This window comes from Achromobacter sp. 10T422 (assembly GCF_056394065.1).
Map to the genome: position 1 here is coordinate 111,700 of NZ_JBFTHD010000011.1, position 57,671 is coordinate 169,370.

The following is a 57,671-nucleotide window of genomic DNA, read 5'->3' on the forward strand; positions in this document are numbered from 1 at the left end:
TCCGGGCTGGTGTAATCCCGCCGGATTGACGTCTTATGCCGCCTAAAGGCGCCATGTTTGCGCGTCAAGACCCGGGATATTACTCCTTTGTATCAGGCCGAAACTCGAATGTGGTTCGAGAAAAGCCCAAAAACCGCCCATTTTTTTGTAAAAAACGCGGCATTACTAGCAAAAACCCTACTCTCCGCCGAATGCCATTCGGCCTGCGGCGGACCTCCTTGCTACCTGCCCGACAACGCCACGCCCAGGTACTGGCCGTAAGCGCTTTCGGTCAAGCGGAACCACGGCATCTCGCTATCGCGAAAGCCCATGCAACTGTCGTGTATCGCCTTGAACTTTGGGTCTTTGGCGGCCAAATCCTTGTAGACCTGCTGTGTGGTTTCGAACGCCACGTCCATGATGGCGCGCGGAAATGTGCGAATTTGCGCGCCACTTGCGGTCAGTTGCGCCAACGCGGCCGGGTTGCGCGCGTCGTAGCGCGCGGTCAGCGACACGTGCGCCGCCAGCGACGCCGCCTGCACCACCGCCTGATAATGCTTGGGCAGCTTGTTCCAGGCTTCGTCATTGATATAGAGCGACAACTGTTCGCCCGCCGCCCACCAGCCGGGTGCGTAGTAATACTTAGCTACTTTATTCAGGCCGCGCTTCTCGTCGTCGTAGGCCCCTGCCCCGGCCACGGCTTGCAGACCGTCTTTCTCGAACGCTTCCGACAAAGGCTTGGCGGGGTCAGCCGGCTGGGGTGACACGCCCATGCGCGCCAGCACTTCGGCGGGCAAGCCGTCCACCCGCATCTTCAGGTCTTTCAAGTCGCCCAGCCGCTTGATTTCTTTGGCGTACCAGCCGCCCATCTGCGCGCCGGTATTGCCCAGCGGAAAGTTGATGATTTTCTCGGGCTTGAAGAGTTCGCGGGTCAGGCGCAGGCCATCGCCTTCGCTCATCCAGGCATTCATCTGGCGCGCGTTCAGGCCGAAGGGCACCACCGCATCAAAGCAAAAGGCGGGATTCTTGGCGAAGAAGAGCCGCGATGAACCGTGGCCGCATTCCACCTTGTTGGTGGAGACGGCTTCAAGCAGGTCGGCTGCGGCGGCGATTTCGCCTTCGGGGAAGTGGCGGATGTTGAACTTGCCGCCCGTGGCTTCAGAGACGAATTTGCAGAAATGCTCGCCCGCGCCGATGCGCAGGTCGAGCGTGCTGGGGAATGCAGAGGCCAGGCGCCAGCTCAACGACGGCATATCCTGCGCGAACGCGGGCGCGCTGACGGCCGCCCCCGTTGCGACGGCGCCGAATCCGGCGTGCTTCAAGAATGAACGTCGTTGCATCTCTTGGCTCCTCACCAGCAACCTCAAGGGCGTCGAGCACCTCAAGGACTTCGAGCAATACCCGCCGGATATTACACGTTGAAGGGGGTCGGAATCGCTAGAGGAATTCCCCAGCGAGTCAGGAATTGCAAAGCGGAAGACGAAGGGGGAATGCAGCGCCGGCCGGCGAAGGCTGAATACGTGGCCGGAATGCGGCGGCGGACGGCGAAGGCTGAATGCATGGCCGGATGCGGCGTCGGACGGCGAAGGCTGAATGCATAGCCGGATGCGGCCTCGGCCAACGGGATGAGCAAGCGCGGCGGCGGCCGATGGCCAGCGCCGCGCTTGTTGCGGGCATCAGGTCCCGGCGATGGCCATTTGCTCGATCAGGATCGAGCCGGTGGTCTTCGTGCCGCGCGAGATGGTGTCGGCGCCAATACCCACGATCTGCTGGAACATGTCAGCCAGATTGCCGGCGATGGTCACTTCCTGCACAGCGTGCTGGATCTTGCCGTTTTCCACCCAGTAGCCGAATGCGCCACGCGAGTAATCGCCGGTGACGTAATTGACACCCTGGCCGATCAGTTCGGTGACGAGAAAGCCCGTGCCCATCTTCTTCAGCATGGCTTCGAAGTCGTCGCCGCGCTGGGTCAGCGTGGAGCTGAACACCAGGTTGTGCGAACCGCCCGCGTTGCCGGTGGTGGTCATGCCGAGCTTGCGCGCGGTGTAGGACGACAGGAAGTAGCCTTCCAGCACGCCGGCCGACACGACGCTGCGGCGGCGCGTGCGCACGCCTTCATCGTCGAACGGCGAGCTGCCCATGCCGCCCGCGATGTGCGGGTCTTCGGTCAGGTTGATGTGCTTGGGGAAGATCGGCTTGCCCAGAGAATCGATCAGGAAGCTGGCCTTGCGATACAGCGCGCCGCCATTGACGGCTTGCGTCAGCGCGCCGACCAGGCCGAGCGCCAGCGGCGCTTCGAACAGCACCGGGAACTTGCCGGTGCGGATGCGGCGGGCCGACAGGCGCGACAGCGTGCGCTCGGCGGCATAGCGGCCGATGGCTTCGGGCGAAGCCAGTTTGGCCGGGTCGCGTTCCGACGTGTACCAGTAGTCGCGCTGCATGCCGTTGCCGCGGCCGGCGATGGGGGCCACGGACAGGCTGTGGCGCGAATACGGGTAGCCGCCCAGAAAGCCACGGGTGTTGCCCATGACGAACTGGCCTTCATAGGTGCCTACGGTGGCGCCGTCGGTGTTGGTGATGCGCGGGTCCACGTCGCGGGCGGCGCGCTCGGCGCGCAGCGCGAGTTCGGCGGCTTCCTCGGTGGACACCGTCCAGGCGTGGTGCAGGTCCAGGTCGGGGAATTCGGTGGCCAGCTGATCGGCGTCGGGCAGGCCGGCGGCCGGGTCAGCGGCGGTGTGGCGGGCGATGTGCCAAGCGGCTTCGACCGTCTGGCGCAGGGCGGCTTCGGAAAAGTCGGAAGTCGAGGCGGAGCCGCGGCTCTGGCCGGCGTAGACCGTCAGGTCCAGCGAGCGATCGCGCGTCTGCTCAACGGTTTCGATGTCGTTCTTACGCACGGAGACCGACAGCCCCAGGCTTTCCGAGACTTCCGCCGCCGCGTCCGAGGCGCCAATTTGGCGCGCGTAGGCGAGGGTTTGTTCGACGAGTTCGGAAAAACGCGCGTGATTCGCCGCCAGCGGCAGGGAGGAGGAGGATTTAACCATTGCTGTCCAATTTGCAGAGACGGTTATCATAGCCAAGTCTGTCATTGCGCAGTTTTCCATGAATTCCCATACTGAAGAAGAATCCGTCGACGACGGTTACGACGAGAACGGCTACGACCGTCCCAGCAAGTCCCAGATCAAGCGTGACATGCACGCGTTGCTGGACCTGGGCAAGCAGCTGATCGAACTGTCCCCCGAACGCCTCAAGCAATTGCCGCTGGCGGAACGCCTCTATGAGGCAATCCGCATGGCGCAGCGCACGACCGGCCGCGAAGGCCGCCGCCGTCAGGTGCACTTCGTGGGCAAGCTGATGCGCGATGCCCCCGCCGACGAGATCCGCGCCCAGCTCGACGTCTGGGAAAACGGCTCGCGCGAAGAAACCGCCGCCATGCACCGGCTGGAAACGCTGCGCGACCGCCTGCTGGACGACGACGACCTGCTGACCAAGCTGCTGGCGAATAATCCGCAAGCCGATGCGCAGCAATTGCGCACGCTGATTCGCGCCGCGCGTAAGGAAAAGCTGGGCAACGCCTCGCTGCTGCAAGGCCAGGAGCCGCAAAAGAAGCACTATCGCGCGCTGTTCCAGGCCTTGAAGACCCTGACGCTCTGATTCCCCTACCCTGAATTTCCGCCGGCCGTCCATGAACGCACCTACCGACCTGCTCGATTGCATCGAGATCGAAACCGCCCCCAACCCCACGCACGCCGTCATCTGGCTGCATGGCTTGGGCGCCGATGGCAACGACTTCGCGCCCATCGTGCCGGAGCTGGACTTGCCTGCTGGCCTGGGCGTGCGCTTCGTGTTCCCGAACGCGCCCGTGCAGCGCGTGACGATCAACAACGGCATGTCGATGCGTTCCTGGTACGACATCCTGGTGATGGACCTGGTACGCGTGGAAGACGCCAAGGGCATCCGCGCATCCGAAGCCGCCATCCACAAGCTGATCGCGCGTGAAAACGCGCGTGGCATCCCCACATCGAACATCGTGCTGGCGGGCTTCTCGCAAGGCAGCGCGATGACCTTGCACACGGGCCTGCGCTTGCCGGAAAAGCTGGCGGGGATGATGGCGCTGTCGGGCTACCTGCCGCTGGTGGATACCGCCGAAGCCGAGCGCAATAGCGCCAACAACGCCACCCCGATCTTCATGGCCCACGGCCAGTACGATCCGGTGGTGTCGCTGGCGCGGGCCGAGGCATCGCTGACGGAATTGAAGCGCCTGGGTTACGACGTGCGCTGGCACACGTACCCGATGCCGCATTCGGTGTGCGCCGAAGAAGTCCGCGACATCTCGGCGTTTTTGAATGGCGTGTTGAAGTGATATTGGTTTGATGATGGGTGGCGCGCGGTGACTTTCCACGCGCCCACCCCATCCTTTCAACCCCGCTCAACCCCACTCTTTCCGCTCGGCCGCCGCAACCTTCCCCTTGCGGCCAAAACCCATTTCTGTATACCAAGTGGTATTCAAGCCCTGAATTTTCCGGGCTTCGCTGGCGCTCGTCCATAGAGAAAAACGCCAATCGCAAAATGCTTGCCGCCCATTTGTGTTGAATATAGTATTCGATCCATGCCTTATCGGCCCGGGCAGCACACGTTCGGGCTTCCCTGTTGTTGTTGTCGATTCCATCCCTTTGGCCTTGCTGCGCCGGGTTTCGGCGTGCCATACAAGACGCAGGAGAAAGTCCCGTGAAATCCTTGCCACTGCCCCGCTTGGCGGGCGCAGCGCTGCTTGCGCTGCTTGCTCCGCTGGCCGCCCAGGCCGAAGCCCTGAATCCCCCCGTGAAGGTCCGCTACGAAGAAGTCGTGCGTTCCGTTCTATACGTGCCGAAATACGTGGCCCTGTCGCAGGGCTACTTCAAGGACGCCGGGCTGGACGTGTCCATGAAGACGTCACAAGGCACCGACAAGGGCATGACCGCCCTGCTGTCGGGCAGCGCCGACATCGTGCTGATCGGCCCCGAGGCGTCCATCTATGTGCAGAACAGCGAATCGCCCGTCAAACCGAAAATCTTTGCCGGGCTGACCGCGACCGACGGCTTCTTCCTGCTGGCGCGCAAACCCATCGACAAGTTTGACTGGTCCATGCTCAAGGGCAAGGAAGTCATCGGCTTTCGCCCCGGGTCCAATCCGATCGTGTTCCTGGAAACCGCGCTGCGCAAGCATGGGCTGGACCCKCAGAAAGACGTCAAGCTGCTGAACAACATCGGCATTCCGGCGCGCGCAGGCGCGTGGATGGCAGGCCAGGGTGAATACGGCATCTTCCTGGAACCCGAAGCCGGCGAACTGGTGCGCAACGGCAAAGGCTACATCGTGGCCTCGGTGGGCCATGAAGTCGGCCAGGTGGACTACACCGTCTTCACCTCCACCGACAAATACATCCGCGACAACCCCAAGGTGATTCAGGCCTGGACCGATGTAGTGGCGCGCGCCGAGAAATACGTGAAGGACACGCCGGCCGCCACGCTCGCCCCGCAGATCATGACGTTCTTTCCCGGCATGGACCAGGGCGCGATAACGGAAGCCATCGACCGCTACAAGCAATATCAAATCTGGAAGACGTCGCCGCTGGTCACCGCCGAGGCGATGAACAAGCTGCAAGACATGCTGATCGCCAGCGCCGTCATGAAGGACTCCGCCCGCGTGAAGTATGAAGACGTGGTGGTGGCTGATTTTGCCAAGAAGGTGCAGTAATGGGCGCCGCCATCCATAACCTGAAGCCGGCCGCCGCCACGGCGAAGATCGAGCTGCGCGACGTGTGCCTGTCGTACTTCACGACGGAGGGCGAAACCGAAGCGCTGTCGAACGTGTCGTTCACGTTGGCGCCAGGGGAATTCGTCAGCCTGATTGGCCAAAGCGGCTGTGGCAAGAGCACCTTGCTGTCGCTGATTGCCGGGTTGATTCCGCCCACATCAGGCGCCGTGATGATCGACGGCCAGGGCGTGACGAAGCCCAACCCGCGCATCGGCTACATGCTGCAGCAAGATTATCTTTTTGAATGGCGCACCATCCTGGACAACGTGATGCTGGGCGCCGAAATCCAGGGCAGACGCGATGCGCGCAGCGAGGCGCGCGCCGTGCACCTGCTGGAAAAATGCGGGCTGGGCGCCTTCCTGACGCATACGCCGCGCCAGTTGTCGGGCGGCATGCGGCAGCGCGCGGCGCTGGCGCGCACGCTGGTGACCGAGCCCGACGTGATTCTGCTGGACGAGCCCTTCTCGGCGCTGGATTCGCAGACGCGGCTGGCGATCTCGGATGAAGTGGTGGACATTCTGCGCCGCGAAGGCAAGACCGTCGTGCTGGTCACGCACGACATCGGCGAAGCCATTGCCATGACGGACCGCGTCATTGTGCTGTCGCGCCGGCCAGGGCGGCTGAAAAGCCAGTACCGCATCCACTATGGCGATGGCGCGCGGCCCACGCCCTTCCAGGCGCGCTCGCGCCCGGAATTCAATGCTTACTTCAAACAGCTGTGGGACGAGCTGGACGTCCACGTGGAGGGTTGACCCATGAATGCGCCCATCGCCAACACCGTTCCCTTGCGCGCCGTGCGTGCGCCCAGTGAAAAATATCTGGACTACCTGCGCCGCGACCGCGCCCGCAAACGCAACATCCGCCTGACGCAGGCGCTGCTGATGGTGGTTTTTCTGTGCGCCTGGGAAATCCTGCCGCGCATGCACATCCTGAATCCGCTGTTGACGAGCTACCCCAGCGCGCTGTGGCCCACGTTCATCGAATTGTGGAACCACGGCAATCTGGCCAAGCACATCATGACGACGCTGTCGGCCACGCTGGTCGGCTTCACGCTGAGCATGGCGATCGGCATCGTGGTGGCGGCCGCGTTGTGGTGGTCGGACTTTCTGTACAAGGTGCTGGACCCCTTCCTGGTCGTGGCCAACGCCATGCCCAAGATCGCCTTCGTGCCGATCTTTTATCTGTGGCTGGGCTCGGACTACGCGGTGTACGGCATGGCGGTCGCCATCGCGGTGTTCGTCACGATCATGGTCGTGTACGCGGGCTTTCGCGGTATCGACCTGAACAAGGTGAAGCTTGCCCACACCTTCGGCGCCAACCGCTGGCAAGTGCTGACCAAAGTGGTGCTGCCCGGCAGCGTGCCCACGTTGATCGCGGCCGTGAAGATGAACATCGGCCTGGCGCTGGTGGGCGTTATCGTGGGCGAATTCCAGTCGGCGGATTCCGGCCTGGGCTTTTTGATCATGAACGGCAGCCAGGTGTTCAAGCTGAACATCGTCATGACGGCCATCGCCATGCTGGCGCTGATCTCCAGCGTGATGTACCTGATCATCTACCGCATCGAAGCCGCCGTGGCGCGGCGCTACGGATAAGGAATCGACATGCAATTTCCGCAATGGGTACAAGACCGCGTGGTGGCCCGGCAGGGCTGCCTGCATCCGTACGACGAACTGCCCGCGGCTCGCACCGCGGTGGTCGTGGTGGACATGCAGCAGTACTTCACGCTGCCGGGTTACCAGGGGGAATGCGCGCCGGCCCGCGAAATCATCACGCCGGTGAACCGCCTGTGCGACGCCGTGCGCGCGGCGGGCGGCGTGGTCGTCTGGATACAGACGGCGTCGGACAACGCCGATGCGTTCTGGTCGCATCACCATGGCGTGATGCTGACGCCGGAGCGGAGTGCGCGCCGGCTGGAAACGCTGCGCCGAGATTCCCCGGGCTTTCAGCTGCATCCTGACCTGCATGCACAGGAATCGGACTTGCGCGTGGTGAAGCGCTTCTACAGCGCGATGGCGCCGGGTTCATCCGAGCTGGAACCGCTGCTGCGCGGGCTGGGTGTAGACACGCTGCTGATTGCCGGCACTGTCACCAACGTCTGCTGCGAATCCACGGCGCGCGATGCGATGATGCGCGACTTCCGCACCATCATGGTCGACGACGCGCTGGCCGCCGTAACGCCGGCCGAGCACGAGCATTCCCTGCATGGCTGGATGCTTTTCTTTGGCGACGTGCTGTCGGTGGACGAAGTGACATCACGCCTGACGCCCGCGCAGGCGGCCAGAAAAACCGCCTGAACGGGCCGCGTCAGATCGGGAGGCGCTAGGCCAGATTCAACCAGACCCGGCGCATCGTCGGGTCTTCCGGATCTGCGTCGTTAGTGAAGCCCAGACGCGTCATCAGCGACAGCATGGGCCGGTTGGTCGACAGCACCAGGCCATCGATATATTCCAGCCCCTGCTCGCGCGCCGCGTCGATCAACGCCGTCATCAGCTGATGGCCCAGGCCGCGCCGCTGCCAGTCGTCGCCAATCACCAGCGCGTATTCCGCCCCGCGCCCGTCGGGGTTGCGCAGGTAGTGCGCAAACCCCACGATGACCTCGCGCGGATGCCCGCGGTTGGCCGGGTTGGGCACCTGCGTGGCCGCCACCAGCGCCAGCTCGCGGTGATAGTCCACCTGCGTGTAGCGAGACACCATGCGCGGCGTCAGCTCGCGCATCATCGACACGAAGCGCATGTAGCGTGACCGTTCCGACAAGCCGCGAATGAATTCCTGCAAGGCCTCGCCGTCTTCAGGGCGGATCGGGCGCAGCACCCACGGGATGCCGTCGTTGAAGCGGCGCACCTGCACCAGACGCGTGGGGTACGGGTGTATCGCCATATGCGGATAGCCCGACGTCTGCGGCGTTTCACAGCCCGGGGTTTCGGTCAGCGTCATGCGCAGGCCACCCGCGCGCAGATGCGCTTCACCGGCGTAGAGCGGGTCGATGTCCAGCGATTCGATGTCGGGCAATTCCGACACCATTTCCGACACCAGCACCACCGCCTGTTGCAGCGATTCGGCCGCCATGTGGCCGACGCGCGGCGCCAGCACCCGGCGCCACAGCCGGCTGCGTTCAATCAGCTGACGGGCCAGGAAGCCATTAAGCGGCGGCAGGTCCATACCGCGATCAGCCACGGACAGCACCGCGTCGGGGCCACCCGCGCCAAAGCGCACGACCGGCCCGAACTGCGGATCACGCCGCACGCGGATCGCCATGGGACGGGATTCGGGTTCCACCGACGCCACGTCCACCGGCATGTCGCGCAGCGGCACGTAGAACAGGCTCAGCAAGGTCCGGATTTCTGATGTGTTGAGCTCGCGCCGGCAGTCAGCGCGCACGCGCGCGATCAGCTCGCGGGCGGCGGCCAGGTCGGGCACATGCGTGGGCGGCTCTTGCGGCTGCGTCTGCAACAGCAGCTGCTGGTTGTAATGGTGAGACGCCAACACGCCGAACGCATCCGCGGCGGACTCCGGCGTGCGAAACGCCGAGGTGCCCGCGTCGTCCAGCATGCGCCGCAAGGGCCGCATGCCGGCGTCGCCCATGAAGCAGGTGACGACGGGTTTCTTCGCCTTGGGTGCAATCTGCGCCAGCTCGCGCGCGACGGCGGGCATGTCAGACAGCGCGTCGGGCGCCAGCAGCACCAGCACGCCATCCACGCCCGTGTCATCCAGCACGGCCTCAAGAATGGTGCGGATGCGTTCCGGCGTCAGCGGCGTATAGGTGATGACCGGGTTGGCAACGGCGGCGTCCGGCTCCAGCATGGCTTCAAGCGCGCGCCGCGTGGCGGGTGCAAGGTCGGCGCGCTGCACGGCGGCGTCGGGGCCGATCAAGTCCATGGCCAATTGCGGCGGGCCGCTGCCGTTTGAGATCAGCGCCACGCGCTGACCTTTCGGACGCCGCGTGTAGCCCAGCACCTTCACCGCCGAGAACAGCTGCACGAAGTAGCGCACGCGCACGGCGCCCGCGCGCCGCAAGGCGGCGTCGAAGATGGCGTCGGCGCCGTCGGCGTCTGACCGCCCGGCCTTCAGCACAATGACGGGTTTGACGCTGGCTGCAGCGCGCAGCGTGCTCATGAATTCGCGCGCCGGGCCCACGTCTTCCAGATACAGCACGATGCTGTCGGTGCGCGGATCGCTGGCCAGGTAGTCCAGCACTTTGGACAAGCCCACCACCGCCTCGTCACCCAGCGACACCGCGGTAGAGAAGCCGATATGCACGTCTTCGGCCCAGTCCATGACCGCGGCCATGATTGAACGCGATTGCGCCAGCAACGCCACCCGGCCCGCGCGCGCCAACACCGGATGCTGGCTGAAGTTCAAGCCGGCGTGCGGGCGCTGCGCGCCAAACGAGCGCGGCCCCAGCAGTTCGCAGCGGTTCTCTTCGGCCCAGGCGCGGCACAGCGCAAGGGTGCCGCGCGGATAGGGGTCAGGCAGAGGGTGGGGCAACAAGATGACCGATCTTGGCGCCAGCGCCGACAGCCGGCGCAGCGTTTCCGGCAACACGGCGGGCGACACGCAAACCAGGGCCAGATCAGGGCGGGCGCCCGCCGCCAGGCCTTCCAACGTGGCAGGCAGGTCGGGCGCGACGCCGACTTCGCAGTCCACGATTGTGGTTTTCGCCTTCAAAGCGGGCGATAGCGACCCCGTCGCCGGCAGGGGCCGGTCGGCAACGATCACCAGCGAGCTGGGTTCGAACATCGGGGCAAGCGCGTGTCGCAGCATAGGGGGTGCGCCCTAATCTAAAATACCGTTCATCGTAACAAGACAAGCCCGCCGTCCGCTTGATGTGGACCCTGCCCGACGCCGCTTTGTGGCGCCGCAGCCGCTATCATTGCCACCTATGACCTCCAACGCCACTTCCCCCATTCGTACCCGTTTCGCGCCTTCGCCCACGGGTTTCCTGCACTTGGGCGGCGCGCGCACCGCGCTGTTCTCCTGGGCCTTCGCGCGCCACCATCAAGGCACGTTCGTGTTGCGCATTGAAGACACGGACGTCGAACGCTCCACGCCGGAAGCGGTGCAGGCCATTCTGGACAGCATGGAATGGCTGGGCATGCAGCCCGACGAAGGCCCCTTCTATCAGATGCAGCGCATGGACCGCTACCGCGAAGTGGTTGCGCAGATGCTGGCCGCCGGCACCGCTTACCACTGCTACAGCTCGCCTGAAGAAGTGGAAGCCATGCGCGAAGCCGCCCGCGCCCGTGGCGACAAGCCGCGTTACGACGGCACCTGGCGCCCGGAAGCCGGCAAGACGCTGCCTGCCATCCCCGAAGGCCGCAAGCCCGTCGTGCGTTTCAAGAATCCGCAAGAAGGCGCCACGTCCTGGAACGACATGGTCAAGGGCACGATCAGCTTCGACAACACCGAACTTGACGACCTGATCATCGCGCGCCCGGACGGCACGCCCACGTACAACTTCTGCGTCGTGGTCGACGACTGGGACATGGGCATCACGCACGTCTTGCGCGGCGATGACCACGTCAACAACACCCCGCGCCAGATCAACATCCTGCGCGCGCTGGGCGCGACGCTGCCCGAATACGGCCACGTGCCGATGATTCTGGGTCCGGATGGCGAAAAGCTGTCCAAGCGCCACGGCGCGGTCAACGTCATGGAATACGACAACGAGGGCTATCTGCCCGAGGCCATGATCAACTACCTGGCCCGCCTGGGCTGGAGCCACGGCGACGACGAACTCTTCTCGCGCGAACAGCTGGTGTCCTGGTTTGATACCAAGCACCTGTCGAAGTCGGCGTCGCAATGGGACCCGAAGAAGCTGAACTGGGTCAACGCCCACTACATCAAGCAGATGGACAACGCCGAACTCGCGGAACGCGTGGCTCCGCGCGTGGCGAACCGTGGCGGCCATCCGGAAAAGATTGATCTGCCGGGCGTGATGGGCTTGTTGAAAGACCGCGCTGAAACGCTTGAGCAACTGGCCGACGGCGCCATGCTGTTCTGCGCCCCGTTCGCGCCCGCCGCGCCGGAGCTGATCGAACAGCACCTGACCGCCCCGGCGCGCGAAGCGCTGGCCGATTTTGCGCAGCGCGCGCAAGACACCGACTGGACCCGCGAAGCGCTGTCGGCGCTGATCAAGGCGGTGCTGGCGGATCGCGGTTTGAAGATGCCGCAACTGGCCATTCCGCTGCGCGTGGCCGTCACCGGCCAGACGCAAACCCCGGCGGTTGACGCCGTGCTGGCCTTGCTGGGCAAGCAGACGGTGCTGGCGCGCCTGGCGGCGATCTAAGGTCCAAGCAGCCTGAAGCCCATAGCCCGCGGGCCTTGTTCATCGATGGATGAACAAGGCCCGCGGTGTTTTGGGGCGCACGCAAGGCGCCAGTCGCTGCCCTCAGGCTTGCTGCATGGCCGCCCGCACCTTCAATGCCCGCGCGAAGAACGCGCCCAGCAACGGCAGCAGCACGGCAGATCCGCCAAACAGGGCCGCCGCCCCAATTTCGTCCACCACCGCCCCCGCCAACGCCACGCCGGCCGCCTGCCCCATGAAAAGGCACGACGCGAACCAGGCCACGGCCGTGCCGCGCGCGGACGGCACCATCTGCGTGGCGTTCGTCTGCAAGGTTGCGTGCAGCAGGTAATAGCCGAAGCCCGCCAGCACGCTGGCAAGCAAACTCCACATCCAGACCGGCCCCAACAAGTACGACAGGAACGCCACGCTCAGCACCAGGCCACCCGCGATGGCCAGCCCGCGTTCGCCCAGACGCTTCAAGATGCGGCCGGCGACCACCGTATAGATCAGGCCGCCTACGGCATACACCGCAACGAGCGCGCCCGCTGCGGTCAGAGAAATGTCGAACCGTTCGTGCAGGTACGACGGCGCGAATGCCAGGGCGCCGAACACCAGCAAGCCTTCGGCAAAGACCGTCGCCAGCACGATGCGCGCCCACGGCGTGCCCAGCACCAGCCGCGCCTGCGCAACAAAACCCTTCGTGGCTGCGCCGGCTTCAACCTGGCCAAAGCCCGTTACGCGCTGGCGCCGCACTTCGAAATGCAGCAACACGCCCACGGTCAGATAGCCCACAACCAGCGCGGCAAAGGCCCAGCGCCAGCCGATGGTGTCGGCGAACAGCCCGCCCGCCAACTGGCCGGCCGACATGCCCAGGATGGTGCCGGTCAAAAAGCGCGCCAAGGTCGCCTGACGGCGTTCATATGGCACGTTGTCGCCGATCCAGGCCATGGACAGCGGCACGATGCCCGCCCCCGCCGCGCCCGACAGCGCACGGCAGAGCACCAGCACATCCAGGGATTCTGCCATCACGGCGCCCGCGCTGCCCAGCGCACACGCCACGGTCGCGACGCTGACGACCCGGAACTTGCCGTAGCGGTCGCCCACCGGCCCGAAGAACATTTGCAGCACGCCATAGGCCACCGCAAACGCCGTCACCGCGCGCGCAGCCTGGCCGGTGGTCGTGCCGAATTCCGCCGCCAGTTGCGGCAACATGGGATCGCAGATACGGAACGCGCTGGCGCTGACGAAAGCGGCCAGGGCAAGCAGCGCAATGGCGCGTGCTTCAGAGGACATGGCGGGCATGGGGAACCGGCGGCTAGGCAAAAGTCGAAGCCCGCACCTTACCGCAGCCCAGCCATCTTGGTGTAGCCGCCGGGCGGAGTGTCCGCCCGGCGCAACGGTCAACCGCGACAGACGGGTCAACCGGTAGAACCGTCAGCCTGTCAGTAAGGCAAGCGGTAGCCCGAGGGCATGCGGCGCGCGGTCACGAGCTGGCCGCCGCTTTTCAGTTCGCGCAGCGTCAGCTTGGCCTGCTCGACCTTTTCAACGCGGTAGCGGTTTTTGTAGATGGGGTCGTTGGCGTCTACGGGCTCGCCGGCGGATTTCGTGGTCTGCATCGTATAGACGCCGTCCGCCACGGTCCAACAGCCGGTCTCGCGCAAGGCGGGGCGCGTCTTGCGGCCAATCTTCAACAACGACTCGAAGGCCATCGTGCCATCGGCGGACAACACGGTCAGCGATTGCAAGTCGCCGCTGACGTCGCGCGGCTTCGTGTTCGACAACCAGGTGCCGATCATGGGATCGCCGCTTTTGGCGGGCACGCAGGCCACCGGCTTGGGCGGTTCCGCGGGCTGGGCCTCGGTGATGACGGCGGGCTTTCTGGCGACGCAACCGGCCAGAATAAGTACGGCGCAGGCGATGCCGGCCGAACGCAAATACACACTGCTCATGACTTCCTCAACACGTCTGTCGACGCGCCGCACCGATCACACCGGCACGTCCTCCGCGCAGCAAACATGACGCACTCTAAAGAGCCGCCAAGGAAGAATCAACGACGATCCGCGCGGTGTGCAATTGCGCAACAGTCGGGCCCTGAAAGCCCCTGTTTTAGGCGCGGAACACGCACGAATGCGTTGGTTTCAAACGACACTGCGTCCGCCGCGCAGCGCCTTTGCACGCAGCATTTCTTCCATGCGCGCCGCGGCCGGCGACAAGCTGCGTCCGGCCAGCCGCGTGATGCCCAATTCGCGTTCGATGCGAGGCCGCGCCAACGGCACGAACGCGAGTTCCGGCGAGTCCGGCGGCACGCCCAAGCGCGCCAGCACGGTGACGCCCACGCCGCGTTCCAGCATCGCCAGCAGCGACATCATGTTGGACACGAACACTTGCCGGTCCATCATGAACGCCGCTTGCGGGTAGCCAGCCAATTGGCGGTGGGCAACGGTGCCCACCAAGGGCAGATCGGCGATCTCGCGCCACGTCACAGACTTGCGTCCCKCCAACGGATGGCCGCGATGGCAGACCAGGCCAAATGCATCACGCAACAGCGGCTCGAACGTCAGCCGGCGGTCCTGTAGCACCGGGCTGCAAACACCAATTTCCACTTCGCCCGCCAGCACCATGCGCTCGACCCCTTCGGAGTTGTCATCGAACAGGCGCAGCGCCACCGCCGGATAGCGTTCGCGATAGACGCCCACCAGCTCCGGCAGCCAGTGCGTGGCCACCGTGGCGACCGACGCCATCGTCAACGTGCCGGCCCCGTTATTGGCCAAGCCGGATAACGCGCCCGCAACGCGGTCGTGATGCTCGACCAGTTCGCGCGCCAATGGCAGGCAATCTTGCCCGAAGCGCGTCAGCGTATTGCGGTTGCCAAGCTCAAACAGCGGCTGGCCCAGGCGCTGCTCCATTTCGCGGATGGACAACGACAACGCCGGTTGCGAGCGAAACGCCCGAGCCGCCGCCGCGCGAAAGCTGCGCAGTTCCGCCACCAGCAAAAAATGCCGGTAATGCGTGATGGATAAATCGGGAAGCGAACGCATGCGTAAAGACAGCCGATGGATGATTTGGAAACCTTATTGATTCATAGGAAAAATAAAGTTTTCTGATCATAGGGCGGCACTTAACATGGCCGCAAGATGAATGCTCCTACCCCTGCCTTTGCCCCTACGCCGTCCGCCCCCGGCGCGCCACCCATCGACCCGCTGGATTTCAGCTTGGCCGACCAGTTGCCCACTCGCCGCGCTGGCAGCGGCCGGCTGGTGATCGGCGCGACGCCGCAAGACGGCAGGCCCGGTCTGCTGTTTGTGCCGGGCGCGTATCACGGCGCCTGGTGCTACGCGCACTATCTGGACTACTTCGCCAAAGCGGGCCTGGCCTGCGCGGCGCTTGATCTGCGCGGCCACGGCGCGCTGCCGCAAGACGCCGCCTTCCCGTCCGTGACCATCGCGGACTTGGGCCAGGACGTGGTCAGCGCGCTGGATGTGTTGGATCGCCCTACCGTTGTCGTCGGCCACAGCATGGGCGCCTTGCCTGCCCTGCTGGCCGCACAAGCGCGCCCGGTTGCCGGCGTGGTGCTGATGGCGCCGTCCCCGCCCGGTGACCTGCCCGGCGCGCTCGGCCTGCCGCCGGTGCCTGCTGACACGCCACGTGCCGCGCCCGCCGCAACCGAAATCCGCGCGCGCTTTCTGGCCACCACGCCCGGCCGCGACGTCAGCGCCGTGTCGCAACGCCTGAATGCCGAAAGCCCGCAGGTGTTGAACGACCGCTACCTGCTGCGCGTGGCGATCAAGGCCGAGTCAATCAACGCCCCCGGCCTGTGCCTGGAAGCGGGCCTGGACACGCACGACCGCCATCCGCCTGGCCAGGATCAGGCGATTGCGCGCCGCTACGGGTTTTCGCATCAGGTGCTTGCCGATCAACCGCACTGCATGATGTATGCCGACCATTGGCAGATCAGCGCGGCCGCGATCCTGGCGTGGCATCAAGAGCACTTCGGCTGAACCCGTTCGATCCCGAACCACGACAAGCACAACATCACCCTCACCACCACGATTTCAACAACGACAACAGCGCGCACGCCGCTTGCCGCGCAAGCGCGCCATCAGGAGACAAGCATGTCCATTTCCCGCCACCTTCGTCCGGCGCTGCTTACTGCGGGCCTGATGCTGGCTGCGTCGGCGCATGCCGCCGGCTGGCCCGAAAAGCCCGTGACGATCATCGTGCCGTCCGCACCGGGCGGCGCAGCCGATCTGACCGCGCGCACGTTCGCCCAGTACCTGGGCGCAAAGACGGGGCAAACGGTGGTGGTTGAAGACCGCCCCGGCGCAGGCGGCATCGTCGGCACCAATGCGTCGAAAAATGCGGCCGCCGATGGCTACACGTTCCTGCTGTCGACGAACTCCACGCATGCCGCGAACCAGTTCCTGTACAAGAGCCTGCCGTACGACGCGCAGAAGGATTTTCGCCAAGTCGGCTTGCTAGGCACCTTCGGCACGGTGGGTGTCGTGGCCCCGGGCAGCCCATATCGCACGGTGCCGGAGCTGGTGGACTACGCCCGCGCGCATCCCGGCGAGGTCTTCTTCGGCTACTACAGCTCGTCGTCGCAAGTGCCGTCTGAACTGTTCAAGCAGCGCGCCGGCATCAACATCACCGGCGCGGCGTACAAGAACATCACGCAAATCATCACCGACCTGCGCGGCAAGCAGATCAGCTTTGCGTTCGTGGACTACCTGACCGCCATGGGCCAGATCGACGGCAAGGGCTTGATTCCCATTGCCGTCACGGGCGCCCAGCCGCATCCGGCCTGGCCCAGCGTGCCGACGATGGCGAGCTATTACCCGGATTTCGTCGTCGCAGGATGGCTGGGCTTATCGGCGCCCGCCGGCACGCCCGCCGACATCGTGGAAAAGATGAACGCCCACATGCAGGCGGCCGTCAAAGATGAAGCCACCGCCAGCAAGCTGCGCGCATTGGGTCTGACCCCGGAATCGATGGATGTGGCGCGCTTTGACGCGTTCGTGAAGGAAGACACGGCGCGCTGGAAGGAGTGGATTCGCATTTCGGGGATACAACCCCAATAGCCGTCCACCCGGGGGCCTCACCCCGGCAACCAGCCGCTTTTCGCAAGATTTCACGCGCCCTCTATATATAGAGGGCGCGTCTGTTTGCGGGGACGGCGTCGGGCGGCGCCGTTTGGCAGCGCGCGTTACAGCGGCAAACGCTGTTCGTGCTTGATTTCGCGCAGCGCGACAATGGTGCGCGTCTGGCGGATGCCCGGCATGTTGAACAGGAAACGGTGCAGGAAGCGGTCATACGCTTCGGGGCTTTCCACCAGGATCTTCAACAGAAAGTCCGAATCGCCCGTCACCGCGTAGCACTCCAGGATCTCGGGCGCGTCGCGCACCGATCGCTCGAAGTTCTCTACCGTGTTCGACGAATGCCGCTCCAGGCTGATCTGCGCAAACATGCAGCCCAGCCCCACCTTGCTGCGGTCGACCTGGGCGCTATAGCCCTGAATCACCCCGCTGGCTTCCATCGCCTTCACCCGCCGCCACACCGGGGCGGCCGACAGGCCCACCTTGTCCGACAGTTGCTGCGCCGAGGCCCGGCCGTCCTCTTGCAAGGCCTTGAGGATGCCGATATCGGTCTTGTCCATCGCTTTGTCTCCTGGTTTTTATCGAACACGAAATGTTCATTGCGAATTATAGGGATAGCACGATCCAAAAACGCAATAAATCGGATGCCTCGCGAACCTATCATGGTGCGAAATACCAGGAGCATTCACTATGGACGGCACTCCCGCCCCCGGACCCCAGCTGGACCTTGAGTACCAGCTTGCCGACAACCTGACCCGAGAGTCCGGCCGCATCTTCCTGACGGGGACGCAAGCGCTCGTCCGCATCATGCTCACGCAGGCCCGCGTCGACCGCGAACGCGGGCTGAACACCGCCGGCTTCGTGTCGGGTTACCGGGGTTCGCCGCTGGGCGGCGTCGACATGGCGATGTGGAAGTCGAAGAAGGCGCTGGACGCCAGCAAGATCTCGTTCCTGCCCGGCATCAACGAAGACATGGCCGCCACCGCCGTCATGGGCACGCAGCAGGCCGGCGTGCGCGCCGACCGCAACGTCGATGGCGTCTTCGCCATGTGGTACGGCAAGGGCCCGGGCGTGGACCGCGCGGGCGACGCGCTGCATCACGGCAATGCCGCGGGCGCATCGCGCAATGGCGGCGTGCTGGTGGTGGTGGGCGATGACCACACCGCCGTCTCGTCGTCGATTCCACACGCCAGTGAAGCGTCACTGATTGGCTGGCAGATGCCGATCGTGCATCCGACGTCCATCGACGAGTACGAAACGTTCGCGCTATGGGCTTGGGCGCTGTCGCGCTATTCCGGCACCTGGGTCGCCTTCAAGGCCGTGTCCGAAACCATCGAAAGCGGCCACTCGTTCACGCCCGCCGCCGTTCAGCACTACGACATGCCCGCCGACCCGGACATGCCGCCCGAATCGCTGGAGTATTCCGCGCGCGATTTCCTGTCGCTAGCTGTCGAGACGCGCATGAACCTGCGCATGAAGGCCGTGGCTGCGTTTGCGCGCCGCCACAGCATCGACCGCCTGACCTGTCCCGCACCCCGCGCCACCGTGGGGATCGTGACGGTGGGCAAGGCGCATCTGGACACCATGGAAGCGCTGACGCGATTGGGCGTAGACACCGTCACCGCCAACGCACCCGTGCGCATCTACAAGCCGGGCCTGACGTGGCCGCTGGATGGCGAACGGCTGCTGGAGTTTGCGCGCGGCCTGTCGCACATCCTGGTCATCGAAGAAAAAGGCGCGGTGGTCGAAAGCCAGATCAAGGACCTGTTGTTCAACCTGCCGGAGCGCCCATCCGTCATCGGCAAGAAGGGCTTTGCCGGTGAAACGATGGTGCCGTCCGCAGGCCAGTTGCGGCCGTCGCTGTTGGCGCAGCCGCTGGCCGGCTGGCTGACGCGCACCGCGGGCTTGCCGCTGGCGGCGGACATGGCGGCGTTCGAATGCCAGGCCGCGCTGTCCAACGACGCCGACGGCATGCGCCGCCGCCCCTATTTCTGTTCGGGCTGTCCGCACAGCACGTCGACCAAAGTGCCCGAAGGCAGCCAGGCGCTGTCGGGCGTAGGCTGCCACTACATGGCTGCCTGGATGGACCGCGACACCGGCGGCCTGACGCAGATGGGCGGCGAAGGCGTGGACTGGATCGGCCTGTCTCGCTACACGAAGATGCCGCACATCTTCCAGAACATGGGCGAAGGCACCTACTACCACTCGGGCTATCTGGCGATCCGCCAAGCGGTCGCCGCGCGCGCCAACATCACCTACAAGATTCTGTTCAACGATGCGGTGGCGATGACGGGCGGGCAGCCTGTAGACGGGCCGATCTCGGTGCCGCAGATTTGCCAGCAGCTGCGTGGCGAAAACGTGGCGCGCATTGTCGTCACCAGCGACGAGCCTGAAAAATACCAAGGCGTGGACCTGGGTCCGAACATCAACGTGCACCATCGCCGCGACCTGGACGCGCTGCAACGCGAGCTGCGCGACATTCCCGGCGTGACCGTGCTGATCCACGATCAAACCTGCGCCGCCGAAAAACGCCGCCGCCGCAAGAAGAACCAATTCCCGGACCCGGCACGCCGCATGCTGATCAACAGCGCGGTCTGCGAAGGCTGCGGCGATTGCGGCGTGCAATCGAACTGCCTGTCGGTGGTGCCGCTGGAAACGCCGTATGGCCGCAAGCGCGCCATCGATCAATCCAGCTGCAACAAGGACTATTCCTGCGCGGAAGGTTTCTGCCCGAGCTTCGTGTCCGTCATGGGCGGCAAGCCCAGGAAAAGCGCGGCGCCCAAGACCGATCAGGAACGTCTGCAACGCCTGATCGAGCAACTGCCGATGCCGGCGACACCCGCGCTTGACCGCCCTTACCGCCTGCTCGTCGCGGGCATGGGCGGCACCGGCGTCATCACCATCGGCGCCATCGTGTCGATGGCCGCGCATCTGGAAGGGCTATCTGCGGCGGTGCTGGACCTGACCGGTCTGGCGCAAAAGGGCGGCACGGTCGTCAGCCACATCCGCCTGGCGCCTGCTGGTGCTTCGGCCGGCCCGGTGCGGTTGGATTGGCAACAGGCCGACGCCGCGATCCTGTGCGACCCGGTGGCCTCTGTTGCGCCGGATTCACTCGGTGCGCTGCGCCGCGGGCACACGCAGGTCACGGTCAACACGTATGTGGCGCCCGTGTCCGAGTTCACGCGCAACCCCGATGCCGCCATGCGCCCCGAAGCGCTGCTGGCCAAGATCCGCCATGCGGCGGGCGATGCCAACACGGCCGCCATCGATGCGCACGAAGCCGCGCTGGCATTGTTCGGCGACAGCATCCTGTCCAACATGTTCATGCTGGGTTATGCGTGGCAGCGTGGCGGCGTGCCGCTGTCGCAAGCCGCCATCAACCGCGCCATCGAATTGAATGGCGTGGCGGTGGCCGCCAACCGGGCCGCGTTCGACAGCGGCCGTCTGGCCGCGCATCAGCCCGACGCGCTGGACAGCGCGCTGCGTCCGCGTGCGCAAGTCGTGCAGCTGCACGTGCCCGAGACCTTCGAACGCGCCGTTGCGCGCCGTATCGCGGACCTGACGGCGTATCAAAACGCGAACTATGCCCGCGAATATCAGGACGTGGTGGAAGCCATCGCGGCCCGTGAACGCGAATTGGCGCCCGATGCGAAGACGCCGCGCCTGGCCATGGCGGTGGCCCGCGGCCTGTTCAAGCTGATGGCCTACAAAGACGAATACGAAGTGGCGCGCCTCTATACCGGCGACGACTTCCAGGCGCAATTGAAGGGCCAGTTCGAAGGCGACTACAGCCTGCGCTTTCATATGGCGCCGCCGATATTTGCCCGCAAGGACCCGCGCACCGGCGTGCCGCGCAAGATGACGTTGGGCCCGCGCACGATGACGGCACTGAAATTGCTGACGCGCATGAAGGGGTTGCGCGGCACGTGGTTCGATCCCTTCGGCCACACCGCTGAACGCAAGATGGAACGCGCGCTCGTCAAAGAGTACCGCCAGACCATAGACCAGCTGCTTGTAGGGTTGACCCGGGACAAGCTCGCACAAGCGGCTACAATCGCCGGCCTTGCAGAAACCATCCGTGGCTACGGTCACGTGAAGGCTTCGAACGTCGAGAAGTATCGGACGGAATTGGGTCGATTGATGCAGAGCTATATGGCACCGGCCCCGCGCGACATGCCCCTGCGGAAAACCGCATAAACATTCGCTCTGAGCGGTCCTGTCCTAGGCGCGCCTTACTGGGCGCGCCTAGTGCATTTAGTAACAATCTTTTGTGAGCATCGTCATAATCTTTTCTTGTCCCTGTAGTTCTCGATCACTAGAATTAGTGTCCAACGAGGGGTGCTACACTATATGTTGTGGTCGCCTAAGCGCTGATTCTCGTCGGCCACGCCTTTTGGACTAGCCCGTCCAAGCGTTCCGACCCCCTCTAAAAGATCCACATTCGTACCTGACATGACGTCGTCATGTCGCTATCTACGCGTTTTCGCACAGGAGCTTCCATGCAGACTACGATCGCCTCTGTGACCCGGCCTTCGGCCGTGCCGCCCTCACAAACCGATTCCCCTGCCGACGCCAATGGCGGGCAATGGGCCAGCTACAACATCATTCGCCGCAATGGCTCGGTGGTCGGGTTCGAACCCAGCAAGATCGCCATCGCCATGACCAAGGCCTTCCTGGCCGTAAACGGTGGCCAGGGCGCCGCGTCCGCCCGGGTGCGTGAACTGGTCGAGAACCTGACCAGCCAGGCCGTGAACGCCCTGGTGCGCAACCGCCCCAATGGCGGCACCTTCCATATTGAAGACATTCAAGACCAGGTCGAACTGGCGCTGATGCGCTCGGGCCAGCATGATGTTGCCCGCGCCTACGTGCTGTACCGCGAGAAGCGCACGCAAGAACGCGCCGCCGCCGCTGCCGCCGAAGGTCAGGACAAGGCCGCTGCCGCGCCTGCGGAACACGTGCTGAACGTGACCGACGCTGGCGTGCGCCGTCCGCTGGATCTGGCTGAACTGCGCGCGACCATCGTCGCCGCCGGCGAAGGCCTGGCCGAATTCATCGACACCGAATCCATCCTGAAGGAAACGGTCAAGAACCTGTACGACGGCATCCCCGTTGACGAAGTGTTCAAGTCCGCCATCCTGTCGGCGCGCGCGCTGGTCGAAAAGGACCCGGCCTACAGCCAGGTCACCGCTCGCCTGTTGCTGCACACGATCCGCAAGGAAGTGCTGGGTGAAGAAGTCTCGCAAGACGGCATGGTTGCGCGTTACGCCGAGTACTTCCCCACGTTCATCGCTCGCGGTATCGAAGGCGGCCTGCTGTCGCCCGAACTGGCCAACTATGACCTGACCCGCCTGGGCAAGGCGCTGAACGCCAAGCGCGATCTGCAATTCGGCTACCTCGGCCTGCAGACCCTGTACGACCGCTACTTCCTGCACATCCGCGGCACCCGCATCGAACTGCCGCAGGTGTTCTTCATGCGCGTGGCCATGGGCCTTGCGCTGCGCGAAGCTGACCGCGAAACGCGCGCCATCGAGTTCTACGAGATCCTGTCCTCGTTCGACTTCATGAGCTCGACGCCGACGCTGTTCAACTCGGGCACGCTGCACTCGCAGTTGTCGTCGTGCTACCTGACCACCGTCTCCGACGATCTGGAAGGCATCTACGACGCCATCAAGGAAAACGCGCTGCTGGCCAAGTACGCCGGCGGCCTGGGCAACGACTGGACCCCGGTGCGCGCGCTGCGCAGCCACATCAAGGGCACCAACGGCGAAAGCCAGGGCGTCGTGCCGTTCCTGAAGGTCGTCAACGACACCGCCGTTGCGGTGAACCAGGGCGGCAAGCGCAAGGGCGCGGTCTGCACGTATCTGGAATCGTGGCACCTGGACATCGAAGAATTCCTGGAACTGCGCAAGAACACCGGCGACGAACGCCGCCGCACGCACGACATGAACACGGCGAACTGGATTCCCGATCTGTTCATGAAGCGCGTGATGGAAGCGGGCGAATGGACGCTGTTCTCGCCGTCCGACTGCCCCGACCTGCACGACAAGGTGGGCCGCGCTTTTGAAGAAGCCTACCTGGGCTACGAGCGTCGTGTCGCCAACGGCGAACTGACGCTCTACAAGAAGATGCCGGCGCTGACGCTGTGGCGCAAGATGCTGTCGATGCTGTTCGAAACCGGCCATCCGTGGATCACCTTCAAGGACCCGTGCAACATCCGTTCGCCGCAGCAGCACGTGGGTGTGGTTCACAGCTCGAACCTGTGCACCGAGATCACGCTGAACACGAACGAATCGGAAATCGCGGTGTGCAACCTGGGTTCCGTGAACCTGGTCGCGCACATGAAGCCGGCTGCCGGCGGCGGTTTCGAGCTGGATCACGACAAGATCAAGCGCACCGTCAGCATCGCAATGCGCATGCTCGACAACGTCATCGACATCAACTACTACGCCGTCGAGAAGGCCCGCAATTCCAACGCGCGCCATCGTCCGGTGGGCATGGGCATCATGGGCTTCCAGGATTGCCTGCAGATGATGCGCGTGCCGTACGCATCGCAAGCCGCTGTTGAATTCGCGGATCGTTCGATGGAAGCCGTGTGCTATCACGCGTACTTCGCATCGAGCCTGCTTGCTGAAGAGCGCGGCCGTTATCAATCGTATGAAGGTTCGTTGTGGTCGCGTGGCATCTTGCCGCAAGACACGTTGAAGATGCTGCGCGATGAGCGCGGTGGTCATGTTGAAGTTGATGAATCGAGCACGCTCGATTGGGATACGTTGCGCGCGCGCATCAAACAACATGGCATGCGCAACTCCAATTGCGTTGCAATTGCCCCAACCGCGACTATTTCCAATATCATTGGTGTATCTGCGTGCATCGAACCTACTTTCCAGAACTTGTACGTCAAATCGAATCTCTCCGGCGAGTTCACGGTCGTTAACGATTACCTCGTGCGTGACCTGAAGAAACTCGGTCTCTGGGACGAAGTCATGGTCGCCGACCTCAAGTACTTCGACGGCAGCCTGTCCCGCATCGATCGCGTACCTTCCGAACTCCGCGAACTCTACGCCACTGCGTTCGAAGTCGAACCGAGCTGGCTGGTTGAATGCGCGTCGCGCCGTCAGAAGTGGATCGATCAAGCTCAGTCGCTGAACATCTACATGTCGGGCGCATCCGGCAAGAAGCTGGATGACACCTACAAGCTGGCATGGCTGCGTGGTCTGAAGACGACGTACTACCTGCGTACCCTGGGCGCCACCAGCGCCGAGAAGTCCACGGGCCGCGGCGGCGAATTGAATGCCGTCACTGCTGGTGGTCAATCCACGGCTGCGGCGATGGGCGCTGCACCTGCTTTGCCGGAACCCGAAGTTCTCGGGGCGGTTTGCACCATGAGGCCTGGCGACGCCGGCTTCGAAGAGTGCGAAGCCTGCCAATAACCGCCTCCGGAGAATTGAAATGATTAATTGGGAAGACGACACCATCGCAACGCAACCTGCATCCCCCGCCCCCGCGGGCGGCGGGCAGGCTGCACCCGGCGTCCGGGCTGCGACCGGTGTATTTGGCGACGCCGCCATGCCGACGCCTGCCGCGCCTGAACACGCGGCGGGTCTGAGCACGAGCGGCGCCGCAACCTCGCAACGTGTGAAGGTTGCCGACAAGCGCATCATCAACGGCGAAACCGACGTCAATCAACTTGTGCCGTTCAAGTACAAGTGGGCGTGGGAAAAGTATTTGGCCACGTGCGCCAATCACTGGATGCCGCAAGAGATCAACATGTCGCGCGACATCGCCCTCTGGAAGAACCCGAACGGGCTCACCGAGGACGAGCGCCGCATCGTCAAGCGCAACCTGGGTTTCTTCGTCACGGCCGACTCGCTGGCCGCGAACAACATCGTGTTGGGCACGTACCGCCACATCACGGCGCCTGAGTGCCGCCAGTTTCTGCTGCGCCAGGCGTTCGAAGAAGCGATCCACACGCACGCTTATCAATACATCGTCGAAAGCCTGGACCTGGACGAAGCCGAGATCTTCAACGCTTACAACGAAGTTCCGTCCATCCGCGCCAAAGACGAGTTCCTGATCCCGTTCATCGACGCGATCGCGGACCCCCACTTCAAGACGGGCACGCCCGAAGCTGATCAGACGCTGTTGAAGTCGCTGATCGTTTTCGCATGCTTGATGGAAGGCTTGTTCTTCTACGTGGGCTTCACGCAGATCCTGGCGCTGGGCCGCCAGAACAAGATGACCGGCGCGGCCGAGCAGTACATGTACATCCTTCGCGATGAATCCATGCACTGCAACTTCGGCATCGACCTGATCAACACCGTCAAACTGGAAAATCCGCATCTGTGGACGCCGGAATTCCGCGAAGAAATTCGAGAACTCTTCCGCAAAGCGGTCGAACTCGAATACGCTTACGCCGAAGACACGATGCCGCGCGGCGTGTTGGGCTTGAACGCACCTATGTTCAAATCCTACCTGCGCTTCATCGCCAACCGTCGTTGCCAGCAAATCGGTATTGAACCGCTGTACCCGCAGGAAGAAAATCCCTTCCCGTGGATGGCGGAAATGATCGATCTGAAAAAGGAACGCAACTTTTTTGAAACTCGCGTGATCGAATACCAAACCGGTGGCACGCTGAGCTGGGAGTAAAGCAGTACGTCATCAGGCCCGGCGCGGGCACGCTTCAGATTCAAGAAGCGTTGCGTTCGCGACAGGCTTGATGACGCTCTTCCCGGTCAGGGTGTTTTCGAACACGTAGAACAAGCGGTCGGCGGCCTGTGATCAGGCTGCGACCGGCGCCATTTGAAATGGCTCGCGCCAAAGGAGCGGGGGCCATATCAAATGGCTGTGCCGAATTCATTAGCGCAAACCGTAGTAGCTGTTGCTCGCACAGAACAGCGGCATGCGCCGATGAATAGCCCGGGCACGGTTCGCCTTGTTGGCGAGTCGGGGCACGGGTTTAAGTTCTGGGACCCCTGAACCTAAGGAGCATGACCATGGCAACAGCCAAGAAAGCCGTAAAGAAAGCAGCGGTGAAGAAGCCCGCCGCCGCCAAGAAGGCAGTCGCGAAGAAGGCCGCACCGGCCAAGAAAGCCGCTGTCAAGAAGGTAGCTGTGAAGAAAGTCGCCGCCGCCAAAAAGCCGGCAGTGAAGAAGGTTGCCGCGAAGAAGCCGGCAGCCGCCAAGAAGGTTGTCGCTAAGAAAGCGGTAGCCAAGAAGGCCGTCGCCAAGAAGGCCGTCGCTAAGAAAGCGGTAGCCAAGAAGGTTGTCGCCAAGAAGGCGGTTGCCAAGAAAGCAGTAGCCAAGAAGGTTGTCGCCAAGAAGGCGGTTGCCAAGAAAGCCGTTGCTAAGAAGGCCGTTGCCAAGAAAGCCGTAGCCAAGAAGGCCGTCGCCAAGAAAGCAGTAGCCAAGAAGGCTGTTGCCAAGAAGGCCGTCGCCAAGAAGGCTGTTGCCAAAAAGGCAGTTGCCAAGAAGGCCCCCGCTGCCAAGAAAGCCGTAGCCAAGAAGGCGCCTGCCGCCAAAAAGGCTCCTGCTGCCAAGAAAGCTGTAGCCAAGAAGGCTCCGGCTGCGAAGAAGGCTCCTGCTGCCGCCAAGCCGGCTGCTGCTGCCAAGCCCGCCGCCGCCAAGAAGCCCGCTGCGAAGAAAGCCGCTCCGAAGAAGCCCGCCACGCCGCCGTCCACGGCTGCTGCCCCGGGCGCGAAGACCGCGCTGAATCCCGCCGCGTCGTGGCCGTTCCCGACGGGTGGCCGTCCGTAATCAGGACGGTTCGAAGCACTAGCTTCACTAGAGCCGCCCGGCTAGCCGGGCGGCTTTTTTGCGCTCGTCCATTCGGACGATGCGCATGCAAAATGCGGCGGCAATAAACTTGCGCCACCATGCGACAATTGATTCCTTATTTTTTCGGTGATCGCGTCCATGCTCGGTGATATCTTCCGCTTCCTTCTCGAAATCGTGTTCACGCTGTTTGGCGCGGCATTGATTGCCCGCGCCTGGATGCACGCGATCCGCCTGCCGCCCTTCAACCCGCTGGCGCGCGCCGTCTACCAAGCCACCAACTGGCTGGTCGGGCCGCTGCGCAAGATCATCCCCGCCGGCAACAAGATTGATTGGACGAGCCTTGTCGCCACGTGGCTGGCCGCGCTGCTCTACATCGTGCTGATCTGGCTCGTCGCATTGGGCGCGCTGATTCCTGCCCAGTTGCTGCCCGCCGCAATGGGCTCGGCACTGATCATGGCGATCAAATGGGCATTGAATCTGGTGGTGTGGCTGACGCTGATTCAGGCCGTGCTGTCGTGGGTCAACCCGATGGCGCCCATGATGCCGCTGCTGCAAGCGCTGACCGCGCCCATGCTGGACCCCATCCGCCGCCTGTTGCCGCGCACCACCATCGACTTCTCGCCGCTGGTGCTGCTGATTCTGGCGCAAGTGCTGCTGATGGTGCTGGCTAATGTCAGCCAGCGCATGATCGGTCTGTAAAGGTGCGGGGCATCGCGCCCCGCACGCGTTGAACTACGCCGGAATGCCGGCGTAGATCTCGACCAGCTTCTTGCGGTCGATCTTATGGTTGTTCGACATGGGCAGCGCCGGGCAGGCCACCAGTTCGGACGGCACCATATAGGGCGGCAGGCGCTGCGCCAACCGCTCCTTCCAACCGGCCAACGCCTCGGGCGCCAGAAAGCGCGCCGCGGCTTCCTCGGCCACACCTGCCACGAAACCAATCAAGCGCACCGCCGTGCCATCGGGCCGGCGCAGCACCGCGCAGGCGCCGCCTTCCACGCCGGGCAGACCGTGCAGCGCTTCGTCGATTTCGGCAAGTTCGATGCGATAGCCGTTCAGCTTGATCTGATCGTCCATGCGGCCGCGGCAGAACAACAAGCCGCCCTCTTCCATCAGCCCGAGATCGCCCGTGCGGAATGCGCGGCGGCCGTCGTCGTAGGTGTAGAGCTTGGCTTCGTTCAGGTCGGGCCGATTCAGATAGCCCCGCATGACGTGGTCGCCCACGATGCAGATCTCGCCTTCGTCCACGATCAGCACGCTGTCGGGTTTGGCATGGCCCACTGGCAGCGGGTCATGCGCGGCCAGCACGGCATCGGTGACTTCGATCCAGGTTGTGGCCACCGTAGCTTCCGTGGGGCCGTAGGTATTCAGGATGACCGCGCCAGGAAAGCGCTGGCGCAGCTTCTTGGCCAGCGCAGCCGGCAAGGGTTCGCCACAGAACAGGAACGTGCGCAGCGCCGGCAAGGTGGCCGGCGAAAAATCGCGGTTGGCCAATTGCTGATGTGCAAACGACGGCGTCGACACCCACACGGTCACGCCATGCTCGGCCAGGCGCGGCATCCAGGTGCCCGCCGCCGCGATCTGCTCGCGCGCATTCAGCACGCAGGCGCCGCCCGAGGCCAGCGTAGCGAACACTTCATACATCGACAAATCAAAACTGAACGGCGCCTGGTTCATGAACACGGGCGCATCACCCAGGCCAAAGCTGCCCAGCATCCAGTCACCCAGCAGGCCAACGCTTTCGCGGCCGATCTGCACGCCCTTCGGGTCGCCCGTGCTGCCAGACGTGAACATGACGTAAGCCAGGCCGCGCTCGGCCAGCATCGCGCCCTCGCCCGCCGTGAACGTATTCGCCGCGGCATCGTAGACGGCCGCCGCGCGCACGATCTCGACGATGCGGCGCAGGCGCTCGGCCGGATAGATGGTGTCAACGGGAACGAACGGCGCGCCGATCAGCAGCGCCCCCACCATCGCAACGAAGAACGACGCTTCCTTGTGACCGTAGATGGCCACGGGCACATCCGGCGCCACGCCGTGCTGGCGGGCCTTGTCGGCCCAGGCCTGCGCCTCGGTGCGCAACTGCGCCCAGCTCAAGGTGCGGTCGGCGGCGGCGACGGCAAGCGCGTCGGGCGAAATATCGAGTTCAACGAACTGGAAGGACTTCAGGTCGAAACGCATGCCGAAACTCCCGGCGTCAGATGGGGCTGCGGCCGCTGAACACGTACAGCGCCAGCGCAGCCAGAATCAAGGTAAGCACGCGGCCCAGGAAGCGCATCACGGGATGCGCCAGGGTCGCTTGCAGCGCAGGACGCGTGCGCGAGGCGTTGATCAGCAGGTTGTGGCCCACCGAATACGCGCCGAACATCAGGCCGCTGACGATGTAGTGCAGCGACAAGCCGTTCCACACGCCCATGGCCAGCAGCGTCGCGAAGATGCCGATGTTCTGCGCGGCCATGCGATGGCGCCCGAAGAACTTGGTCTTGCTCAACGCCTTGTAGATCGGCATGAACACGACGTCGCGCAACCACTCCGACAAGCTGATGTGCCAGCGGCGCCAGAAGTCCTGCGGATTCAGCGTGGCCAGGGGGTTGCGGAAGTTGATCGGCAAGGTGAAGCCGAACAGCATGCCGATACCGATCGCCATCGTCGAGTAACCGGCGAAGTCGAAGAACAGATAGGCGCTATAGAGCGACGCGTTCAGCGCCACGCCCGAGAACGAATAGTCGTGCGCGTCCAGGGTGGCCAGGCCATAGCGCCAGATCAGCTCGGCCACGCCGAACTTCTGAATCACGCCCAGCATGATGAGCTCAAGCCCCGTCAGCCACGTGTTCAGGTTCACGCCTTCATAGCCGCGCTTGAGATCCGCCTGAAAATTGCGCCAGCGGTACATCGGGCCGGCCAGCAAGGTCAGCGGGAAGAACAGGTAGATGAAGTAGTCCAGCGGCGACACGCGCTCATTGCGCTGCGCGAACAGCAGCACGTCGATCGCGCGGAACGTGGCGAACGACAGGCCCAGCATCGCCCCCAGGTGCGATACGCCGGTCTTCACCAGCAGCAACGGCGTCATCGTGATGACCACCGCCAGCCACGTGGGAATGTAGTTGCGGCGCACGGCCCACAAGGCGCTGCCCGAAATGGCCAGCAGCGCGATGGGTTGATAGGGGCGCGCCCAGAACACCGCCATCCACACGCCCAGACAGATCACGCCGATGATGTGGCGGTAGCCGATCTTGAACGGCATGCCGAATGACCGGTACGCCAACAGGCCAAGGCCGCCACACAGGGCGCCGCCAAAAAAGCTCAAGCTTGCGAACAATTCCATGGTGCGGTCAGAACTGTTGGTATTGGAATTCGACCTTGATCGGTCCGCCGCTACCCGTGGTGGGTTGAGCCTGCAGCACGAACACCAGGATCACGCCTATGTACAAACACAGGTGCCAGAAGAAACGTTTCATCGGGAAAAGTACTCCGCAATGCCTTGGTCCGCCATCGCCCAGCCGAGTTCGGCCAGATGCATGTCGTCACGCACCATGCCGGGTTCAAACGGGATGCTGTAAAGATCCAGGCAACCCATCTGATAGCGCTGGCACATGCCGGTAATGGCGGCCACCACCGGGTCGAAACGTTCGACATCCAGAATGAGCTTGGGATTGAACGGCTGGATGACGAAGTACGCCTTCACCTTGCGCTTTTGCAGCAGGGCCATGACGCGCGACAGGTCACCCAGCTCGGTGCGGGTGATCGGGTCCACGTCGGCGAACTCGTTACGGGCTGGCGAGTACAGCTGCGCCAGGTACTGCTTGTAGTAGTCGTCGCGAACGTCGTAGGGATTGTTGCCGCCCAAGCCGCGTTCCACTTCACGCGCCTCGTGCGTCAGACGGCCCCACTGCCCTTCGTTCAAGCGCGCCGACGACGGCCAGGACACGAAGCGGTGCGCCGGCACCGACAGCTTGCTGCGCGGACGGTCAGGCGCAGGCTCCTTGCGGGCATGCCACCATAGCGACAGCTTGTCCTTGAGCTCGGCCACCTGGCCATTGGCGATCAGCCAGATCAAGCCCCAGTTCGCGTTGTCGGTGATCCAGTTCTGCATCTGCTCGCGCGTGCTGGGCTGATCCCAGAGGCGATCCCAGACGGGCCCCGTCACGTGTTCAGCGAACGCGCTGCGCGGCAACTGGCCGCCCGAGGCGAACCAGGCGGGCGACACCATGATCACCAGCCGCGTGTTCGGCGTAAGCGAATCCGCCACGGACTCCAGCACGCTGACGATGCCATAGGACTGGAACATGGCGTGGCCGTAGGCCAGCGTCGGCACCTTCAGTTCATCGGGGAAGAACCGGTAAGGCACAAAGCGCAGATCGTGGCTGGACAGTTCGGACGAGCCCAGCACAACCAGCGTCCCGTCGCTCAGGGCGTTGCCCAGGCGATTCAGGTTGACGTGCTGAGTGCCCCAGTCCGGCCCCAGATTGGGCAGGTAGTTGTTCCTGTCGGCAGCAGCGGTCGACGGGGCAGACGTGGGCGTGACGATACGGCTGAGCAGATCATCCGCTCCGCAGTACGCGCCAACCGCCAGTGCTACCGCCGTCGCGGCAGCCGCGACGTGGGACAACAACCGGGTATTACGAAGAATGGGCAGCGACATAGCCGGCTAGCGTGCGGACCGACTGAAGATGCTCTGCGATTTCGGGAGCCGGGATGCTGCAGCCGTACTCCGATTCGACCGCAAGCGTGATGTCCACCGCAGCCAGGGAATCAACCAGGCCAGTGGCAATCAACTGCGTGTCGGGGGTGACTTTCTTCATGACGATCGACTCGACGATCTCGCCGATCTTGGTGTGGAGTTCTTGCTCGGTATGCATAGATAGTGCTGATTGCCTCGTCGGCAAAACATCCCCGCCCCTGGGATTCAGGTAAGTGAGGATACAGAAAAATGCTGAAACTCAACTGACCGTTCCAGCGATCCAGAACAGCGCCAGGATGCACTTGGTTACATCAAAATCGCATCGTGATGCCGATCGCAGGCGCAATCATTGCACTTCGGGCGTTGAATCGCCATGAAACTTTTGGGGTAAATCGCGAGAAAAGGCTGGCAAACGTAACGCCTGCGGGTAAATCCCGGGTGCTGCGTTGCGGCAGCGCGACAGATTTTTACGACTTTACGCCCTGCGCTGGCCCGGCCCCGATATCGGGCAGTGGAGATTCAGGCATGAAAAAGCCCCGGAATCGGGGCTTGTCTTGCAGCCTGCAAACCTGCCGTCGGCATGTAAAAAAGCCCGCTTGCGCGGGCTTTTGATTTACATCGGGGTGACGCGGGTCGGACCCGAACCACTGATCACTTGAACGCGCTGGCCCACGCTGACGGGCACATCGGCTTCCTGCGCCACGACACGGGTTTCGCCGTTATCCAGACGCACCGTGATTTCGTAGCCGGAATTCGTGCCAACCCTGTTCTCTACGGCGTTCCCCGCCAAAGCGCCCAGAATGGCGCCGCCGACGGTTGCAATGGTACGGCCCGTGCCGCCACCGATTGCGTTGCCTGCCACGCCGCCCAACGCACCGCCGGCCAACATGCCGACGCCGCTGGACTTGTCGTTCTGGATCACGATCGGGCGCACGCCCGTGACCGTACCCGTACGAACGATCTGCTCGCGCTGGGCCTGGTCGTAGCTGTACACGCCACTGGACGCGCTGCGATTTGCGCAGCCGCCCAGCACAGCCATCGACGTCACAACTGCTGCGATAGCCAACCACCGGCCAGTACGCGGCGTCACCAGGGATAGAGATTTACTTTGATTCATTTGGACTCCTCGATCGGGCACTGCCGACGAACATTGATCATACTCCGCCCAAAATGAGTGTCAGGCTCCCCTGCAACACACTGAAACTCACGGCCATAGGCGGATAACACCGTGTAAATACGGCGGCCCGAAAGCCGCCGCATTATCAAAACTTGATGCATTGTTCGACCGCGCCGCCGCGTGGCGGTTCCCGTCTTGCGAGGGAATCAGGCGGGCAGATGGATGCCGTAGGTGGCGTGCAGCACAGCGTCGATCTCTGCGCGCGACGGGTTGTGGTTCTGCGGGCCGCGCGAGGCAATCTTGATGGCGCCCATGACGTTGCCCAGGCGGCAGCTGTCTTCCCAGCTCCAGCCGGTGGTCAGGCCGTACAAGAGGCCACCGCGCTGTGCGTCGCCGCAACCCGTCGGGTCCACGACCTGCGACGCGCGCACCGGATCAATCTGAATCGTCTTGCCGCCGGTGTACAGGGTGGCGCCTTCGGCGCCGCGCGTCACGACCACGGCTTGCAGCGTGCCGGCAATGTCTGCCACGCTGCGGCCCGTGCGTTGCTCAACCACGCCGGCTTCGTAATCATTGACCGTCAGCGCCTGCGCGAGCTTGAGCATGCGTTCGAGATCGGCGCCGTCGAACAACGGCATGGCCTGGCCCAGATCGAAAATGAACGGGATGCCACGGCGATGCAGGCGTTCGGCGTGCGCGAACATGCCTTCCTTGGCATCAGGTGCCACGATGGCCCAAGCCGCATCCGCATCGCTCAGGTCGTTGTCTGCCGCAAACGACATGGCGCCCGGGTGGAAAGCGGTGATCTGGTTGTCGTCCAGGTCGGTCGTGATGAAGCACTGCGCGGTGAAGGTGTCGGGGATGACCTTGACGCGGCTGGTGTCGATACCCAGGCCCGACAGGCGCTCCATGTACTCACCCGCGTCTTCGCCAACGGTGGCCACCGGCACGGGCGCGCCGCCCAGCAGGTTCATGTTGTAAGCGATGTTGCCCGAGCAACCGCCGTATTCCTTGCGCATGCTGGGCACCAGGAACGACACGCTCAGCGACTGGATGCGGTCAGCCAGGATGTGGTCTTTGAAACGGCCTTCGAACACGGCAATCGTGTCAAACGCCATCGAACCGCAAACCAGAACAGGGGTTGCCATGCTTGTCATCCTTTAGGGAAAGAACTTATCGAGTTGGTAGCCATTGACCTGCACACCGGTCACTTCAATGGGTACGGAAATCTTGAGCTCGCCTGCCGGGCCGAAGGGGCCGCGCAGTTGCTCGGGCGTCAGGTAGTTTTCGGGCCTTAGCACTTTGCGCACGACCACGGTGTCCGACAAGTCGGTCAGGTCGAGCACCAGCGCGGGCCAATGCTGCGGCTTGTCGTAGCGGTTGCGCAGCACCAGGTTCAGCACCAGACGGCTGCGGCCGTCGTCGATCGCGGCGGCGCCCGTAGGCGGCTGCAAGGACGATGAAGAAATCGCAATGCGTTCCAGGCGGCGCGCGTAGCCCACCGTGCAGCCCAAGGGCTTGCACACCGTCTCCAGCACGGGCCGCATGACGGGTACGGAATTGGCGATGTCGGTGCGATAGGCGTACAGCAGTTGCAGGCCCAGCGCGATCAGGCCCAACAGGCAGGCGTAGCCCCACAATTTGCGGAACAGGCCGCGGCGTTCCTGGYGGTCTTGATCCAGGAATTCGGGCGGCGTTCGGCCGACATCCGTGGCGCTGGAGTAGCGCGTGCGCGTATCGCCCAGGACGGGTTCGCGGCCGTCGTCGGGCTCGGGCTCGTCGTCGTAGTCGGTGATGCGGATGTGATGCCCGCGGTCGTCATCGGCGTCGAGCTTGTCGTGGGAATGGCGGGTATCGGCGGCGGCGCGGCGGTCGTCGTCACGGTCGCCATCGGCGTCGTATTCATTGTCGTTACCGATGCCGCTGCCGCCGTTATCCGCAAACGTCGGCTCGGCGTGCCCGGCGGCGCGGCGGCGCGCGTCCCAGTCGATGACCGGTTCAGCGGCGCGCGGCGCGAAGACGGGCTCATTGCGGGAAGGGCTGGGACGATACGCGCTGTCGTCTTCGCTTGCGTCCTCGTCGTCGGCGTCGTCTTCGGGCAAGTGCGTATCGGGTTCATCGCGCCGGCGAATCGCCTCGCGGCCGCGTAATACGGCGGGGGGAACGGCGGGGGAGACGACGGGCGCAGCAGGTGCAGGCCGAACGGGCTGCGGAGGAGGCGAAACGGCTTGGGGCGGAGGCGAAACGGGCTCGTCTTCCCACGGTGCGATTTCGCGCGGTTCTGCCGATGGCCGCGACAGCGGTGGCGGCGCGGGCGGCGCGGGCGGCGCGGGCGGCGCCGGCCGCGGGGCAACGTAACGAGGCGGCTCCGGCACAACGACGGGCCGTGCGGGTGCCGGCGGCACGTACGCAGGTTGCTCGTACGCAGGCGGTGCCGGCGGGGCAGCCCGCGTTGCCAACACCGGCGCGGCAGCCGCCGCCGCGGGCTGCGTCGCAGGCTGTGCGACGGGCGCGGGCGGCAATGTCGTCGGGGCGCCTGATTCCGGCAGCAGGCAGGCGCGGCCGTCAAACACCGTTGAGCAGGCGCCGCAGCGCACCAGGCCATTGCGGACTCGAAGCTGGTCAGGCACCACCTTGAACGAGGTGCCGCACTGGGGGCAGCGGGTAGTCAGAGCCATGTGATGCAATCCTGCCTGGGCTGCGCTCAGGCTTTCTGGCCGTGCAGGCAAACCCAGCCGTCGCGCGCACGCCAAACCGACATGGCCATCCAAGGCGCATAGGCGGCGGCCACTTCTTCGGCCTGGCGTTCCAACACGCCCGACAGCACCAGATGACCGCCCGCCGCCACGCGGCCAGCCAGCATCGGCGCCAGCACCTTCAGCGGGTTGGACAGAATGTTGGCGACGACGACCTGGAACGTGCCATCGGTCAATGCGTCGGGCAGCATGGCTTGCAGTTCAACGCGATTGACCTCGGCGTTATAGGCGGTGCTTTGCACGGCCTGCGCGTCGATGTCGACCGCCAGGGTCGGACCCGCGCCCAGCTTGCGCGCGGCAATCGCCAGAATGCCCGAACCGCAACCGTAGTCCAGCAAGGTCGCGCCCGCGGGCAGCTCGGCTTCCAGCCAGGCCAGGCACAGATGCGTCGTGGGGTGGCTGCCGGTGCCAAAGGCCAGGCCGGGGTCGAGTTCGATGTGGATGGCGCCGTCTTCGGCAGCGGCCGGGTCCAGGCCCGGCACGTCGGGATTATCGCGGTGCCAGCTGGGCACAATCCACAGGCGTTCGGCAATGTGGATGGGCCCGAACTGCGATTGCGTCAAACGCACCCAGTCGGCGTCCGGCACATCACGCAGGCTCCAGCCTTCGAATACCGACGCGTCCAGCTCGCCCGCGGCGGCGGCTTCTTCCATGATCTGCGCGGGATCGGCTCCGTCGGGCAGCAGGGCGACGACGCGGTTGCGGTCCCAGGCTTGCACGTCGGGCTCGGTGCCGGGCTCGCCAAACAGGGGACGTTCAACGTCAGTGCCGAAGTCGGCGTCTTCCACGGACACGGACAGCACGCCCGCTTCCAGCAGCGCGTCCGACAGGGCTTCGGCCTGCGCCTCTAGGCAATGGAGCACGAGTTCACGCATGATTATTCTTCCATCTGGTCATCGGGCCGCGGCGCATGCCGCGGCCCGATGACCGTAAAACATTAAAAGGCCCCGAAGGGTTTTTGCCGCGGGCAGGCCCAAAGGCAAAAAGGGGCCGCGAGGCCCCAGGTGGTCGGTCAGGGACGCTGAGCCAACTTGTTTTCCAGATAGTGGATGCTGGTGCCGCCTTCAATGAAGCGGGCATCTTGCAACAGCTCGCGATGCAGCGGGATGTTGGTCGAAATGCCTTCCACCACCATTTCCGACAGCGCAATGCGCATGCGGGCCAGCGCCTGGTCACGCGTGTCGCCGTACGTGATGACCTTGGCGATCATCGAATCGTAGTTCGGCGGCACGAAGTAGCCGTTGTACGCGTGCGAATCGATACGCACGCCCGGGCCACCCGGCGTGTGCCAGTTGGTGATACGGCCGGGGCTGGGCACAAAGCGGAACGGATCTTCCGCGTTGATGCGGCATTCGATCGCATGACCCTTGAACTGGATGTCGCGTTGACGCAGCGTGAACTTCTCGCCGGCGGCAACCAGAATCTGCTGCTGCACCAGATCAATACCGGTGATGAGTTCGGTGACCGGGTGTTCGACCTGGATGCGGGTGTTCATTTCAATGAAATAGAACTCGCCGTTTTCAAACAGGAACTCGAACGTGCCCGCGCCGCGATAACCCATCTTGCGGCAAGCGTCGGCGCAGCGGTCGCCGATGCGCTCGATGGCGCGGCGGGCGATGCCGGGAGCCGGCGCTTCTTCGATGACTTTCTGGTGACGGCGCTGCATGGAGCAGTCGCGTTCACCCAGCCAGACGGCGTTGCGGCCGCCATCGGCCAGCACCTGGATTTCCACATGGCGAGGGTTCTCGAGGAACTTCTCCATATAGACTTCCGGGTTGTTGAACGCGGCGCCCGCTTCCGAACGTGTCATGGTGACGGCGTTCAGCAGCGCGGCCTCGGTGTACACCACGCGCATGCCACGGCCACCGCCGCCGCCTGCCGCCTTGATGATGACCGGGTAACCCACTTCGCGCGCAATGCGGATGATTTCCTGCGGATCTTCGGGCAAAGCGCCCTCGGAACCGGGCACCACCGGCACGCCCGCTTCGATCATGGCGCGCTTGGCGCTGACCTTGTCGCCCATCAGGCGAATGGTGTCGGGACGCGGGCCGATGAAGACGAAGCCACTCTTTTCGACGCGATCGGCGAAGTCGGCATTTTCGGACAAGAACCCGTAACCCGGGTGAATTGCCTCGGAATCTGTCACTTCGGCGGCCGAAATGATGGCCGGCATGTTCAGGTAGCTGTCACGCGACGGCGCGGGCCCGATGCACACGGATTCATCGGCCAGGCGCACGTACTTGGCTTCGCGGTCAGCCTCGGAGTGCACGACCACGGTTTTAATGCCCAGCTCACGGCAAGCGCGCTGAATGCGCAGGGCGATTTCGCCCCGATTGGCGATCAGGATTTTTTCGAACATTTTCAGCTATCAGCCAATGACGAACAGGGGTTGACCGTACTCGACGGGCTCACCATTTTCGACCAGGATTTCTTTGATGACGCCGGACTTGTCGGCTTCGATTTCATTGAGCAGCTTCATGGCTTCAATGATGCACAGCGGGTCGCCTTCCTTGACGGTGGCGCCCACGTCGATGAACGGGGCGGCGCCCGGGTTCGGCGAACGGTAGAACGTGCCAACCATCGGCGCCTTCACGACGTGGCCCTGGATGACCGGGGCGGCTTCGGCGGCCGGAGCGGCGGGCGCTGCGGCTTGAGCCACCGGTGCGGCGGCTGCGCCGGCTTCGGGCTGGTGGTAAGCCACCGGCTGCAAGGTCTGCGAGAACTTGACGATGCGTACCTTGCCTTCGCCTTCGGTGATTTCCAGCTCGGCGATACCCGATTCAGCCACCAGGTCGATCAGGGTTTTGAGTTTTCGAAGGTCCATAGAAGCTGCTTCCCGAGATAGTGTCGACGGCGTCCCAGCGTGGGGTCCGCGCCGTATAAGATGTAAAAGCTGTGAGTTGGTGCGAGATCAGTGCCGCACTGCGTAACGCAGAGCCGCCTCGTAGCCGTCCGCGCCGAGGCCGCTGATAAGGCCTATCGCCAAATCGGACAGATAAGAGTGATGCCTGAAGGGCTCTCGCTTATACAGATTGGACAAATGTACTTCAATAAATGGGATCGCGACCCCAGCCAGCGCATCGCGAATTGCGACGCTGGTGTGCGTATAAGCCGCCGCGTTGATGATGATGAAGTCTGTGCCGTCTTGCCGGGCCGCCTGAATGCGGTCAACCAGCGCGCCTTCGTGATTGCCTTGCCAAGCAGTCAGCTTGGCGCCCAGTTCACCTGCCAGCAATTCCAGGCGCTCATTGATCTGGGGCAGCGTCAAACTGCCGTAGATATGAGGTTCCCGGGTGCCGAGCAGATTCAAGTTCGGGCCATGCAATACCAGTATGTTTTGCGCCATGCGCTTGCCAATGAGTGGTTTGCCAATTGTTGGCAAAACAGCCGATAAACCAGCTTTTTACGCCAATTCCTATTATTTGTCCAACAGACTTACGCCTTAAGACTGGATAGGGTTTGGTTCAGATCATCTGGCTGGATTTCGCCCAGTATCTTCCGGTTAATTCCGCCATCAGCGTTGAAAACAAGGGTAAAAGGCAGGCCGCCACTGGGATTTCCAAGCTTGCGCAGGGTATCAATGGCCCCGGCGCCGATCACCCACAACGGGTAGGAAACTTGCACTTTCTCGACAAATTTTTGCATGTTCGCTGCGGTATCGACACCGATGCCGACAAAGCGGATATGCGGATACTTTTTCTGCAAGGCGTCGAGTTCGGGCATTTCCTTCACGCACGGCGCGCACCAGGTTGCCCAGAAGTTGACCACCATGGGCTGGCCCTTGAAGTCGGCCAGCGAATGCGTTGCGCCATTCAAGTCGGGCATCTGCAATTGCATCAGCGCGGGAATGGGGTCGCTTTCGGCGGCCGGCGCTGCCGCGTTCTGGGATTTGCGGCCCATCAAAGTAAGGCCGCCCGCAACCGTGGCGGCTACGGCCACGCCGGCGGAAAGAAGTAGGCGTCGATTCATGGCGCGATCATAACCGCTGCCGCCGTTTTGCGCGCAATGGGCCGGCATGGCCAGCACGCCGCTATATATACAATGCAGGACAGGAGAATTTTCAATGCACCTGCACATTCTTGGCATCTGCGGTACGTTCATGGGCGGCTTGGCGCTGATCGCGCGCGCCGCCGGCCACAAGGTCACGGGTTGCGACGCGGGCGTGTACCCGCCGATGAGCACCCAGCTATCCGAACAGGGAATCGAGCTGATCGAAGGATTCGGCGTCGACCAGATGGCGCTCAAGCCTGACTTGTACGTGATCGGCAACGTCGTCAGCCGCGGCAACCCGCTGATGGAAGCCATTCTAGAATCCGGCGCGCGTTATGTGTCTGGCCCGCAATGGCTGGGCGATAACGTTCTGCCCGGTCAGCACGTGCTGGCGGTGGCCGGCACCCATGGCAAGACCACGACCAGTTCAATGCTGGCCTGGATATTGGAAGCCGCAGGCCTTGCGCCCAACTTCCTGATCGGCGGCGTCGCGCAGGATTTGCATGTGTCGGCCCGCTACGACCCGGCGCGCCGCCCGTTCGTGATCGAGGCGGATGAATACGACACGGCGTTCTTCGACAAGCGGTCGAAGTTTGTCCACTACCGTCCGCGCACCGCCATCCTGAACAACCTGGAATACGACCACGCCGACATCTTCCCCGATCTGGCGGCCATCGAGACGCAATTCCATCACTTGGTGCGCACCATTCCCGGCTCGGGCCGCATCGTGCGCCCCACGCATTCTGATGCGCTGGACCGCGTGATTGCGCGTGGATGCTGGTCGGAAACCGTCACGTTCGGCGCCGATGGCGCCTGGCAGGCCACTGCGCCCGATGCCGACGGCGCATTCGGCGTGCTGCGCAATGGCGTTGAAGCGGGCACGGTGCGCTGGTCGCTCTCCGGCGAACACAACCGCATGAACGCGCTGGCGGCGCTGGCCGCGGCCGAGCACGTGGGCGTGACCGTGCAAGACGGCATCGCGGCGCTGACGCGCTTTGCCGGCGTGAAGCGCCGCATGGAACTGCGCGGCACCGTCAACGGCGTCAAGGTCTACGACGATTTCGCGCACCACCCCACCGCCATCGCCACCACGCTGGAAGGCTTGCGCCGCCAAGTGGGATCAGCGCGCATCCTGGCCGTGCTGGAACCGCGCTCGAACACGATGAAGCTGGGCACCATGGCCGCCCGTCTGCCCGACGCGCTTGTCGACGCGGACCTGGTGTTCTGCTTTGGCGCCCACAGCGGCAAACACGCGCTGGGCTGGAATCCGGCCGACGTACTGGCGCCCCTGGGCGATCGGGCTTCCAGTTACGATGACATCGATGCATTGGTCGCGGCCGTAACCGCCGCCGCCCGCCCGGGCGACCAGGTTCTGGTCATGAGCAACGGCGGCTTTGGCGGCATCCACGGCAAGCTGCTGAATGCGCTGGAAGCGTGCGGCTGAAGCCACGGCCAGACTCCAAGCCCCCAGGCCACACCCACCGGACGAGCACGAAATGATTCTCTACCTGCATGGCTTTCGTTCCTCGCCGGATTCATTCAAAGCGCGCCTGATGGCCGACGCCATGGCCCAGCGCGGCTTGGCCGACGCCTGGGCATGCCCCCAACTGCCTGCCAGCCCGCGCGAGGCGATTGACCTGGCCATGGGCATTGCCCAGCGCCAACTCGCCGGCGTCGACAGCCCCCGCGCACTGACCGTCATTGGCTCGTCGCTGGGCGGTTTCTACGCGACCTGGCTGGCCGAGCAACTGGGCTGCAAGGCGGTGCTGTTGAACCCGGCCGTGCAAGCCGCGCGTGACCTGGCGACCCAGGTCGGCGAACACCACATGTATCATTCCAACGCGCCGTTCGTCTTTCTGCCCGAATATGTGGACGAATTGACGGCCATCCACGTCCCTCGCATCACGCAGCCTGACCGGTACTTCCTGCTGGCGGCAACGGGCGACGAGGTGTTGGATTGGCGTGAAATGCGCGATCGATACGCAGGCTGCCCCCAGCGTATCGTGCAAGGCAGCGACCACGGCTTGTCCGATTTCGAACAATGGATGCCCGAGGTGCTTGAATTCGCCCTTGGCGACAAGCAGGTTCGCCCCCAATAATCAGTACCAGACCTCAACACTCTATATAGCTGCGCAAGGCGGCGCGTGCGCGCCGCCCAGGAAGATCCCCACCATGTATGTGTTTTACGAAGACGACGGCAGCTTCAAGGCCGGCAACATCCTGTCCGAGACCGACGCCAGCCTGCAGGTGGAGTCGGAGTCTGGCAAGCGCAGCAAAATCAAGCGCGCCAACACCCTGTTCAACTTCGCGTCGCCGGAACCGGCCACGCTGATGAGCCAGGCGGCGGCCGCTGCCGAGGCGCTGGACCTGCAATTCCTGTGGGAATGCGCGCCGCAAGAAGAATTCGACACGCCCACGCTGGCCGCGGATTATTTCGGCCACGCGCCCACGCCCGTGGAACAGGCCGCGTTGCTGATGCGCCTGCACGGCGCGCCGGCGTACTTTCATCGCCGTGGCAAGGGCCGTTACCGCCCTGCCCCGCCCGACATCCTGGCTGCTGCCCTGGCCGCGCTGGAAAAGAAACAGCGCCAAGCCGAGCAGCAGCAGGAATGGGTAGACGAGATGGCCGCCGGCCGTCTGCCGGAGCCCATCGCTCAAGCGGCGGAGTCGTTGCTGATTCGCCCGGACAAGAATTCGCAGCAATGGAAAGCGCTGGACGCCGCGTGCGCCAAGTTGGGCAAAAGCCCCGACCGCCTGCTGCTTGAGCTGGGCGCATGGCCGCACGCGCTGGCGCTGCACAAGCGCCGCTTCCTGGCGGTGAACTTCCCGCGCGGGCTGGAATTTCCCGAACTGGAACTGCCGCCGCTTGACCGCGAACTGCCGCTGTCGGACGCCGAAATCTATTCGGTGGACGATGTCACCACGACCGAAATCGACGACGCGCTGTCCGTCACGGAGCTGCCCGACGGGCGCCTGCGTGTCGGCGTGCACGTGGCCGCCCCGGGTCTTACCGTGACCCGCGACAGCGAATTCGACAAGCTGGCCCGCGCCCGCCTGTCCACGGTCTACATGCCGGGCGACAAAATCCCGATGCAGCCGGACAACGTCATCAAGGCGTTCTCGCTGGACGCCGGCCGCGAAGTGCCGGTGCTGTCACTGTATGTGGTGGCCGACCCGGAAACGGGCGAGATCTTCGAATCCGAAACGCGTCTGGAACGTGTGGTGGTGCGCGAGAACCTGCGCCACAACATGCTGGATTCGCAAGTGACGGAAGCCAGCCTGGCTGACCCGTCGGCGGACATTCCGTACGGGCACTGGCTGCGCCCGCTGTGGAAGCTGGCGCAAGCCTTGTCGGCGCAGCGCGAAAACGTGCGCGGCAAGCCCGAGAACAATTCGCGGGTGGAGTACAGCTTCTATCTGGACGGCAATCCGGACGACCCGGACACGCCGGTGCGCCTGGTGCCGCGCCAGCGCAATGCGCCGCTGGACCGGATGGTGGCCGAATACATGATTCTGGCCAACAACCAATGGGGCGGTTTGCTGAACCAGCACGGTGTGCCGGGCATCTACCGTTCGCAACAGGCGGGCCGCGTGCGCATGAGTACGCAGGCGCTGCCGCACGAGGCCATCGGCGTGCCGCAATACGCCTGGAGCACGTCGCCGCTGCGCCGCTATGTTGACCTGGTCAACCAATGGCAATTGATCGCGGCAGTGGAGCACGGGGTGTCTGCCCGCCTGGTGGCCCCGTTCAAGCCGCGCGATGCGGATTTGTTCGCGATCATCGGCGCGTTCGATGCGCAGTATGCGGCGTGGGCAGAGTTCCAAAGCGCCATGGAGCGCTACTGGTGCCTACGTTGGCTAAAGCAGCACAACGTGACTCGGACGGTGGCGCATGTATTGCGTGACGATCTGGTGCGCTTCGCGAATGCGCCGCTGGTGACTCGGGTGGGCGGGATGCCTGAGTTGGAGCGGGGGACGGCGGTGGAGATTGATATTTTGGGGATGGATGAATTGGGGCTGGAGTTGGATTGCCGATACGTGGGAGAGGTCAGTCCTGCTTTGGGTGCTTCTGACGGGGCTTGAAGTTTTTTTTGGGGTCGTGGTGAGCGGAATCGTGGTGAGCGGAATCGTGAGGCTTAGATTGGCGGGCTTCGTGGGTATTTGATCTTCGGGGGTTGGCAATCTTCTGGACGTTGTCGATCTTCGGGAGGTTGTCGATCTTCGTAGGTCGCCCATCGTCGCGATGGCCCTGACTGTGCGCGCCCACGATTGCGGTCCGGAGCCTTCGCTCCGGACTGCCCCTTCGTCATCTTCGTCCAGGCCTTCGGCCTTCCCTTCAGATTCCCTCGGGCGCATCAAGGTTGCGCACAGTCAGGGCCACCGCGCCGACGGGCTGCCGATGTCTTGGCCTGATGCGCTGCTAGGGTGTGCCTTAGTGACGAGTGCTGCGGGGCCCGCCGAGTGCCGGCCGCGCGGGCGGCCTTACTCGGCATACGCGTCGGTGGTCGTTTGAGCGATGTTCGCTTTCGCGAATGCTGAGAACTGTTTGCTAGGGGGCCCCCACGATTGTGGGGGGAGGTAGAGGGGTGGCGCGCGTCCGCCACTGCCTTGCGCGTGCCGACCCGTCGCGCGCCACCGCACCGGAGTTCAACGGGTGACAGTGCCCCGAGGGATGGATGAAGCGCGGCAAGCCATCAAGAAGAACTCGAACAAAGCCGCCACACGCGAAGCGAACATCGCAACGACGCACCCCGACGCGTAAGCTCCACCAGGCCGCCCGCGCGGCCGGCATGGAGCGGGCCCCGCAAGATCTTCCACCACCCCAATCCCCGTGGAGAGAACCTCAAGAACGCTGACCGTGCCTGCTGACGTCAGATTGCAACTGGCAGAGCCCGTGGTGTCGGGGGCCTGGGGTGCGCGGGGCGTCGATAAGCCCGAGGGAATCCGTAGGGAGCCGAAGGCGGACGAGGATGACAAGGGGGCAGTCCGGAGCGAAGGCTCCGGACCGCAATCGTTGCCCCGCGCACCCCAGGCCCCCGACACCACGGGCGTCTCAAGAACCCAAACCCTCCTCATCAACGCCCCAGCCCCCAAACCAACCAAACCCCGCGTCAACCCCCCCCCGTCGTACACTCCTCGAAAAACCAAAACGACACGGAGGAACAACATGCGCATTTTGCTGGTCGAGGACAACCTTGATCTTGGCGATGCCGTGGAAAGCAAGCTGCGTTCCGCTGGCCATAGCGTGCAGTGGGTGCATGACGGGCTGGCGGCGTTGCGGTGGGGGTTGGACGAAACCTGGGATGCGCTTGTCCTGGATATCAATCTGCCTGGCAAAGACGGCTTCACCGTGATTCGGGAATTGCGCGCAGCCGGCTTGGAAGCGCCGGTGCTCGTCATGACCGCGCGGGCGGAAATTGAAGACAAGATCGACATGCTGGACCTGGGCGCGGATGACTACCTCGTCAAGCCCTTTGACCTGCGCGAACTCGAAGCGCGGTTGCGCGCCCTGATGCGGCGGCCGTCAGGGCAGACCAGCAGCACCACCACCTACGGCAACCTGAGCCTGGACCTTGCCGGGCGCAGCGTCATGTTGTCTGGTGCGCCGCTGGAGCTGGGTCGGCGCGAATTCCGCTTGCTGGAAATCCTCTTGGGCCGCATCGGCCAAACCGTTGCCAAGGAACGGCTGATGAACCAGCTGTTTGACCTGGACGACGGCTCGCTCAATGCGCTGGAACTGTTGATCTCGCGGCTGCGCAAGAAGCTGGCAGGGGCGTCGATCGACATCGTCACCGTGCGCGGCGTTGGCTATCAGGCCCGCAGCCATGAGCATTCCTGAAAGCGCCTCGATCCGGCGCCGCGTCTTCACGCTTGGCGTGGTGTTGCTGGCCTGCGCGCTGATCGGGCTGGTGTTCTTCCTGCGAGACTACGCGCAACGCGCCGCCGAGCAGGCGTTTGACCGGCTGCTTGCCGCATCCGCACTGACCATCGCCGGGTCCGTGCAGATTGATGACGAAGGCGTCACCGTGGAACCGCCCGTGTCGTCGCTTGCCATGTTGTCGGGCGGCGAGCGCGTGTTCTACGAAGCGCGCACCTCCAATGGCCGGCTCATCACCGGCTATGGCGACCTGGCCCCCAACCTGCCGCTGGCGCAAGCCGCAACCCCCGTGTTCGCCTACGTCATTTATCACGACGAGCCCGTGCGCGTCGCCACCGTGGGGCGGCTGGTGTCGGCCAGCCAGCATGCCGGCTGGGTTACCGTGCGGGTCGCCGAAACCTTGGGATCGCGCGAAGAACTTGCCGACGAAATCCTGGGGCGCGGCGTGTTGCCGCTGCTGGTCGTGTCGCTGGTGGCGCTGGGCCTGTTGTGGTTCGGCGTGCAACGGGCGTTTGCGCCGTTGGCCGTGTTGGAACGCGAACTGCGCACCCGCGCGCCCGAGGATCTGACGCCCGTCACCACGCCGGTGCCGCGCGAAGTGCGCCGCCTGGTCGAAGCGCTGAACGCCTTCATGCAACGCCTTTCCATCATCATGGATACCTTGAACACATTGGTGGCCGACGCCACGCATCAGGTCCGCACACCGCTCGCGTCGCTGCGCGCGCAAGCAGAAGTGGCGCTGGACGAAACCGACCCCAAGCGGCTGCGCGAGCGCATCGGCCGCATTCATCAGAACGCCACGCACGCCAGCCAGCTGATCAACCAGCTGCTGATGGACGCCACCATCACGCACCGGCTCGGCAAAGGGCCACCCGAATCCGTCGGGGTGGCGGAAACCATCAACGAAACCCGCCGCCGTATCGGCCCGGTGGAAGCCGAGCGGCTGCGCATCGACATTGCGCCCGACGTCCGCCGCGCGCGCCTGGCCGGTGACCGCGTCGCCTTGCGCGAGATGCTGCGCAATCTGGTGGACAACGCCTTGCGCTATGCGCCGGATGGCACCGTGGATATTCAGGCCACGCCTGTTGCCGGCTTTCGCGTGGCGTTGACGGTGTCGGATCGCGGGCCGGGTATCTCGGACGACGAAAAAGAAGCCGTGCAGCAGCGCTTCACGCGCGGCAAAGCGGGTGAATCTCAACCCGGATCGGGGCTGGGCCTGGCCATCGTGCGTTCGGTGGCGATGGCGCATGGCGGGTCGCTATGGCTGCATGACCGGCCGGGCGGCGGCTTGTCGGCGCGCGTCATCCTGCCGCTGCAACAACAGCCCGCAGGGCGCCATCTGGCGACGTGGCTGGGCGCGGCGTTCACGGCGGCGCTGCTGCTGGTGTCGGCACCTCAGGACGTACGTGCCGCCGAACTGGACGAAATTGTCACGCGCTATCCCGCGCCGCAACCCACGTCGCGCACCCTGGTCATCGCCGGCCCCACCGACACGCCCGTGGTCGCGCCGCTGATTCAGGGCTTTCAATCTTTGCGGCCCGATGTGACGGTGGTGTATCGCGAGATCAGCAGCCGCGATCTGTACGAAGCCACCATCGACGGGCGCCTGACCAACGTCGACGTGCTGATGAGTTCGGCATCGGACTTGCAGATCCGGCTGGCCAACGACGGTTACGCGCAAAGCTACGCGTCACCCTACGCGTCCAAGCTGCCGTCGTGGGCGGTCTGGCGCAACGAGGTCTACGGCTTCACGTTCGAACCCGCCGTCATCGTCTACAACCCCAAACGCTTCACCGAAGCCACCGTGCCCCGCTCCCGGCAAGACCTGCTGCGCCTGCTGGAACGCGACCAAGCCACGCTGCAAGGCCGCGTCGGCACCTATGACATCGCCGCCAGCAGCCTGGGCTATCTGCTGGCCGAGCAAGACGAGCTGGTGTCATCCAACTTCTGGGGGCTGGCCAATGCGATGGGCCAAGTGGCCGTGCGCCTGTCGCCCACCAGCGCGCAGATTCTGGACGCCATCGAAAACGATGAGCTGGACCTTGGCTACAACATCCTGGGTTCGTACGCGCTGTCGCGCCAGGCGGACGGCAGCAAGATCGGCGTGGTGTTTCCGCAGGACTACGTGCTGGTGCTGGCGCGTTCGGTGCTGATTTCACGGCGCGCCCCCAGCCCGGACCTGGCGCGCGCGCTGGTGGACTGGCTGCTGTCGCCCGCCGGCCAGCAGGTGGCTTCCAGCCACGCGGCGCTGGGTTCCATCATGGAAGACACGCCCGGGCGCTGGACGTCCGAAGCGGTGCTGGCGCGCTCGCAAGGCATCGTGCAGCCGGTGGTGCTGAGCCCCGCCCTGCTGGTGGGGCTGGACCAGCGGCGGCATTCGCGCTTCGTGCAGAACTGGGTGCGGCTGGTGACGGATACGCCGAAGCGGCCCTGAGCAAGGGCGCTATCCCTGCGGCGCGGCCATTCGCGCCCAGGGATTACCCCTAGGCGCTACCTGTCGCCATGACAGGACGACGACAGACGCCGCCTCCTAAGATGGGCGCAGGCTGGACCCAGATCCCGCTACAGACCATTCCAATCGGAGACAAACACATGCTTGCCAAGTCCCAACTGGCGGCCGCCTGCGCCGCAGCATTCGCCATCGCCACCGGCAGCGCCTTCGCGCAGGCCGTGCCGGCGGGTTATCCGGCCGACTACCAAAAGATCCTGGACGGCGCCAAGAAGGAAGGCAAGGTCGTCATCTATTCGACCACCGACACCAAGGCCGCCGGCCCCATCATCAAGGGCTTCGAAGCGTTGTACCCGGGCGTGAAGGTCGAATACAACGACATGAACAGCACCGAGCTCTACAACCGCTACATCAGCGAACAGGCGGCGGGCGGCAGCAGCGGCGACGTCGTCTGGAGCTCATCGATGGACTCGGCGCTGAAGCTGGCCACCGACTACGCCCTGCAATACAAGTCGCCGGAAAGCGGCAAGCTGCCGGCCTGGGCGGTCTGGAAGGATTCGGCTTACGGCACCACGTACGAACCGGCCGTCTTCATCTACAACAAGCGCCTGATCCCAGCCAACGAAGTGCCCACCACGCACGGCGCGCTGGCCAAGCTGATCGCCAGCCAACCGGACAAGTTCAAAAACAAGGTCACGACTTACGACATCGAGAAGTCGGCCGTGGGCTTCATGCTGGCCGTGCAGGACAAGGCCAACGACCCCAAGTACTTCGAGACCCTCAAGGACATCGCCAAGGGCGGCCTGATCGTGCAGTCGTCCACCGGCACCATGATGGAACGCGTGTCGTCGGGTGAAAACCTGATCGGCTACAACATCCTGGGCTCGTACGCTGAAACGCGCGCCAAGTCGGACCCGTCGCTGGGTGTGGCCTACCCGACCGACTACGCGCTGGTGTTGTCGCGCGTGGCGTTCATCAGCAAGAAGTCCAAGAACCGCAACGCCGCCAAGCTGTGGATGGATTACCTGCTGTCGCAGAAGGGCCAGGAAATCATGGCCAACCAGGCCGATCTGGCCTCGGTGCGTGACGACATCGAAGGCGACAACGATGTGGACGGCATGACCAAGAAACTGGGCGCTTCGCTCAAGCCGATTCCGGTCAACGAAACGCTGCTGGACTACCTGGAACAGAACAAGCGTTTGCAGTTCATCAAGGACTGGCGCGCCGCAGCGGGCAAGTAATGCCGCGCGGGTTCAGAGCGGCGCGCCCGCTCTGAACCGCCACAACGCGTAAGCGGACGGCACGGCGCCGTCCGCCTGACCGCCCCCCGGGCGGGCTCCCCCGTACCCGGGCGGCGCGACCATCGCGTCATTCTCGACAACAGGATTTCCCCATGCAGTCATTGCGCAGAAAATGGCAGTCCCTGCCGCGCGGCGTGGTGGTGTTGATCACGGCATTGGCCATCTACGTGCCGCTGTCGTTCATCATCATCCAGAGCTTTCTCTCCGCGCCTTTCTTTGCCCCGTCCAAGGTCTTCAGCCTGGACGCGTTCCGCTTCATCTTCGCGGACCCCGATTTCTACAAGGCGCTGCGAAGCGGCTTCATCCTGGCCTTCGGGCTGGCCATCATCGCCATCCCGCTGGGCGGCATGCTGGCCTTCCTGATGATCCGCACCGACCTGCCCGGCCGCCGCTGGATCGAACCGCTGATCCTGGTGCCGGTGTTTGTGTCGCCCATGGTGCTGGGCTTTGGCTACGTCGTGGCCGCAGGCCCCGTGGGCTTCTTCTCGATCTGGGCGCAGAACATCCTGGGCTTCGTGCCCTGGAACGTGTATTCGCTGACCAGCATCGTCATCATCGCCGGCCTGACGCACGTGCCGCACGCGTACCTGTATATCTCGTCGGCGCTGCGCAGCATGGGTTCCGACGTGGAAGAAGCCGCCCGCGTGGCCGGCGCATCGCCGCTGCGCGTGATGGTATCCGTGAGCCTGCCGATGGTGCGACCCGCCATGCTGTACGCCACCGTGCTGCTGTTCTTCCTGGGCCTGGAAGTGTTCGGCCTGGTGCTGGTGCTGGGCGACCCGGAAGGCAACCTGGTGCTGGCCACCTACCTGTACAAGCTGACCAACAAGCTGGGCATTCCGTCGTACCACCTGATGGCGGCCGTGGCCGTGATCCTGATCTGCATGACGATTCCGCTGGTCATGCTGCAACGCCGCCTGATGCGCACCGCGAACCGCTTTGTCACCGTCAAGGGCAAGGCCTCGCGCGCACGCCCGCTGCCGCTGGGCAAGTGGCGCTGGCTGGCGGGCGCCGTCGTGGCGTTCTGGCTGCTGGTCACGATCGTGGTGCCGCTGCTGGGCGTGCTGCTGCGGGCGTTCGTGTCCAACTGGGGCATGGGCGTGTCGCTGTTTGACGTGCTGTCGCTGGACGCCTTCCACACCGTATTCGGCCAACCCAACCTGATCCGCGCCATCGTGAACTCGGTCGCCATCGGGGTGTTTGGCGGCGCGCTGGCCGTGATGTGCTACATGTTCGTGGGCCTGGCGATGCACCGCAAGCCCGACAACGTCACGCGCTTCATGGACTACAGCGTGCTGGTGCCGCGCGCCGTGCCGGGCCTGTTGGCCGGTCTGGCGTTCTTGTGGGTGTTCCTGTTTGTGCCGATGTGGCTGGACAACGCGCTGGACGTGGACGAAAACGGCTGGCTGTCGGCGCTGCCGTTCGCCGAATGGCTGCGCGAGAACTTCGTTGAATGGCTGCGCGCCATGCGCAGCACCATCTTCAGCGTGTGGCTCGCCTACACCGTGGTCTGGATGGCGTATGGCCTGCGCCTGATCTCGTCGACCCTGCTGCAAGTGGGACCGGAACTGGAAGAAGCCGCCCGCAGCGCGGGCGCGCGCCGGGGCCAGGTCACGCGCCACGTCACGGTGCCGCTGGCCAAGTACGGCCTGATCGGCTCCTGGCTGCTGATGTTCCTGATCTTCGAGCGTGAATATTCCACCGGCGTTTATCTGTTGTCGCCCGGCACGGAAACCATCGGTTCCATGCTGGTGTCGTTGTGGGCCTCGGGCGCCATCGACATCGTGGCTGCGCTTTCCTTCATCAATATCGTTCTGGTCGTGATCGGCCTGGGCATCGCCCTGCGATTCGGAGTCAAACTTCATGATTGAGCTTTCTGTAGAAGACCTGCACCTGGACTACGGCGACAACCCGGTGCTCAAGGGCGTGTCGATGCAACTGCGCCAGGGCGAAGTGGTGTCGCTGCTTGGGCCCTCGGGCAGCGGCAAGACGACCTTGCTGCGCGCCGTGGCTGGCCTGGAAGGCCCCAAGCGCGGCCGCATCACCATCGGCGACCGCATCGTCTACGACGGCGGCGCGCGCAAGGAGATTCCGGCCGAAGAACGCAACCTGGGACTGGTGTTCCAGTCTTACGCGTTGTGGCCGCACAAGACCGTGTTTGAAAACGTGGCCTACCCGTTGAAGCTGCGCAAGGTGCCGTCGGCCGAAGTGCGCGAACGCGTGCAAGCCGTGCTGGATCAGCTGGGCCTGGGCAAGCTGGGCCACCGCCATCCGCACGCGCTGTCAGGCGGCCAGCAACAGCGCGTGGCCATTGGCCGGGCGCTGGTATACAGCCCGCCCGTCATCCTGCTGGACGAACCGCTCTCCAACCTGGACGCCAAGCTGCGCGAAGAAGCGCGCGCGTTCCTGCGCGAGCTGATCATCCGCCTGGGGCTGTCGGCCCTGATGGTGACGCATGATCAGAGCGAAGCCATGGCCATTTCCGACCGCATCCTGCTGCTGAACAACGGCAAGATCGAACAGCAAGGCACGCCGCAGGAAATGTATGGTTCGCCGTCCACGCTGTTCACGGCCGAGTTCATGGGCAGCAACAACCGGCTGGAAGGCAAGGTCACGGAAGTGCGTGACGGCCAGGCCCGCATCGAAGGCCGCGGCTGGGCGTTGTGGGGCAAGGCCGGCGAAGGCGTGACTCAGGGCCAGGACGGTACCGCCGTGATTCGCGTTGAACAGGTGCGCCTGGCGGATGACCCCGACGGCAACCACCTGGACATGCCGCTCTTGACCAGCATGTACCTGGGCGACCGCTGGGAATACCTGTTCCGCACGCCGGACGCGGACCCCGCCCACACGCTGGCCCTGCGCGCCTATGGCCCCGAAGGCCGCGAGCCGGGCCCCTGCCGCCTGGCCTTGCCGGCCAGCAAGGTCTGGGTCTTTCCGCGCAAGACGGCCTGACCCCACGCGGCGGCGCGTTGGAGGATGACCCTTCATGCGCCGCCCGCCGAGTCGTCCCGTCTCCATCGACGTCACGCCCCGCTCCCGTCCAACAGCTGTTACAAGCCGTTGGGTGGCATGTCCCGGCAGCACCGACTCGTCTTACAATGCGTCGGTGCAACGCCCTGATTCCCCCTCCCCGCTAAGCCGTTACCTGCGGTGGCTGGGCGCTCCCGCCCAACACTACCTGCGCATCGGCATCGCAATATCGCTGTTGGTGCACGCCGGCGCGCTGGCGTGGCGCTTTGGCGCGCCCGCGCTCACCCGCCCGCCCGTCACCAGCCTGGAAGTCGTGCTGCTGAACGCCCGCAGCGAGACGCCGCCTGAGACACCCCGGGCGCAGGCGCAGAATCAGATGACGGGCGGCGGCAACGCCGAACGCGGCATGAGCACCACCCCGCTGCCCCAGACCGGCGCGTCCGCCGAGACCATCGTGCTGGAAGCCATGCGCCGCCGGCAGGTTCAGCTGGAAGCCGAACAGGCCCGTCTGATGACCCAGTTGCGGTCGGCCGAGAAAGCCGGCGCCGAGCGTCAGGCTGTCAACCCCTGGCCCGACGGCGCTGATCTTGGCCAGGACGCACAGGATCAGGCCAGCGTCATTCAAAACGCCCAGGTCGCCGCGCTGGCCGCGCGCGTGCAGCAATACAGCGCCGAACCCCGCAAGCAGTTCGTGGCCCCGTCGGCCGAAGCGTCGCGTTACGCAGCCTACCTGGATGCCTGGCGCACCCGGATAGAAGCCGTTGGCACGCAGCACTATCCCGACGAGGCGCGCGGGCGCATTTACGGGTCGCTGCGCATCACGGTGTCAGTACGCGCCGACGGCAGTATCGCCAATGTCGAAATCGACCAGCCCTCGCCGCACGCGGTGCTGAACCAGGCCGCCCGCCGCATCGTCCAGCTGGCCGCGCCTTTTCCCCCATTCCCCCCCGATATCGCCCGCGATACGGACGTGCTGGTCATCACCCGCACGTGGCATTTCGTTAACGACACCCTGGAAACACAAGCCCCATGACCGAGGCGACCCCTCTTGCCCGCTACGCCGTCATCGGCAATCCCATTGCGCACAGCCGCTCGCCTCAGATCCACGACCTGTTTTCCAAGCAAACCGGCAAACCCCTGCGCTATGAGCGCCTGCTGGCGCCGGTCGACGGCTTTGCTGACGCTGTGGCCGCATTCGTGACTGAGGGCGGGCTGGGCTTGAATGTCACGGTGCCTTTCAAGCTGGAAGCCTACGCATTGGCCGCCGGCCGCCTGTCCACCCGCGCGCGCCTGGCGGGCGCCGTCAACACGTTGTCGTGGCGCGATGGCGCCTGGCACGGCTGCAATACCGACGGCGTCGGACTGGTGTCTGACCTGCTGCGCCTGGGCGTGCACCTGAGCAGCGCGTCCGTGCTGCTGGTGGGCGCGGGCGGCGCGGCCCGAGGCGTGTTGCAACCGCTGGCCGACGCCGGCTGCGCCCGCATCCACATCGTCAACCGCACCGCGGCCAAGGCGCTGGAACTGGCCGAGGCCTGGCGTGACACCGGCGTATCGCCGCAGACGCAAGTCACTGCGGGCGGGCTGACCGACGCCGCCACGCCCGGCGGTTGGAACCTGGTCATCAACGCCACGGCCAGCGGCCTGCAAGACGCCGCCCCCGACCTGCCCGCCGGCCTGTACGCCGACGGCGCGGCCGCCTACGACATGATGTACGGCGCCCAACCTACCGCTTTCATGAAACAGGCCGACGCCGATGGCGCGGCGCTGACCGCCGACGGCCTGGGCATGCTGGTGGGCCAGGCGGCCGAGAGCTTCCTGATCTGGCACGGCGTGCGCCCCGATCCGGCCCCGGTGCTGACGGCGCTGCGCGAGGCGCTCATGGCAGGACGCTAAGCGGCATGGCAACGCGCGGCAAGGGCCGATCCTGGTTCCGGACCATCACCGGCGTACTGATGGCGCTGGTGTGCGCGGTGCTGCTCTACCAGTTCTGGCTGTTCGCACAGGTCGTCTGGTACAACTACCGCGACCCCGGCAGCAGCGCCATCATGCGCGAAGAGCGGTCCCGCTTGCGCGAAGGCAATCCCGGCTTTCAGCTTCAGTACGAATGGGCGCCCTATGACAAAATCAGCCGCAACCTGAAGCGCGCGGTGGTGGCGTCGGAAGATTCCAACTTCACCGAGCACGACGGCATCGAATGGGACGCCATCCGCAAGGCCTGGGAATACAACCAGCGCCAAGAGGAAGCGGGCCGCAGCAAGATGCGCGGCGGCTCGACCATTACGCAGCAGTTGGCGAAGAACCTGTTCCTGTCCAGCTCACGCAGCTACATCCGCAAGGGCCAGGAACTGGTGCTGACGTATATGATCGAGCACGTCATGACCAAGGAACGGATACTGGAGCTGTATCTGAACGTGGCGGAATGGGGCGTTGGCGTGTTCGGCGCCCAGGCGGCGGCCAAGCACTACTACAACACCTCGGCCGCCAACCTCAGCGCCAGCCAGTCCGCCCGGCTGGCGGCCATGCTGCCCAACCCGCGCTTCTATGACAGCCACCGCAATTCCAACTACCTGAACTCCCGCGTCGGGGTGCTGACCCGCCGGATGCAGATGGTTGACATCCCCTGACACGCAAAACCGGGCATTTCCGTCCGGCCGCCTCCACCCTACCCGGCGGGATTTGTTAAGCTTTCACGTTTAGCGCTCCCCTTCCTTTTCATGCGTACCGCACGTCGCTACCTGGCCCGCGAGATCTATCGCTCTTGTGCAGTGGTCCTTATGGCCCTGCTAGGCCTTTTCACGTTCTTCGCGCTGGTGGACGACCTGGACAACGTGGGCGACAAGTTCTCCATGATGGCCCTGCTCTACATGCAGGCGCTGGCCATTCCCACCCGCTTGTACGACCTGCTGCCCATCGGGCTGTTGATCGGCGCCATTCTGGCGCTGGCGGGTCTTGCCCAACGTAACGAACTCGTCATCCTGCGCGTCTCGGGCGTGAGCGGCATGCGGCTCTTGCGGATGCTGTGGGTCGTCACCATCCCGCTGATGATCGGGGCGGCGCTGCTGTCCGAATACGTCACCCCGTGGGCCGAGATCAAAACCGGCGAAGCCAACCTGATGTTCCGCGGCAAAGCCGGCGGCGACCGCCTGAAAAGCGGCTACTGGTTCAAGGAACCCACCTCCAACGGCGGCACGCGCATCATCAATATTGCCGAACTGAAAGGCGACGGCCAGGTCGCGGGTGTCACCCTTTACGAATTCAAGAAAGACCTGACGCTGTCGGTGTTGTCCACGGCGCCCACGGGCCTGTTCGCCCATGGCGACCTGGTGCTGAAAGACGTCTCGGAAACCCGCCTGGACGCGGATGCCTCCGAAGCGCTGGCCAACGCCCGCCCGCCCAAGAACCCGCCCGCCTCCGTTGTGAAGGTGCCAGAACGCACCATCGACACCACGCTCAGCGCCGAACGCCTCTTGGCCCGCGTGCTGACCCCGGAACGCATGTCCATCGTCACGCTGCTGGACTATGTGGAGTATTTGCGCGACAACCAACTGCAATATGGTCGACAGGTTGTCGCCCTGTGGCGCAAACTGGCGTATCCGTTCACGCTGCTGGTGATGATCACGATTGCCGCCCCCATCGGACTGATGCAAACCCGCCGCGGTGGCGTGGGCGCCAAGGTCTTCATCGGCATTTTGTTGGGCGTGGGCTTCTTCATGCTGAACCAGCTGGCGCTGAACGTCGGCATGTTGGGTAAGTGGCCGCCCTGGCTGACCGCCCTGGGCCCGAACATCGGGGCCATGGCCTTGGCGCTGGCCGCCATGAGCTATATGGAATACCGCCACACCATTTCCCGTATCGTCCAACAACGTTGGCCTTGGAGCAAAAGTCCCGCATGAACGGCAGTATCTGGATGATCGGCGACGTGCAGGGATGCTGCTCGCCGCTGGATCGCTTGCTGTCCCACCCCGATCTGGTCGGCGACCCGAAGTCGCGCTTCTGGTTCGCCGGGGACCTGGTCAACCGTGGCCCGCAGTCGCTGGAAACCCTGCGTCGCATCATCGACCTGGGTGACCGCGCGACAACCGTGCTGGGCAACCACGACCTGCACCTGCTGGCCGCCGCAGCCGGGGTGCGCAAGCCGTCCAAATCGGACACGCTCGAAGACATTCTTCGCGCGCCGGACGCGGCCGACCTGATCAACTGGCTGCGCTTTCGCCCGCTGGCGCATTTCGAGCAGGGCCACCTGTTGGTACACGCAGGCACGCTGGCCAAGTGGGACGTCGCCAAGACGCTGTCACTGGCCGGCGAAGTCCAGGACGCGCTGCGCGGCCCGAACTGGCAGAAGGCGCTGCAAAAGATGTACGGCAATGAGCCGTCCACCTGGAAGGAAGACCACAAGGGCGGCAAGCGGATGCGGGTGATCATCAATGCGCTGACGCGCATTCGCCTTTGCACGCCGAACGGCCACATGGAGTTCGCAACCAAGGTCGCCCCGGGCGCCTGGCCGCAAGGCCTGGTCCCGTGGTTCGACGTCCCGAACCGCGCCACCCGCGACATCACAACGGTATTCGGCCATTGGTCAACGCTGGGCCTGCTGCAACGGCCGGACGTGATCTGCCTGGATACCGGGTGCGTGTGGGGGGGAGCGTTGACGGCGCTGAGATTGCAGGATCGAAAACTCGTGCAGGTGAAGTGTTCGCAGTTTCAGAATCCGATGTCTGAATGACGGGTGGTTTTTTTGCTGCGGCCTTGGGGGTCGTGAGTTGCTGAGTTGCTGAGTTGCTGAGTTCTTGGGGCGGGTGGCGATCTTCGTAGGTCGCCCATCGTCGCAGTGGCCCTGACTGCGCGCGCCCACGATTGCGGTCCGGAGCCTTCGCTCCGGACTCCCCCTTCGTCATCTTCGTCCAGGCCTACGGCCTTCCCTTCAGATTCCCTCGGGCGCATCGAGGTTGCGCGCAGTCAGGGCCACCGCGCCGACGGGCTGCCGCTGTCTTGGGTCGGTGCGCTGCTAGGGTGTGCCTTAGTCACGAATGCTGCGGGGCCCGCCGAGTGGCGGCCGCGCGGGCGGCCTTACTCGGCATACGCATTTGTGGGCGTTTGGGTGGTGGTCGCTTTCGCGAATGTGGAGAGTGGTTTTCTAATGGCCTCCGCGAATTTGGGGGGAGGTAAAGGGGTGGCGCGCGTCCGCCACTGCCTTGCGCGTGCCGACCCGTCGCGCGCCACCGCACTGGAGTTCAAGTGGCGGTCATCGTTCGTAGGATGGATGAGGCGCGGCGAGCCGTCGAGAAGAGCCCAAACAACGTAGCCACACGCGAAGCGAGCATCGCGACGACGCACCACGACGCGTAAGCTCCAAAAGGCCGCCCGCGCGGCCTGTGGTGGTTTAATTTTGGTGGACACCCAGATAGGTTGAACCTAGGAGGTGAGTCATGACCAAGATAAAACGGCGTGCCTTTACGGCGGAGTTCAAGCTCGAGGCGGTGCGGATGGTGACAGACAAGGGCCTTGGCGTGCCCGAGGTCTGTGCATCATTGGGGCTTGGTGAGACAGCGCTGCGGCGCTGGCTGGTGCAGTACAAGGCGGACGTGTTGGGCAAGCCCGGCCCGGGGCTGCC

Annotated in this window: 47 protein-coding genes and 2 pseudogenes (1 of these 49 running past the window's edge); 28 read left to right on the top strand and 21 right to left on the bottom strand. The window is 64.3% G+C overall.

From position 1 onward, the window contains the following. Positions 1-221 precede the first annotated feature (221 nt). Both AC1DB0_RS26715 and pmbA read right to left on the bottom strand, forming a co-directional pair. Positions 222-1,319: a TRAP transporter substrate-binding protein gene (locus AC1DB0_RS26715; protein ID WP_054427278.1), complete on the bottom strand. Its 1,098-nt coding sequence runs from the start codon at positions 1,317-1,319 to the stop codon at positions 222-224. Positions 1,320-1,655: 336 nt separating this feature from the next. Beyond that, positions 1,656-3,020 (bottom strand): metalloprotease PmbA, encoded by a 1,365-nt coding sequence (pmbA, locus tag AC1DB0_RS26720; RefSeq protein ID WP_175171654.1) that lies wholly within the window; start codon positions 3,018-3,020, stop codon positions 1,656-1,658. Positions 3,021-3,078: 58 nt separating this feature from the next. Here pmbA and yjgA point away from each other — a divergent pair, with 58 nt between their 5' ends. From yjgA to AC1DB0_RS26750, 6 genes are all read left to right on the top strand, one after another. Then, positions 3,079-3,630 carry a ribosome biogenesis factor YjgA gene (gene yjgA, locus AC1DB0_RS26725; protein ID WP_054427276.1) on the top strand — a complete coding sequence of 184 codons (552 nt, stop codon included), beginning with the start codon at positions 3,079-3,081 and terminating at the stop codon, positions 3,628-3,630. A 31-nt stretch (positions 3,631-3,661) separates the two neighbouring features. Then, positions 3,662-4,339, top strand: a complete 678-nt coding sequence (locus tag AC1DB0_RS26730) for an alpha/beta hydrolase (RefSeq protein ID WP_175171655.1) — start codon at positions 3,662-3,664, stop codon at positions 4,337-4,339. 365 nt (positions 4,340-4,704) lie between these two features. After that, entirely contained in the window at positions 4,705-5,709 is a 1,005-nt protein-coding gene (locus tag AC1DB0_RS26735; RefSeq protein ID WP_054427274.1) for an ABC transporter substrate-binding protein, read from the top strand. Beyond that, positions 5,709-6,521 carry an ABC transporter ATP-binding protein gene (locus tag AC1DB0_RS26740; RefSeq protein ID WP_054427273.1) on the top strand — a complete coding sequence of 271 codons (813 nt, stop codon included), beginning with the start codon at positions 5,709-5,711 and terminating at the stop codon, positions 6,519-6,521. Before AC1DB0_RS26735 ends, AC1DB0_RS26740 begins: the two co-directional genes overlap by 1 nt. Positions 6,522-6,524: 3 nt before the next feature. Next, on the top strand, positions 6,525-7,361 hold the full coding sequence (locus AC1DB0_RS26745; RefSeq protein WP_054427272.1) for an ABC transporter permease: 837 nt from the start codon (positions 6,525-6,527) through the stop codon (positions 7,359-7,361). Between the two features lie 9 nt (positions 7,362-7,370). Next, positions 7,371-8,063, top strand: a complete 693-nt coding sequence (locus tag AC1DB0_RS26750; protein WP_054427271.1) for a cysteine hydrolase family protein — start codon at positions 7,371-7,373, stop codon at positions 8,061-8,063. 25 nt (positions 8,064-8,088) lie between these two features. Here the strand turns inward: AC1DB0_RS26750 and AC1DB0_RS26755 are convergent, their stop codons facing one another. Further along, positions 8,089-10,530, bottom strand: coding sequence for a bifunctional acetate--CoA ligase family protein/GNAT family N-acetyltransferase (locus AC1DB0_RS26755; RefSeq protein WP_476758299.1), 2,442 nt, complete (start codon positions 10,528-10,530; stop codon positions 8,089-8,091). Between the two features lie 118 nt (positions 10,531-10,648). On the opposite strand from AC1DB0_RS26755, the gene gltX reads away from it, so the two are divergent. Beyond that, positions 10,649-12,055, top strand: a complete 1,407-nt coding sequence (gene gltX, locus AC1DB0_RS26760) for a glutamate--tRNA ligase (RefSeq protein ID WP_054427269.1) — start codon at positions 10,649-10,651, stop codon at positions 12,053-12,055. 102 nt (positions 12,056-12,157) lie between these two features. Here the strand turns inward: gltX and AC1DB0_RS26765 are convergent, their stop codons facing one another. The 3 genes from AC1DB0_RS26765 to AC1DB0_RS26775 all read right to left on the bottom strand — a co-directional run bounded on the left by AC1DB0_RS26765 (position 12,158) and on the right by AC1DB0_RS26775 (position 15,093). Continuing rightward, entirely contained in the window at positions 12,158-13,357 is a 1,200-nt protein-coding gene (locus tag AC1DB0_RS26765; protein WP_346553315.1) for an MFS transporter, read from the bottom strand. A 140-nt stretch (positions 13,358-13,497) separates the two neighbouring features. Next, the gene (locus AC1DB0_RS26770; protein ID WP_054427268.1) at positions 13,498-14,004 is read right to left on the bottom strand and encodes a hypothetical protein; all 507 of its coding nucleotides are present in this window, start codon (positions 14,002-14,004) and stop codon (positions 13,498-13,500) included. A gap of 189 nt (positions 14,005-14,193) precedes the next feature. Next, entirely contained in the window at positions 14,194-15,093 is a 900-nt protein-coding gene (locus tag AC1DB0_RS26775; RefSeq protein ID WP_476758783.1) for a LysR substrate-binding domain-containing protein, read from the bottom strand. 96 nt (positions 15,094-15,189) lie between these two features. Here AC1DB0_RS26775 and AC1DB0_RS26780 point away from each other — a divergent pair, with 96 nt between their 5' ends. After that, the gene (locus AC1DB0_RS26780; RefSeq protein WP_447981004.1) at positions 15,190-16,053 is read left to right on the top strand and encodes an alpha/beta hydrolase; all 864 of its coding nucleotides are present in this window, start codon (positions 15,190-15,192) and stop codon (positions 16,051-16,053) included. A gap of 114 nt (positions 16,054-16,167) precedes the next feature. Further along, a complete protein-coding gene (locus tag AC1DB0_RS26785) occupies positions 16,168-17,133 on the top strand; it encodes a Bug family tripartite tricarboxylate transporter substrate binding protein (protein WP_175171660.1) in 966 nt (321 codons plus the stop codon). 125 nt (positions 17,134-17,258) lie between these two features. Here AC1DB0_RS26785 and AC1DB0_RS26790 read toward each other — a convergent pair whose 3' ends face one another. Next, positions 17,259-17,708, bottom strand: a complete 450-nt coding sequence (locus AC1DB0_RS26790) for an Lrp/AsnC family transcriptional regulator (RefSeq protein ID WP_006217287.1) — start codon at positions 17,706-17,708, stop codon at positions 17,259-17,261. A gap of 130 nt (positions 17,709-17,838) precedes the next feature. Here AC1DB0_RS26790 and AC1DB0_RS26795 point away from each other — a divergent pair, with 130 nt between their 5' ends. The 5 genes from AC1DB0_RS26795 to AC1DB0_RS26815 all read left to right on the top strand — a co-directional run bounded on the left by AC1DB0_RS26795 (position 17,839) and on the right by AC1DB0_RS26815 (position 27,620). Beyond that, positions 17,839-21,345, top strand: a complete 3,507-nt coding sequence (locus tag AC1DB0_RS26795) for an indolepyruvate ferredoxin oxidoreductase family protein (RefSeq protein WP_476758300.1) — start codon at positions 17,839-17,841, stop codon at positions 21,343-21,345. A gap of 302 nt (positions 21,346-21,647) precedes the next feature. Beyond that, a complete protein-coding gene (locus AC1DB0_RS26800) occupies positions 21,648-24,578 on the top strand; it encodes a ribonucleoside-diphosphate reductase subunit alpha (protein WP_054427263.1) in 2,931 nt (976 codons plus the stop codon). Positions 24,579-24,597: 19 nt separating this feature from the next. Beyond that, the gene (locus AC1DB0_RS26805) at positions 24,598-25,794 is read left to right on the top strand and encodes a ribonucleotide-diphosphate reductase subunit beta (protein WP_054427262.1); all 1,197 of its coding nucleotides are present in this window, start codon (positions 24,598-24,600) and stop codon (positions 25,792-25,794) included. Positions 25,795-26,141: 347 nt separating this feature from the next. Then, positions 26,142-26,900 (top strand): histone H1-like DNA-binding protein, encoded by a 759-nt coding sequence (locus AC1DB0_RS26810; RefSeq protein WP_175171662.1) that lies wholly within the window; start codon positions 26,142-26,144, stop codon positions 26,898-26,900. Between the two features lie 159 nt (positions 26,901-27,059). Continuing rightward, positions 27,060-27,620 carry a YggT family protein gene (locus tag AC1DB0_RS26815; RefSeq protein WP_054427260.1) on the top strand — a complete coding sequence of 187 codons (561 nt, stop codon included), beginning with the start codon at positions 27,060-27,062 and terminating at the stop codon, positions 27,618-27,620. Between the two features lie 33 nt (positions 27,621-27,653). Here the strand turns inward: AC1DB0_RS26815 and AC1DB0_RS26820 are convergent, their stop codons facing one another. The 14 genes and pseudogenes from AC1DB0_RS26820 to AC1DB0_RS26885 form a co-directional block, all read right to left on the bottom strand. Further along, positions 27,654-29,099, bottom strand: a complete 1,446-nt coding sequence (locus AC1DB0_RS26820; protein WP_346553319.1) for a D-alanine--poly(phosphoribitol) ligase — start codon at positions 29,097-29,099, stop codon at positions 27,654-27,656. A gap of 16 nt (positions 29,100-29,115) precedes the next feature. Then, on the bottom strand, positions 29,116-30,243 hold the full coding sequence (locus tag AC1DB0_RS26825) for an MBOAT family O-acyltransferase (RefSeq protein WP_054427258.1): 1,128 nt from the start codon (positions 30,241-30,243) through the stop codon (positions 29,116-29,118). A gap of 7 nt (positions 30,244-30,250) precedes the next feature. Beyond that, positions 30,251-30,376, bottom strand: coding sequence for a hypothetical protein (locus tag AC1DB0_RS26830; RefSeq protein ID WP_156337003.1), 126 nt, complete (start codon positions 30,374-30,376; stop codon positions 30,251-30,253). Next, positions 30,373-31,560, bottom strand: coding sequence for a D-alanyl-lipoteichoic acid biosynthesis protein DltD (locus AC1DB0_RS26835; protein ID WP_054427257.1), 1,188 nt, complete (start codon positions 31,558-31,560; stop codon positions 30,373-30,375). Before AC1DB0_RS26835 ends, AC1DB0_RS26830 begins: the two co-directional genes overlap by 4 nt. Then, positions 31,538-31,777: an acyl carrier protein gene (locus AC1DB0_RS26840; protein ID WP_054427256.1), complete on the bottom strand. Its 240-nt coding sequence runs from the start codon at positions 31,775-31,777 to the stop codon at positions 31,538-31,540. The genes AC1DB0_RS26835 and AC1DB0_RS26840 overlap by 23 nt, the downstream gene beginning before the upstream one ends. Positions 31,778-32,212: 435 nt before the next feature. After that, complete coding sequence (locus AC1DB0_RS26845) at positions 32,213-32,716, bottom strand: outer membrane lipoprotein (RefSeq protein WP_054427255.1); 504 nt, start codon at positions 32,714-32,716, stop codon at positions 32,213-32,215. A gap of 206 nt (positions 32,717-32,922) precedes the next feature. Then, complete coding sequence (locus AC1DB0_RS26850; RefSeq protein WP_476758301.1) at positions 32,923-33,864, bottom strand: carbohydrate kinase family protein; 942 nt, start codon at positions 33,862-33,864, stop codon at positions 32,923-32,925. A 12-nt stretch (positions 33,865-33,876) separates the two neighbouring features. Then, positions 33,877-34,986 (bottom strand): DUF3426 domain-containing protein, encoded by a 1,110-nt coding sequence (locus tag AC1DB0_RS26855; protein ID WP_476758784.1) that lies wholly within the window; start codon positions 34,984-34,986, stop codon positions 33,877-33,879. A 303-nt stretch (positions 34,987-35,289) separates the two neighbouring features. Then, positions 35,290-35,394: pseudogene (locus tag AC1DB0_RS26860) on the bottom strand (MJ0042-type zinc finger domain-containing protein); the annotation flags it as partial. A gap of 26 nt (positions 35,395-35,420) precedes the next feature. After that, on the bottom strand, positions 35,421-36,347 hold the full coding sequence (gene prmA / locus AC1DB0_RS26865; protein ID WP_175172178.1) for a 50S ribosomal protein L11 methyltransferase: 927 nt from the start codon (positions 36,345-36,347) through the stop codon (positions 35,421-35,423). Between the two features lie 137 nt (positions 36,348-36,484). Then, on the bottom strand, positions 36,485-37,831 hold the full coding sequence (gene accC / locus AC1DB0_RS26870) for an acetyl-CoA carboxylase biotin carboxylase subunit (RefSeq protein ID WP_054427251.1): 1,347 nt from the start codon (positions 37,829-37,831) through the stop codon (positions 36,485-36,487). Between the two features lie 9 nt (positions 37,832-37,840). Beyond that, positions 37,841-38,296: an acetyl-CoA carboxylase biotin carboxyl carrier protein gene (gene accB, locus AC1DB0_RS26875; RefSeq protein ID WP_054427250.1), complete on the bottom strand. Its 456-nt coding sequence runs from the start codon at positions 38,294-38,296 to the stop codon at positions 37,841-37,843. Positions 38,297-38,383: 87 nt separating this feature from the next. After that, the gene (gene aroQ / locus AC1DB0_RS26880; RefSeq protein ID WP_006226654.1) at positions 38,384-38,818 is read right to left on the bottom strand and encodes a type II 3-dehydroquinate dehydratase; all 435 of its coding nucleotides are present in this window, start codon (positions 38,816-38,818) and stop codon (positions 38,384-38,386) included. A gap of 89 nt (positions 38,819-38,907) precedes the next feature. After that, positions 38,908-39,441, bottom strand: coding sequence for a TlpA family protein disulfide reductase (locus AC1DB0_RS26885; RefSeq protein WP_054427371.1), 534 nt, complete (start codon positions 39,439-39,441; stop codon positions 38,908-38,910). 94 nt (positions 39,442-39,535) lie between these two features. Here AC1DB0_RS26885 and mpl point away from each other — a divergent pair, with 94 nt between their 5' ends. From mpl to AC1DB0_RS26955, 14 genes and pseudogenes are all read left to right on the top strand, one after another. Continuing rightward, complete coding sequence (mpl, locus tag AC1DB0_RS26890) at positions 39,536-40,906, top strand: UDP-N-acetylmuramate:L-alanyl-gamma-D-glutamyl-meso-diaminopimelate ligase (RefSeq protein ID WP_342068097.1); 1,371 nt, start codon at positions 39,536-39,538, stop codon at positions 40,904-40,906. A gap of 52 nt (positions 40,907-40,958) precedes the next feature. Continuing rightward, positions 40,959-41,561, top strand: a complete 603-nt coding sequence (locus tag AC1DB0_RS26895) for a YqiA/YcfP family alpha/beta fold hydrolase (RefSeq protein WP_342068096.1) — start codon at positions 40,959-40,961, stop codon at positions 41,559-41,561. A gap of 73 nt (positions 41,562-41,634) precedes the next feature. Further along, the gene (locus AC1DB0_RS26900) at positions 41,635-43,545 is read left to right on the top strand and encodes a ribonuclease catalytic domain-containing protein (RefSeq protein ID WP_441372322.1); all 1,911 of its coding nucleotides are present in this window, start codon (positions 41,635-41,637) and stop codon (positions 43,543-43,545) included. Between the two features lie 1,084 nt (positions 43,546-44,629). Beyond that, positions 44,630-45,301, top strand: a complete 672-nt coding sequence (locus AC1DB0_RS26905; RefSeq protein ID WP_054428171.1) for a response regulator transcription factor — start codon at positions 44,630-44,632, stop codon at positions 45,299-45,301. Continuing rightward, positions 45,288-47,774: a sensor histidine kinase gene (locus tag AC1DB0_RS26910; protein ID WP_054428170.1), complete on the top strand. Its 2,487-nt coding sequence runs from the start codon at positions 45,288-45,290 to the stop codon at positions 47,772-47,774. The genes AC1DB0_RS26905 and AC1DB0_RS26910 overlap by 14 nt, the downstream gene beginning before the upstream one ends. Positions 47,775-47,932: 158 nt before the next feature. Next, on the top strand, positions 47,933-49,030 hold the full coding sequence (locus AC1DB0_RS26915; RefSeq protein WP_054428169.1) for an ABC transporter substrate-binding protein: 1,098 nt from the start codon (positions 47,933-47,935) through the stop codon (positions 49,028-49,030). Positions 49,031-49,182: 152 nt separating this feature from the next. Then, positions 49,183-50,961 (top strand): ABC transporter permease, encoded by a 1,779-nt coding sequence (locus AC1DB0_RS26920; RefSeq protein WP_054428168.1) that lies wholly within the window; start codon positions 49,183-49,185, stop codon positions 50,959-50,961. Beyond that, the gene (locus tag AC1DB0_RS26925; RefSeq protein ID WP_054428167.1) at positions 50,954-52,042 is read left to right on the top strand and encodes an ABC transporter ATP-binding protein; all 1,089 of its coding nucleotides are present in this window, start codon (positions 50,954-50,956) and stop codon (positions 52,040-52,042) included. The genes AC1DB0_RS26920 and AC1DB0_RS26925 overlap by 8 nt, the downstream gene beginning before the upstream one ends. A gap of 154 nt (positions 52,043-52,196) precedes the next feature. Then, positions 52,197-53,093: a TonB family protein gene (locus AC1DB0_RS26930; RefSeq protein ID WP_175172083.1), complete on the top strand. Its 897-nt coding sequence runs from the start codon at positions 52,197-52,199 to the stop codon at positions 53,091-53,093. Then, a complete protein-coding gene (gene aroE / locus AC1DB0_RS26935; protein WP_476758539.1) occupies positions 53,090-53,953 on the top strand; it encodes a shikimate dehydrogenase in 864 nt (287 codons plus the stop codon). Before AC1DB0_RS26930 ends, aroE begins: the two co-directional genes overlap by 4 nt. Before the next feature lie 5 nt (positions 53,954-53,958). Next, entirely contained in the window at positions 53,959-54,684 is a 726-nt protein-coding gene (gene mtgA, locus AC1DB0_RS26940; RefSeq protein WP_054428165.1) for a monofunctional biosynthetic peptidoglycan transglycosylase, read from the top strand. A gap of 90 nt (positions 54,685-54,774) precedes the next feature. Beyond that, entirely contained in the window at positions 54,775-55,953 is a 1,179-nt protein-coding gene (lptG, locus tag AC1DB0_RS26945) for an LPS export ABC transporter permease LptG (RefSeq protein ID WP_054428164.1), read from the top strand. Continuing rightward, positions 55,950-56,783, top strand: coding sequence for a symmetrical bis(5'-nucleosyl)-tetraphosphatase (locus tag AC1DB0_RS26950; RefSeq protein ID WP_054428163.1), 834 nt, complete (start codon positions 55,950-55,952; stop codon positions 56,781-56,783). Before lptG ends, AC1DB0_RS26950 begins: the two co-directional genes overlap by 4 nt. A gap of 703 nt (positions 56,784-57,486) precedes the next feature. Further along, positions 57,487-57,671 (top strand): annotated as a pseudogene (locus AC1DB0_RS26955) (IS3 family transposase) (it continues 989 nt past the right edge of the window).

Excerpts from the sequence above, each read along its gene's own strand:
- AC1DB0_RS26715 (WP_054427278.1), bottom strand. The coding sequence starts at position 1,319 with ATGCAACGACGTTCATTCTTGAAGCACGCCGGATTCGGCGCCGTCGCA.
- pmbA (WP_175171654.1), bottom strand. The coding sequence starts at position 3,020 with ATGGTTAAATCCTCCTCCTCCCTGCCGCTGGCGGCGAATCACGCGCGT.
- yjgA (WP_054427276.1), top strand. The coding sequence starts at position 3,079 with ATGAATTCCCATACTGAAGAAGAATCCGTCGACGACGGTTACGACGAG.
- AC1DB0_RS26730 (WP_175171655.1), top strand. The coding sequence starts at position 3,662 with ATGAACGCACCTACCGACCTGCTCGATTGCATCGAGATCGAAACCGCC.
- AC1DB0_RS26740 (WP_054427273.1), top strand. The coding sequence starts at position 5,709 with ATGGGCGCCGCCATCCATAACCTGAAGCCGGCCGCCGCCACGGCGAAG.
- AC1DB0_RS26745 (WP_054427272.1), top strand. The coding sequence starts at position 6,525 with ATGAATGCGCCCATCGCCAACACCGTTCCCTTGCGCGCCGTGCGTGCG.
- AC1DB0_RS26750 (WP_054427271.1), top strand. The coding sequence starts at position 7,371 with ATGCAATTTCCGCAATGGGTACAAGACCGCGTGGTGGCCCGGCAGGGC.
- AC1DB0_RS26755 (WP_476758299.1), bottom strand. The coding sequence starts at position 10,530 with ATGCTGCGACACGCGCTTGCCCCGATGTTCGAACCCAGCTCGCTGGTG.
- gltX (WP_054427269.1), top strand. The coding sequence starts at position 10,649 with ATGACCTCCAACGCCACTTCCCCCATTCGTACCCGTTTCGCGCCTTCG.
- AC1DB0_RS26765 (WP_346553315.1), bottom strand. The coding sequence starts at position 13,357 with ATGCCCGCCATGTCCTCTGAAGCACGCGCCATTGCGCTGCTTGCCCTG.
- AC1DB0_RS26770 (WP_054427268.1), bottom strand. The coding sequence starts at position 14,004 with ATGAGCAGTGTGTATTTGCGTTCGGCCGGCATCGCCTGCGCCGTACTT.
- AC1DB0_RS26780 (WP_447981004.1), top strand. The coding sequence starts at position 15,190 with ATGAATGCTCCTACCCCTGCCTTTGCCCCTACGCCGTCCGCCCCCGGC.
- AC1DB0_RS26785 (WP_175171660.1), top strand. The coding sequence starts at position 16,168 with ATGTCCATTTCCCGCCACCTTCGTCCGGCGCTGCTTACTGCGGGCCTG.
- AC1DB0_RS26790 (WP_006217287.1), bottom strand. The coding sequence starts at position 17,708 with ATGGACAAGACCGATATCGGCATCCTCAAGGCCTTGCAAGAGGACGGC.
- AC1DB0_RS26795 (WP_476758300.1), top strand. The coding sequence starts at position 17,839 with ATGGACGGCACTCCCGCCCCCGGACCCCAGCTGGACCTTGAGTACCAG.
- AC1DB0_RS26800 (WP_054427263.1), top strand. The coding sequence starts at position 21,648 with ATGCAGACTACGATCGCCTCTGTGACCCGGCCTTCGGCCGTGCCGCCC.
- AC1DB0_RS26805 (WP_054427262.1), top strand. The coding sequence starts at position 24,598 with ATGATTAATTGGGAAGACGACACCATCGCAACGCAACCTGCATCCCCC.
- AC1DB0_RS26810 (WP_175171662.1), top strand. The coding sequence starts at position 26,142 with ATGGCAACAGCCAAGAAAGCCGTAAAGAAAGCAGCGGTGAAGAAGCCC.
- AC1DB0_RS26815 (WP_054427260.1), top strand. The coding sequence starts at position 27,060 with ATGCTCGGTGATATCTTCCGCTTCCTTCTCGAAATCGTGTTCACGCTG.
- AC1DB0_RS26820 (WP_346553319.1), bottom strand. The coding sequence starts at position 29,099 with ATGCGTTTCGACCTGAAGTCCTTCCAGTTCGTTGAACTCGATATTTCG.
- AC1DB0_RS26825 (WP_054427258.1), bottom strand. The coding sequence starts at position 30,243 with ATGGAATTGTTCGCAAGCTTGAGCTTTTTTGGCGGCGCCCTGTGTGGC.
- AC1DB0_RS26830 (WP_156337003.1), bottom strand. The coding sequence starts at position 30,376 with ATGAAACGTTTCTTCTGGCACCTGTGTTTGTACATAGGCGTGATCCTG.
- AC1DB0_RS26835 (WP_054427257.1), bottom strand. The coding sequence starts at position 31,560 with ATGTCGCTGCCCATTCTTCGTAATACCCGGTTGTTGTCCCACGTCGCG.
- AC1DB0_RS26840 (WP_054427256.1), bottom strand. The coding sequence starts at position 31,777 with ATGCATACCGAGCAAGAACTCCACACCAAGATCGGCGAGATCGTCGAG.
- AC1DB0_RS26845 (WP_054427255.1), bottom strand. The coding sequence starts at position 32,716 with ATGAATCAAAGTAAATCTCTATCCCTGGTGACGCCGCGTACTGGCCGG.
- AC1DB0_RS26850 (WP_476758301.1), bottom strand. The coding sequence starts at position 33,864 with ATGGCAACCCCTGTTCTGGTTTGCGGTTCGATGGCGTTTGACACGATT.
- prmA (WP_175172178.1), bottom strand. The coding sequence starts at position 36,347 with ATGCGTGAACTCGTGCTCCATTGCCTAGAGGCGCAGGCCGAAGCCCTG.
- accC (WP_054427251.1), bottom strand. The coding sequence starts at position 37,831 with ATGTTCGAAAAAATCCTGATCGCCAATCGGGGCGAAATCGCCCTGCGC.
- accB (WP_054427250.1), bottom strand. The coding sequence starts at position 38,296 with ATGGACCTTCGAAAACTCAAAACCCTGATCGACCTGGTGGCTGAATCG.
- aroQ (WP_006226654.1), bottom strand. The coding sequence starts at position 38,818 with ATGGCGCAAAACATACTGGTATTGCATGGCCCGAACTTGAATCTGCTC.
- AC1DB0_RS26885 (WP_054427371.1), bottom strand. The coding sequence starts at position 39,441 with ATGAATCGACGCCTACTTCTTTCCGCCGGCGTGGCCGTAGCCGCCACG.
- mpl (WP_342068097.1), top strand. The coding sequence starts at position 39,536 with ATGCACCTGCACATTCTTGGCATCTGCGGTACGTTCATGGGCGGCTTG.
- AC1DB0_RS26895 (WP_342068096.1), top strand. The coding sequence starts at position 40,959 with ATGATTCTCTACCTGCATGGCTTTCGTTCCTCGCCGGATTCATTCAAA.
- AC1DB0_RS26900 (WP_441372322.1), top strand. The coding sequence starts at position 41,635 with ATGTATGTGTTTTACGAAGACGACGGCAGCTTCAAGGCCGGCAACATC.
- AC1DB0_RS26905 (WP_054428171.1), top strand. The coding sequence starts at position 44,630 with ATGCGCATTTTGCTGGTCGAGGACAACCTTGATCTTGGCGATGCCGTG.
- AC1DB0_RS26910 (WP_054428170.1), top strand. The coding sequence starts at position 45,288 with ATGAGCATTCCTGAAAGCGCCTCGATCCGGCGCCGCGTCTTCACGCTT.
- AC1DB0_RS26915 (WP_054428169.1), top strand. The coding sequence starts at position 47,933 with ATGCTTGCCAAGTCCCAACTGGCGGCCGCCTGCGCCGCAGCATTCGCC.
- AC1DB0_RS26920 (WP_054428168.1), top strand. The coding sequence starts at position 49,183 with ATGCAGTCATTGCGCAGAAAATGGCAGTCCCTGCCGCGCGGCGTGGTG.
- AC1DB0_RS26925 (WP_054428167.1), top strand. The coding sequence starts at position 50,954 with ATGATTGAGCTTTCTGTAGAAGACCTGCACCTGGACTACGGCGACAAC.
- aroE (WP_476758539.1), top strand. The coding sequence starts at position 53,090 with ATGACCGAGGCGACCCCTCTTGCCCGCTACGCCGTCATCGGCAATCCC.
- mtgA (WP_054428165.1), top strand. The coding sequence starts at position 53,959 with ATGGCAACGCGCGGCAAGGGCCGATCCTGGTTCCGGACCATCACCGGC.
- lptG (WP_054428164.1), top strand. The coding sequence starts at position 54,775 with ATGCGTACCGCACGTCGCTACCTGGCCCGCGAGATCTATCGCTCTTGT.
- AC1DB0_RS26950 (WP_054428163.1), top strand. The coding sequence starts at position 55,950 with ATGAACGGCAGTATCTGGATGATCGGCGACGTGCAGGGATGCTGCTCG.